Here is a 55,989-nt window from a genome sequence, read left to right on the forward strand (position 1 = left end):
CTGGCGTTGACTTTTGGCACGCTGTTGAGTTCTCAAGGAACGGACGCTTCCTTTGTACTCACCCTCTCGGGCTTTCCTCCGGGCGCTTCCCTTCGGTCTTGCGTTTCCGACTCTATCAGACTCTTTCGTGTCCGATTCCCGGTCGAAGCGGGTCAAGCGGTTTTCGCTTTCCAGTTCTTCGCTTTCGCGTTTCCCTTTCCGGCGAGTCCGACACTATCAAACCTTTCCGGCCCCCCTGACCGGCCCCCCGCAGACATGCGGGTGCCCGATTTCGGGTTAGGGTTTGGGCTCAATAGCCGCAGCCGACCCCCGACTCAAAGTCGCGTTGGGGCCAGGCAGGAGAACGACAGTACAGGCTGCCGGGAGTCGAGGCAAATCGTTTCCGGTGCGCCCCTAGGTCCTCGAACCACCAGGACTCGGGCGGAACCGGGACTTCTTATGACTTACTCTGCTGAGCAGTACGCCGTCCTCCTATCAAGCCGTGGCGGCACCTTCGAAGCTCCACTGGGAGGCCCCCCATGACCAACGTGACGTCCCCTCTTGCCGGACGTGCCATTGGGCTCGCTGCCGTACCCGACCCCGTCTTCTCCGGCGCGATGGTCGGTCCGGGCACCGCCATCGACCCGGTCCGCGAGCCGTCCGAGGCGGTCGCGCCCGTCGACGGCATCGTCGTTTCCCTTCACCCGCACGCGTTCGTGGTGGTCGACAGCGAGGGGCACGGTGTGCTCACGCACCTGGGCATCGACACGGTCCAGCTCAACGGCGAGGGCTTCGAGCTGCTCGTGAGCAAGGGCGACTCCGTCACTCGCGGCCAGGGCATCGTCCGGTGGAACCCCGCCGAGGTCGAGAAGGCCGGCAAGTCGCCGGTCTGCCCGATCGTGGCCCTGGAGGCGACCGCCGACTCCCTCTCCGACCTGGTCGAAACCGGCGATGTGGCGGTCGGCGACTCCCTGTTCGGCTGGCAGTAACGCGATCGGCGCAGTGACAGCCGACTGGATATCCACCACCGCGGAGGCAACGGCCACCGCACGACCGGAGACGGGTGTAATGGAGACAACGCTGCGAGGCGTAGGCGTGAGCCACGGTGTGGCGATCGGCGAGGTACGGCACATGGGCACCGCGGTGCTCGAACCGCCGGCCAAGCAGATCCCGGCCGAGGAGGCCGAGCGCGAGCAGGGGCGGGCCCGGCAGGCCGTGGAGGCCGTGGCCGCCGACCTCGTCGCGCGCGGCAACCTGGCCGGCGGCGAGGCCCAGCACGTGCTGGAGGCCCAGGCCATGATGGCCCAGGACCCCGAGCTCATGGCCGATGTCGAGCGCCGCATCGCCGTCGGGAGCACCGCCGAGCGCGGTGTGTACGACGCGTTCGCCTCGTACCGGGCGCTCCTCGCGGGCGCCGGCGAGTACCTGGCGGGCCGGGTCGCCGACCTCGACGACGTCCGCAACCGCATCGTGGCGCGGCTGCTCGGTGTGCCGATGCCCGGCGTGCCGGACAGCGATGAGCCCTACGTCCTGATCGCCCGGGACCTCGCCCCCGCCGACACCGCGCTGCTGGACCCCGCGCTGGTCCTCGGCTTCGTCACCGAGGAGGGCGGGCCGACCAGCCACAGCGCCATCCTGGCCCGGGCGCTCGGTGTCCCCGCCGTGGTGGCCCTGCCCGGGGCCGGTGAGCTGGCCGAAGGCACGCTCATCGCCGTGGACGGCAGCACCGGCGAGATCTTCGTCGACCCGAGCGCCGAGAAGCGGGCGGAGCTGGAGAGCGCCGCCGCCGCGCGCAAGGCCGCCCTGACCGCCACGACCGGTCCCGGCGCCACCTCGGACGGCCACAAGGTGCCGCTGCTCGCCAACGTCGGCGGTCCCGGTGATGTGCCGGCGGCCGTGGAGGCGGGTGCGGAGGGCGTCGGCCTGTTCCGTACCGAGTTCCTCTTCCTGGACGACAGCAAGCGGGCACCGTCCGAGGAGAAGCAGATCGCCGCGTACCGCGCGGTCCTGGAGGCGTTCCCCGAGGGCCGTGTCGTGGTGCGCGTGCTGGACGCGGGCGCGGACAAGCCGCTCGACTTCCTGACCCCGGCGGACGAGCCGAACCCGGCGCTGGGCGTGCGCGGACTGCGGAGCCTGCTGGACCACCCGGACGTGCTCCGCACCCAGCTGACCGCCCTGTCGAAGGCCGCGGAGGGGCTGCCCGTCTACCTTGAGGTCATGGCGCCCATGGTGGCCGACCGCGCGGACGCCAAGGCCTTCGCCGACGCCTGCCGCGAGGCCGGGCTGAACGCGAAGTTCGGCGCGATGGTCGAGATTCCGTCCGCCGCGCTGCGGGCGCGCTCGGTGCTGCAGGAGGTGGAGTTCCTGTCACTGGGCACCAACGACCTGGCGCAGTACACCTTCGCTGCCGACCGTCAGGTGGGTGCCGTCTCCCGGCTCCAGGACCCGTGGCAGCCGGCGCTGCTGGATCTGGTCGCGCTGTCCGCCGATGCGGCGAAGGCCGAGGGCAAGAGCTGTGGTGTGTGCGGTGAGGCGGCCTCCGATCCGCTGCTCGCCTGTGTGCTGACGGGTCTGGGTGTGACGTCCCTGTCGATGGGTGCGGCCTCCATTCCCTATGTCCGCGCCACGCTGGCCAAGTACACGCTGGCGCAGTGCGAGCGGGCCGCGGCGGCCGCGCGTGCGGCGGACTCCGCCGAGGAGGCGCGCCGGGCGGCGCAGGCGGTGCTGTCGGGCGAGTAGTCCGGGACCGGACGAAGCGAGGTGAAGGGGCTTTCCGCCGGTGACCGGCGGAAAGCCCCTTCCCCGTGTCAGCGGTGCTCCTCCGGTTCGTCGGCGCCGATGTCGAAGCCCGCGCAGTACTCCACACCGGACTCCGGGGCGACGGGCTCGCCCGTGTCGGCGTCGGTGCAGTAGGCGCTGAAGACCTCGCCGGCGGTGAGCGGGTCGAGGTTGCCCCGGCTCAGCCGCCAGCCGTGCACGCGGTCCGGGGCGCCGGGTGTGCTCGTACGCAGGACGACTCCGCCGTGGCTCTCCAGGGCGATGGCGACGGCGAGGACGCTCACGAACTCGGCGCCCTCCGAGGTGTCGAGCAGGACGGGCCCCGCGGTGGGCCGGTCGGTGTGCAGGGCGGCGAGCAGCTGGTCGTTCTCCGTGGGGGTGCTGCACACCAGGTGGTGGGTGCCGGGCCCGGCCGCCTCCAGGGTGCGTTCCAGGAGGTGCGAGGCGCGGTCGAAGGCGGCGCTCCCGACGTCCCGGCCACAGTCCGCGCACTCGCCGAGTCCGGCCAGGAGCATGGTGGCGTACTCCCAGGTGGCCCGGCGGACCGCGCGGCCGACGAGCACCTGGATCAGTGCGTCCAGGGGCTGTCCTTCGTAGGTGACGGTGGCTCCGCAGGCGGCGATCTCCGCGGTGAAGCGGCTGCGGCCCGCCGGGGTGTCGGGGACGATGCCGGCCTCCGCGCAGTAGCGCGCGTACTCCAGGGGGTCGAAGAGGGCGACCGTCGTGTGCACGCCCTGCGCGGTGAGGGCCTTGAGCAGGGCCTCCACCTGTTCCAGGTAGACGCCGTGGTCGTCGAAGGTGAAGGTGCGGTAGCGGCGCATCGCCGCGAAGTCCTCCTCATCGGCCAGCAGGCCGATGGTGGTGGGTGCTTCGCGGCGCAGCGTGCGTCGCATGGTGGTGGTCACGGTCCGTCCATGGACGGTGGTCCGCTTGTTACTGGTCTGCGCCATGATGTCCCCCAGTGCGCTGTCGATTATTGCTCACTCAGCGTAACCAGGGGTGCTGACAACGGTGCGGTCAGTGGCGTTCGCGGGCCAGCTTCTCGTAGAAGTGGAGGAGTTCCAGGTTGTCGATCGAACCGGGGTTGACGGCCTTTTCCAGGGCCGTTCCCTGGAGCAGGCGCTTGACCGGAACCTCGATGCGCTTGCCGGTAAGGGTGTGCGGGATGCCGGGAACCTCGATGACCTCGTCGGGGACGTGGCGGGGCGAGAGGTTCTCGCGGATGGTGCGCTTGATGCTGTCGCGGAGGGCGTCGTCCAGGGTGGCGCCTTCGGCGAGGTGGACGAAGAGCGGCATCCAGTAGCCGCCGTCCGGTTCCTCCAGGCCGATGACGAGGGATTCGCGGATCTCGGGGAGGCGTTCGACGGCCTCGTAGATGTCGGCGGAGCCCATGCGGACGCCCTGCCGGTTGAGGGTGGAGTCGGAGCGGCCGTGGATGACGACGGAACCGCGGTCGGTGATCGTGATCCAGTCGCCGTGGCGCCAGACGCCGGGGTACACGTCGAAGTAGCTGTCGTGGTAGCGGCTGCCGTCGGGGTCGTTCCAGAAGCGGACCGGCATGGAGGGCATCGGCTCGGTGACGACGAGTTCGCCGACCTCGCCGGTGAGGGGTTCGCCCGCGGGGTCCCAGGAGTGGAGGTCCGTGCCGAGGCTGGCGGCCTGGAGTTCGCCGATGTGGACGGGGAGAGTGGGCACCGCGCCCGCGAAGCAGCTGCAGACGTCGGTGCCGCCGCTGACGGAGGCGATCCACAGGTCGTCGGCGACCTCGTCGTGGAGCCAGCGGAAGCCGTCGGGCGGCAGCGGGGAGCCGGTGGTGGCGACGCACTGGACGCGGGAGAGGTCGAAGTCGCGTCCCGGGTGGATGCCGGCCTTGCGGCAGGCCATGACATAGGCGGCCGAGGTGCCGTAGAGGGTGGCGCCGGTCTGTTCGGCGACGCGCCACTGGGCGCTGACGTCCGGGTAGCCGGGGCTACCGTCGTACAGCACGACGGTGGCGCCGGTGAGGAGGCCGGAGACGAGGAAGTTCCACATCATCCAGCCGGTGGAGGTGTACCAGAAGAAGCGGTCCTCGGGCCCGAGGTCGCAGTGGAGGCCGAGCTGCTTGAGGTGTTCGACCAGGATGCCGCCCTGGGACTGGACGATGGCCTTGGGCAGGCCGGTGGTGCCCGAGGAGTAGAGGACCCAGAGCGGGTGGTCGAAGGGGACCTGTTCGAAGACCGGTTCGGTGTCGGCGGCGGTGAGGGCGGCCCAGTCGAGGGCGCCCTCGGGGGCTTCGGTGCCGAGCAGCGGGATGTGCACGACGGCGCGCAGGGTGGGTAGTTCGCGGCGGAGTTCGGCGACGGTGTCGGCGCGGTGGTGCTCCTTGCCGCCGTAGCGGTAGCCGTCGACGGTGAACAGGACGACGGGTTCGACCTGCTGGAAGCGGTCGAGGACGCTGCGGGCGCCGAAGTCGGGGGCGCAGGAGGTCCAGATCCCGCCGACGGCCGCGGTGGCGAGGAACGCGACGACGGCCTGCGGGATGTTGGGGAGGTAGCCGCTCACGCGGTCGCCGGGGGTGACGCCGAGTGCGCGGAGTTCGGCGGCGAGCGAGCCGACCTGGCGGCGGAGCTCGGACCAGGAGGTCGGCACCTGGGTGTGGCTCTCGTCCACGTGGAGCAGGGCGGGGGCGTCGGCGCGCAGGGGGTCCTCGGAGGCGCGCAGCGCGTGCTCGGCGTAGTTGAGGGTGGCGCCGGTGAACCAGGTGGCGCCGGGCATCGAGCGGTCGCCGATGACCTCTTCGTACGGGGTGGAGAAGCGCACGTCGAACCACTCGGCGACGGCCTTCCAGAAGGTGTCGAGCTCGTCGACGGACCAGCGGTGCAGACTGGCGTAGCCGCCCTCGGCGGGGGCGCCGTGGTGTTCGGCGGCCCAGCTCTGGAACCGGGTGACGGCGGCGGCCGCGACGCGGTCGGGGCCGGGCTGCCACAGGGGGGCTTCGTCGGCTGCTGAGGTCATGGGGCGACTCCCTGGCTGTAGCGGGTACGCGGTGTGTGCGCAGGTCGCGCGCACGTGCGGGGTGTGCGCGTGAGGCGACGTCAGGGACGATGCCATGTGATCGTCCCCAGCACCAGGGTTGCCCGTACATGCTGTCGTGTCCCGGTATGTGGTCCGGGCACGTCCGGTGCGGGGTGAACGGAAGTTGAACGGCGCTTGTTCGCGGCCGGGCGGGTGGCAGGGTGAGCGGCATGAACGGTCGTGACCTGGTGCGCTCGGTGAAGCTGGTGGGGGCGAAGCGGGGGCTGCGCACCGTGCGCTCGGCGTGGCGCCGGGCGCGTGCGGACGCGCGGGCGCTGCCGGGGCGCGGGGCCGAGCGGGCGCGGGTGCCGGGTGCGGTGACGGGGGCGGAGCCGGGGCCGGGGGGCGGTGTGGTGCGGTTCGCCCGTTCGGAGCTGCGGATCCGGGTGGCGGTGGGCGGGGCGGTGTTCTGGGGATGGGACGGGGCGGAGCCGGGGCCGTCGTACGCGGTGGACGGGGAGGCGCCCGCCGCGGATCCGCGGGCGGTGCTGGAGCCGGGCACGGACGGGGGCTGGCAGGTGGTGGCGGAGCGGCTGACGGTCGCGGTGTCGCGGCACGGGGCGGTGGAGCTGCGGACCCCGGGCGGGGTGGTGCTGCGCCGGGAGTCGCCGCCGCGCTGGTGGGAGCCGGTGGCGGGCGGGGACGCGCGGTGGGTGCAGCGTTCGGAGGTTCCGGCGGACGCGCGGTTCTTCGGGCTGGGCGGCCGGGCGGCGGGGCCGCGGCTGCGGACCGGGTCGTACGCGCTGTGGAACACGGATCCGGGCGGGCGGTTCGGGCCGGGGGACGATCCGCCGTATCTGACGATGCCGGTGCAGCTGGTGGTGGCGGACGCGGGGACGCACCTGGTCTTCTACGACAACTCCTGGTCGGGCCGGGTGTCGTTGCAGGAGGGGAAGGAGGGCGCGGGGTCCGGGCACGACCGGCCGGGCGCTTCGGAGGTGCGGGTGGACGGCGGGCCGCTGCGCTGCTGGGCGGTGGCGGGTACGCCGGCCCGGGTGCTGGCGGGGTGGTCGGCGCTGACGGGGGCGGCCGCGGTGCCGCCGTCCTGGGCTCTGGGTCCGCAGCACGCCCGGTGGGGTTTCGGGTCCGAGCGGGAGGTCCGGCGGGTCGTGGCGGGGTACCGGGAGCGGGGGCTGCCGCTGTCGGTGCTGCACCTGGACATCGACCACTACGACGCGCACCGGGTGTTCACGGTGGACCGGGGGCGGCTCCCGGATCTGCCGGGGCTCGCCGCGGAGTTGCGGGAGGCCGGGGTGCGGCTGGTGTCGATCGTGGACCCGGCGGTCGCGGCGGCCCGGGGGAACGCGGTGTACGACTCCGGGCGGGCGGTGGGCCCTTCGGGCGCGTTCGTCCGGGACGCCCGGGGGCGGGAGGTGCGCGGGGAGGTGTGGCCGGGTGAGTGCGTGTATCCGGACTTCACGGATCCGGGGGTACGGGAGTGGTGGGGCGGGCTGTACGCGGAGCGGCTGGCGCAGGGGTTCTCCGGGGTGTGGCACGACATGAACGAGCCGGTGTCGTTCGTGGCGTTCGGTGATCCGTCGCTGCCGCGTTCGGCGCGGCACGCGCTGGAGGGGCGCGGCGGTGACCACCGGGAGGCGCACAACGTGTACGGCCTGGCGATGGCGCGGGCCGGGTACGAGGGGCTGGCCCGGCTGCGGCCGGAGGAGCGGCCGTTCCTGTTCTCGCGTTCCGGCTGGGCGGGGATGCAGCGGTACGGGGGCACCTGGTCCGGTGATGTGGTGGTGGGCTGGCCGGGGCTGCGGGCGACGTTGGCGCTGGTCCTGGGGCTCGGGCTCGGGCTGTGCGGGGTGCCGTACTCGGGTCCCGATGTGGGCGGGTTCGACGGGTCGCCGTCGCCCGAGCTGTACCTGCGGTGGTTCCAGCTGGCCGCGTACCTGCCGCTGTTCCGCACGCACTCGGCGATCGACGCGGGGCGCCGTGAGCCGTGGGAGTTCGGGGCCGAGGTGTTGGCGGGTGCGCGGGATGTGCTGGTGGAGCGGGAGCGGTTGCGGCCGTACTGGGTGACCCTGGCGCGGCTGGCGGCGCTGACGGGTGCGCCGTACGTACGCCCGCTGTGGTGGGCCTCGCCCGGGGACCGTGGGCTGCGCGACTGCGAGGACGCGTTCCTGCTCGGTGACGCCTTGCTGGTGGCGCCCGTGCTGGAGCCGGGAGTGGTGCGGCGGGCGGTACGGCTGCCGCCGGGGCGCTGGTACGACACGGCGAGCGGGGCGGTGTACGAGGGGCCGGGGCGGGTGGTGGTGGAGGCGCCGCTGTCCCGGGTGCCGGTGCTGGCCCGGGCGGGCGCGGTGATTCCGGTGCGGGGTGCGGACGGCGGCCCGGAGCTGGAGGTGTGGGCTCCGGTGGCGGGGCGCCCGGGTGGCGGGACGGTGGTCCGGGACGCGGGTGACGGATGGGAGCCGGTGGAGGTCGAGCGGTACACGTCGCGGCTGGAGGGCGAGCGCGTCGTGGTGGAGCGGGACGGCGGGGTGGTGGACTGCCCGGTCCGGGTGCGCGGGGTGTGAGCGGGGCGCGGCGGCGGGTGTGCTCAGCGGTAGCGGCCCGCGAACCAGCGGTGGACGGCCTCGGTGTGGAGAGGGAAGGCGAGGGCGGCGGGGGCCGTCAGCAGGGTGTGGCCGGACGTCTCGTCGGTGGGGGCCGACGGCGGGAGCGCGGCGGCCGGCCGTGCGGGCAGCAGTCCGAAGAGGAGCAGGTGCCCGGCGGGTGAGCTGAGGGCGTCGGCGAGGCGGACGTCCTCGGGGCGTGCCTCGATGCGGGTCTCCTCGCGCAGTTCCCGTACGACGGCGTGCTGCCAGTCCTCGGCGTGGTCGATGAAGCCGCCGGGCAGGGCGAGGCCACCGCGTGCGGGTTCGATGGTGCGGGTGATCACGACGAGGCCGGTGGTGCCGCCGTCGGTGACGGGGAGGAGGGCGACGGCGACGGGGAGCGGATTGCGGTAGGCCGTCTCCCCGCAGGCGGCGCAGGTGCGGGGCCAGGCACCGGGGGTGGGGAGGCCGGTGTACGGGGCTCCGCAGGCGGGGCAGTGGGAGTGGGTCACGGGCTGCTCCGTTTCCTCGTGGGCCGGGACGCCGCTCGTGGTGGCCGGGCGTGGAACCGGTGGCGGACACGCGCGGACTGTACCGGATCACCTTCGCGGCACCCCCGGACCATGGAGGATGTGCTCATGACAGCCATTGCGACCGCTTTCCGTGCCCTGGCGGCCACCGCCGCCGCCCTGCTCGCCGTGACCGTCACCGCCCCGGTGGCGCAGGCGAAGCCCGAGCCGAAGGCACCCCAGGAGTTCGTCTCGCTGCGTTCGGTGGATGCCACGATCATCCAGGAGATGCGCTATCCCACCGCCCATGACTTCATGGGCGAGCCCGTGGACGGCTACCGGCAGCCCCTGTGCATCCTGACCCGGCCGGCCGCCGAGGCCCTGCACCGTGCGCAGCTCCGGCTGCTGCGGCAGGGCTACTCGCTGAAGGTGTACGACTGTTATCGCCCGCAGCGGGCCGTCGACCACTTCGTGCGCTGGGCGAAGGACCTCGACGACGAGACGATGAAGGGCGAGTTCTACCCCCGGGTCGACAAGTCCCGGCTGTTCGCGGACGGTTACATCGCGGAGAAGTCCGGGCACAGCCGGGGCAGCACCGTCGACCTGACGCTCGTACGGCTGCCGGCCCTGCCGACCAGGTCCTACCGCCCGGGCGAGAAGCTGGTGCCGTGCTACGCGCCGCAGGCCGACCGCTTCCCGGACAACTCGGTGGACATGGGCACCGGTTTCGATTGCTTCGACACGCTCTCGCACACCGATGACCCCCGGATCCAGGGTGTGCAGCGCGCCAACCGGCAGTTCCTGAAGCGGACCCTCACCGAGGCCGGATTCGTGAACCTGGCCGAGGAGTGGTGGCACTACACCTTCCGGCCCGAGGCGTTCCCCGACACCTACTTCGACTTCCCGGTGTCCCGCAGGTCGGTCGCCGGGCACTGAGCCGGCCGGCGCGGGAACGGGCGACCGGGACCACCCCCGTGGGTTCCGGCCGCCCGTTCTCCCTTTCCGACGCGGCCCAGCCGTTTCCGGTTGCCGGGTCAGCCATTACGGTGCCCGTATGTCACAGCAGACGTTCGATTCGTACGAAGAGTTCTGGCCGTACTACGTCGCGATGCACTCACGGGCGGCGACCCGCTGGGTGCATCTCACCGGCACCCTGACCGGTCTCGCCGTCAGCGCGTACGGGCTGGCGCGCGGCCGGAAGCGGTATCTGGCCGCGCTGCCGCTCATCGGCTACGGCGCGGCCTGGCCCGCGCACTTCCTGATCGAGAAGAACAACCCGGCCACCTTCGGTCACCCTGCCTGGTCGCTGCGCGGGGACGTGCAGATGATCCGCATGATGCTGGCCGGGCGCGACCACGAGCTGGCGCAGACCGCCGAGAAGTGGCTCGCGGAGAACGGCCGTTCCTAGGTCGACACCGGCTCGCGTGGGCGGTCCGCGCGGGCCAGGGCGTGTTCGACCACGGCCACCAGCACGTCCCGGGCCGACGCCCGGTCCCGCGCGTCGCACATGAGGAGCGGCACCTGGGGGTCCAGATCGAGCGCCGCCCGTACCGTCGCCTCCGGGAACAGTTCCGCGCCCTCGAAGCAGTTGACGGCGACGGCGAACGGGATCTCGCGGCGCTCGAAGTAGTCGACGGCCGCGAAGCAGTCGGCCAGGCGGCGGGTGTCCGCGAGCACGACCGCGCCCAGCGCGCCCTGCGCCAGCTCGTCCCAGAGGAACCAGAACCGGTCCTGCCCCGGCGTGCCGAAGAGATACAGCACCAGGTCCTCGCGGAGTGTGATCCGCCCGAAGTCCATGGCCACGGTCGTCGTGGTCTTCGCCTCGACGCCGTCCAGGTCGTCCACCGGGCGGCCCGCCTCGGTCAGCCGCTCCTCCGTGCGCAGCGGCCTGATCTCGCTGACCGCGCCCACCAGCGTCGTCTTGCCCACGCCGAAGCCGCCCGCCACCAGGATCTTGAGGGTGACGGGCTCCACGGGCCGCCTGCTGCGGCTAGAGCGCCCGAAGGCCATTGATCACCTCACGGAGAATGTTCACGTCCGGCAGCTCGGCCGGCGGAACGGGACGGGTCACGTGTACCAGCTCGTCGTCCACGAGATCGCCCACGAGCACCCGCACCACGCCCACGGGCAGGTCCAGGGACGAGGCGAGCTCGGCGATCGACTGGGGCAGCTCACCGCAGAGTTCGAGTATCTCGACGTGTTCCGGGGTGAGCAGCTGGTCCCTGTCCGGGTCGTCGGCCGCGGGTTCCGGCACGACCATCGCGATCAGGTCGAGGCGGTGGCGGGACGCACTGCTGGTGCGCCCGCGGGTCATCGCGTAGGGGCGGACGACGGGCCCCGCCTCGTCGTCGTACCAGCGCGGGGTCCACGGCCTTTGCGGGGTCTCCGGGGAGCCGGGCGATGCGGCGCTCATGGCGTCCGCTCACCCCCCGGAGGGCTGACCGGCCGTCCGGGGCGCGTTGGCCAGGTGGCTCCCCACGCGCTTGACCATGAGCGTCATCTCGTACGCCACCTGCCCCACGTCCGAGTCGGATTCGGCCAGCACGGCGAGGCAGCTGCCGTCGCCTGCCGCCGTGACGAAGAGGAACGCCTCGTCCAGTTCCACGACGGTCTGGCGGACCTTGCCCGCGTCGAAGTGGCGGCCGACGCCCTTGGCCAGGCTGTGGAAGCCGGAGGCGACGGCGGCCAGGTGCTCGCCGTCCTCCCGCGTCAGGTCCTTGGACGCGCCGGTGGGCAGCCCGTCGCTGGAGAGCACCAGCGCCTTCTGGATGCTGGCGACGCGCGCGACGAGCTCGTCGAGGAGCCAGTTGAGTTCGCCGGACCCCTGGCGTGCGGAGTCGGTTGCGGCGGCGTTCGGTGCGGTCATGGACCGTCCTCTCCCGGAGTGGTTCCTGGTGCGATGTCGCCGGGGTCCGTCGGGTCCTCGGCGTTCTCCTGGCGGCCGCGCTGCCAGCCGCGCTGGAGCGAAGCCATACGGCTGCGTACCTCTTCGGCGTCCCGCTCGATGTCCTCGGCGCTCTCCACCGGACCGGGCCCCGGCGTGCGGGCGTCCGGTCCCTCGCGCAGCTGCGGGGCGAGACTGGCCTGCCGGACGCGGCGGGGCAGTCCGCCCACGGTGTCGGGGGCGGGTTCGGGCGTACGGGGTGCGGGCACCGGGGGCCCGGCGGGGCGGCGGTCCACGGGGCGGGCCGGCTCGCGGTCCTCGGAGGCGGGGTGGGCACGGCCTCCCCCGTCGACCCGGCGGCCGCGGTCGGCGACCAGCGTCGGGGGCCGGCGCCGGCGCGGCAGCGGCCGGACCCCCTCGGGGTGCAGCGCCCGCACGCCGTCGTCGGGGGCCTGCTGGTGCTGCTCGCGGTCGGCGTCGCGGCGCAGGGCGCGGGCGCGGAAGATGCCGCCGCGTTCGCTCTCGGTGTCCTCCAGGTCGGAGACGCCGTCGAGCACGGAGTCGAGCCCGGGGCCCGCCACCGCTTCGAGGACCGGGTCGCGGGTGAAGTCCAGCGGTTCGTCGTCCTCCAGCTCGACGGGGCCGTTGAGCAGGGCCGGGTCGACCAGTCCGGTGGGGACCGGTGAGAGGCCGCTCGGCCGGCCCGGCACCGGGTCGTCGGCCTCGGGACGCCGGGGGTCGCCGCCCGCGGTGCTGCCGGCGATGGCCTTCTCGGCCCTGCGGTCGAGGCGGAATCCGGTGCCGTGGGACTCGGGGGCGTCGGTGAGGAGGGCGGCCGGGATGAATACGACGGCGGTGGTGCCGCCGTACGGGGAGGTCTGGAGGGACACCCGGACGTTCTGCCGCTGGGCGAGCCGGCTGACCACGAAGAGGCCGAGGCGGTCGGTGTCGGACAGCTCGAACTCGGGGGTCTCGGCGAGCCGGAGATTGGCGTCGAGCAGGACGTCGGGGGGCATGCCGAGGCCCCGGTCGTGGATCTCCAGGGTGAAGCCGTTGGCGACGCGCTCGCCGTGCACCTGCACCGCGGTGTGCGGGGGCGAGAACACCGTGGCGTTCTCCAGCAGTTCGGCGATCAGATGGGTGAGGTCGGCGACGGCCGGGCCGCCCACCCCGATCCGGGGCAGTCGGCGGACCTCGATGCGTTCGTAGTCCTCGACCTCGGCGACGGCGGCCCGGACCACATCCATCAGCTGGATGGGCTTGCGCCACTGCCGGGAGGGGGCGGCACCGGAGAGGATCACCAGACCCTCGGCGTGCCGGCGCATGCGAGTGGTGAGGTGGTCGAGGCGGAAGAGGTCGGCGAGTTCGTCGGTGTTCTCGGTGCGGCGCTCCATGCTGTCCAGGAGCGTGAGCTGGCGGTGGAGCAGGACCTGGTTGCGGCGGGCGAGGTTGACGAAGACCTCGGAGACTCCGCGGCGCATGTCGGCCTGCTTGACGGCGGCTTCGACGGCGGCGCGTTGCAGGGTGTTGAGGGCCTGGCCGACCTGGCCTATCTCGTCGCGCTCGTACTGGAGGTGCGGGGACTCGGTCTCCACGTCGACCTGTTCGCCCGCGGCGAGGCGGCGCATCACGCTCGGCAGCCGTACGCCGGCGACCTCGTGGGCGTCCTTGCGGAGCCGGGTGAGGTCGCGGACGAGTTCGCGGCCGATGCGCACGGAGACGAAGACGGAGACCACGAGGGCGAGGAAGCCGAGGACGCCGGCGATGCCCGCCTTGATCAGGATGCCGTAGCCGGCGGGCTTGCCCCGGTCCTTGAAGCGGTTGTTCATCTCCGTCGAGTCGTTGGCCAGCCGTTCCAGGGCGGCCGGGGCGACCTCCTGCCAGCGGGCGGCGTCGGCGGTGCGCGGGCTGGTGGTGGGGCCCCGGGAGATGATGCCGTTCTCGGCGGAGCGCAGGGGTTCGCTGTCCGGGCCCTGCCAGTACTGCTGGACGCGGCGGCGTTCGGAGGCGGGGAGGAGGTCGAGGTTGGTCTCGTAGAGCAGGCCGCGCTGGGCGACGAGGTCCGATATCTGGCGGAGTTCGGCGGCGGTGAGGCGGCCGGCCAGAAGCCCGGAGGCGACCAGTGCGTCTTCCCGGGAGAGCATTTCGCGGGCGCGGGACATGCCGGTGAGTGCCCGGACCTGCCGGTCCATGGAGACGTTCTCCATGGTGTGCAGGCCGGCCAGGAACCGGTGGCAGGGGTCGATCAGGCGGTTGTAGTAGGCCATCGCCTTGAGCCGGCCGATGGTGCGTTCGTCGACGGAGTCGCGCAGGGCGTCGAGTCCTTCGACGGCGCCGAGTATCGAGCCGAGCTGGTTTTCCGCGGTCGCGCCGAGCGCGTCGCGGATGTCCTTCTGCCCGGCGCTCTCGCGGACCTCGGCCACGACCCGGTCGGTGGCGGCGCGCTGCCTGCGCAGTAGGGGCAGGGCGTCGGACGCACGCGGGTCCGCGAGGAAGACGAGGGTCTGGCGGCGTTCGCTCTGGATGACCCGGACGGTGTCTTCGAGGGGGTGGCCGACCTTCTCCACGACGGTGCTCGCGCTGAGCAGTTTCCCGGCCTCGCGCCCGGTGAGATAGGTGGCGAATCCCCAGAGGGCGGTGAGCGATACGAGGGGCACCACGAGCAACGCCACGATCTTCCTGCGGATGGACTTTCCGCGAAAGCGCATGGCCTCCCCCAGGTCATCCCCGCGGGACCGGGGACGGGTTTCGTCAACAAACGGCGCGAGCCTACTACCGACAGACAGACAACTCGAAGGCATGTCCGGACGATTTTCGGCCGCCTTACCGGGAGTTGACCATGGCTTGTCCCGGTATTCCGGGAGATGAAATTCACGAAAGCGACAGAAGAGGCCCTGGGGCATGGCAGGTTCCTTCACGTCCCGGTTGGCTGGAATTCTTCGTTTCGTGACGGCCGGGAGGAATCTTCACCGCCGGCCACTCGTCTGTCTGTACGGGGGTAGGGGGACCAACGGTGCACGCTCGGGCGGACGGGACGGACCGTCCGCGTAGAAAGGGTGTAGGCCGGGCAGCAACCCTGAAGTCGGACAGCGGTGGGAGTGAAGGGCCTTGGACACACAGGAGCGTGAGAGCGCGGTGGAGCCGATGGGGGACGCGAGCGCGCCGGGGCGGCCGCCTCTGTGGGTGGAGGAACCGGCGACGCGCAGGCGCATGCCCGATCCGGTGCGCACGGCGGCGGTGCGGGCGGTGCTCGTCATGTCGTTGACGATCATTCTGGCGATGGTGGCGTTCCTCACCGCGCTGGCCGGGTCCTGGCTCTCGTTCCCCATGGTGCTGAGCGGGGTGGCGAGCACCGTAGTCGCGACCTGGGCGGTGCTCGACGTCTGGGTCACCCGCCAGGTGTGGAACCAGCGCAACGGCGTGGTCTCCGAGCCCAGCAGCTCGGCCCGGCAGTTGCGCCGCGAGCGGCGCAGGGCGCGGCGTGAGGCCCGCGCCGCGCAGCGGGACGCGGCGCGGATAGGCCGCCGGGGCGGCGCGGACCGCCGCCTGTCGCGGGCCTGACCGCGCCCCGCCGCCCGGGCGGCGCTACGGCGCCCGGGTCTCCTCGACGGTCTCGGACGCGTCCGGGGTCCGCGGGGCCGGGGCGCCGCGCTTGAACATGCGGGTCGCGGTGATCTCCCCGTGCACCGTCTCGCTGCCGGGGTCCTGCTGCGGCAGCCCGGGGCGCAGGTGCTCCTCGACGCTGATGTACTTCAGACCGGCGCGCAGGTCCGCGTCGTTGCGCAGCCGGATGACGAGCGGGAATTCCGCGAGGGCCGTCGTGTCGAACAGGCCGGTGGTGTACAGCAGTTGTACGCCGAGCGCGTCGGCCACCGCGCGCTGGAGCTCCAGCAGATAGGTGGCGTTGGCCCGGCCGATCGGATTGTCCAGGAACAGCGTGCCGGCGTGCCGGTGCTGCGCCCGGTCGCGCCCCCGGTCGTTGCTGCGCAGGGCGGCCATCGTGCAGTACAGGGCGATCGCGGCGGTGAGCAGCTGTCCGCCGGAGAAGACGTCGCCCATCTGCCCGACCGGCACGCGCTCGGCGCGCAGCACGGCGTCCGGCTTGAGGATCTCCACGGCGATGCCCTTGGGTTCCAGCGCCGCCCCCACCCCGCGCAGGAGCAGCGACATGCCGTCCCGGCGCAGGTCGGAGTTCTTCCGGAGGGCCGCCCTCGTCGCCTCGTCGATGACCTCGCCGAGCCGTTCGGTGAGGGTTGCCTGGTCGGGTTCCTCGAAGCGGATGCGGAGGAATTCCTGCCCGGACCACTCCCCCAGGCCCTCGGGGAGCCGGGAGAGCCGCTGGGCGGAGCGCAGCGTGGTGAGCGCGGACTCCACCAGGCCGCGCAGCCGGTCCACGATGGAGTCGCGGTTGCGTTCCAGCTGGGCCAGCTCGTCGGTGAGGACGCGCAGCCGGGGCGCGAAGGCGGTGGCCCACTTCTCGGCGTGCTCGGGGAGCGCGGCGGCGGGCAGTTCGCGGATCTGCTGCCGGGCCGGGGTGCGGACCTGTTCGTAGCGGGTGGAGTTGGCGTGCCGTACGAGGACGTCGCTCGCCTCCCGGACAGCCGCTTCCGCGGCGGACAGGTCGGCGGCGCAGCCGCGCAGGGAGCGCCGGGCCTCGGCGGCGGACTGGCGGGCCTCCTCCAGGCTGCCCGGGTACGGCTCCGGGTCCTCGGGGTCGTCCTCGGCGCCGTGGTCCCTGAGCAGGTCGCGCAGCAGGGCGGCCGTCTCGTCGAAGCCGCCCGCGGCGTCCTCGGCGGCGCGGTGGGCGTGCAGCAGCTCGGCGTGGGCGGCCCGGGCGGTGTCCAGCGCGGCGGTGGCGGCGGCCAGCTCGGCGGTGGCGGTACGCAGGAGGGCCTGGGCCTGTTCGGCGTCGGCGGGCACCTGGTCGTCGGGCAGCTCGGTGTGCAGGCTCTCGCCGTCGGCGGGCGCCAGGCGTTCGGCCTCGCCGCGCAGCCGGCCCAGCTGCTCGCTGGCGGCGGAGGCCCTGGTCTCCAGGAGCTGGACGAGGGATTCGGCGCGGGCGGCGGCGGCCTGCCGGGACGGGCCGTCGGCGCCGTCGGTGCCCTCCAGGAGCTGGGCGGCCCGGGTGCGCACCTTGTTGGTGAGGCGGTCCAGCTCGGCGAGGGCGGCGCTCTCGTCGCTCTCGGCACGGGCCTGCTCGGCGCGCAGGTCGGCGCCGACGCCCACCTTCTCGTACAGCTGGGACGCCGCCCGGTACGCCTCGCGCAGGGCGGGCAGCGCCTGGCGGGGGGCGTCCTGCTCCAGGTCGGGGAGGTGTTCGGGGGCGCCGGCGATCTCGGCGCGTTCGGCGCGCAGGGCGCGGGCGGTGCGGCGGGCGTCGTCGGCGGCGCGCTGGGCGGCGCGGCGGTCCTCGTCGGCGGCGCGGGCGCGCTCCAGGAAGACGGTGGCGCGGGCCTCGCTCTCCGCTGCCTCGTCGGTCAGTTCGCGCAGCTTGGCCTGCCAGCCGGCCCGTTCCCGCAGCCGGAAGGCGAGTCCGGCGAGCGCGTCGGCGGCCCGGCGGGCACGCTGGGCGGCCTCCTGGCGCTCCTCGCGGACCCGGGCGGTGTCGGCGGCGGCCTCGTCGGCCTCGGCGCGGACCGTGCGGGCCTCGGCGAGGGTGGCCTCGGCGGTCTCTGCGGCGGTGCGGGCGGTGCGTGCCGCTTCGGCGAGTTCGGCGAGCATGCCGGGCGGGCAGTCGGCGCGCCAGGAACCGATGCGGGCGGCGAGCGCGCGGTCGGCGCCGAGGCGGGCGGCGAGCACCCGGATGTCCTCGTCGCGGGCGGCGGCCCGGCTGCGCAGGGCCTGGCGCTCCTCGTCGGCGGCGTGCTCGTCGTGCATGGCCGGGTTCGGCGGTACGAGGAAGACGCCCTCACCGGCACCGGACGCGCCGGGGTCGGGCACGGGAGCGAGGAGGGCGGCGGCGGTGCCGACGGCGACGGCGGAGCGGGGCAGCAGGGCCGCGGCGCCGAGGACGTCGCGGGCGCGGGCGTGCGTGTCGGGGTCGGTGATGACGACGCCGTCCACGAGCTCCGGGCGGGCGGCGAGGACGGCCGCGTGGTCGGCGGGGTCGACGGCCTGGGCGAGGTAGCGCCAGCCGGGGAGCGCGGGGATGCCCTGCTCGCCCAGGTATTCCACGGTGGCCAGGACGTCCGGGCTCGGCGGGAGGAGGCCGCCGTCACCGAGCGCGCCGAGGATGCGGGCGTCGTCGGCCGCCGCGGTGCGCAGTTCGAACAGGCGCCGTTCGGCGGTGGCGACGCTCTGGTCGAGCAGGTCGCGCAGCTCGTCGGCGCTGCGGTCGAACTCGTCGGCGGTGAGGGGCTGGTGGTCCGCGGTGAAAACGCCGTCCGGGCCCGGGCCGGTCTCGTCGGTGCGGTGCGGGTCGTCGGCGGTGGCTTCGGCTCCGGGCGCGGCGGCCTGGCGGGGCCGGGGAACGCCTCCGGTCCGGGCGCCGGGCAGCCCGAGCAGTTCGGCGAGGCGGGGTTCAGCGGCGATCGAGTCGGCGGCCCTCAGCTCCGTCTCGTACGCCTGCTCGGCGGCGCGGGCGGCGTCGGCGGCGCGGGCGGCGGCCAGTTCGGCGCGGGACTCGTCGGCGGTGGCCCGGCGGGCCCGGTCGGCGGCGGCTCCGGCGGCCTCCCGCGCGGTGTCCCAGGCGGCCACCGCGGCCTGTTCGGCGTCGTTGGCGGCGAGGGCGGCCCTGGCGGGGTCGGCGTGCGGCGCCGTGTCGTCCAGCCAGCCGGCCCGGACGGCCTCGGCGGTCTCCTGCTCGACCTCGGCCAGGCGCTGGCGCAGGTGGCCGGCCTCGCTGCGGGCGCGCTGCGCCTCGGTGGCGGCGGTGGTGGCGTCCCGGTGCGCGGCCTCGCCGGCGCTTTGCAGGGCGTCGGAGCGCTCCTCCTCCTCGTTGGCCCGGCTCTCGCCCGCCTCGGCGGCGGTGTGCAGGGCCCGTACGAGGTCGGCGGCGGCGCTCGCGCGGGCGGCGAGGGCGGGGGCGGCGTCGCGCTCGGCCTCCCGGATGGCCGCGGCGACGCGGGCGGAGCGGTCGGCGGCGGCGCGGTGGCGCAGGACGGCCTCGGCGGCCTGCCAGGCGGCGTGCAGGGTGCGCGCGTCGCCCAGCTCGCGGCGTTGGGCGGCGGCGCTCTTCTCGGCGGCGGTGAGCGCCAGGGAGGCGTGCCGGTAGGCGAGTTCGGCGGCGATCAGGGCGCAGCGGCCGCGGGTCTCCTCGGCGCCGGTGACGGTGTGGGCGGCGGAGGTGACCTGCTGGGCGAGCTCACCGGCCCGGCCGCGCTCCTCGCCGGCGCGGGCGGAGAGGCGGCGGGCGAGGGTGCGGGTGCGGCGTTCGGATCCGGCGTGGATGTCGCGGGCGCGGGCGCGGGTCCCGGTGGCCTCGACGATGCGGCCGAGAAGGTCCACGGAGCCGGCGGTGAAGTCGCGTTCGGCGGTGAGCTCGGCGCGGCGGCCGAGCTTGTTGCCGAAGCCGCTGACGAGGTCGGCGAGGCCGTCCGTGTCGCGGGTGTCGGTGACGGCGCGCAGCAGCAGGTCGGTGAAGTCGGAGTCCTTCTTGACCGCGAAGAGGCCGGCCGCCTCGCCCTCGTCGGCGTTCATCTCGCGCTGGTAGCGGAAGAGTTCGGGGTCGAGGCCCAGGTCGCCCAGGTGCTCGTTCCAGCGGTCGTGGATCTCCTCCCAGTGCACGTCGAGGTGCTGGTAGAACTTGCCGGCCTCGGTGAGCGCGTCGCGGAAGCCCTTCATGGTGCGGCGGCGGCCGCGGGCGCCGGAGGCGCCTTCGGCGGGGCGGCCGACGGCGGTGGACTCGGCGACGGGGAGCGAGTCCAGCCCGAGCCCGGGGCCCGGCCGGAACGAGTACCACGCCTCGGCGAACTTCCGGGGGTCGTTGGAGACCTGGCGTCCGCGCCACTCGCTGACCTTGCCGACGACCACGCACTCACCGGTCAGTGTGTGCTGCCACTCCAGGGCGACATGGCCGCAGTCGTCGGCGAGCAGGAACTTGCGCAGCACGCCGGAGCTGGCGCCGCCGAGGGTGTTGCGGTGGCCCGGGAGCATCACCGAGAAGATCAATTTCAGCAGGACGGACTTGCCGCCGCCGTTCTCCAGGAAGAGGACACCGGCGGGGGCGGGCCTGCGCGGCGGGCCGGCCGGCTCCTCCTCGAAGAACTCCGCCTGCGCCGGGGCGGGGCGGGGCACGGGCTCGCCGACTCCGCGCAGGTCGAGCACGGTGTCGGCGTAGCGTGCGCCGGCCGGTCCGATGGAGTAGAGGCGGACCCGGGACAGCTCGTACATGGCGGCGGACTCTCGTCGTTCTGGGAGCGGGGGGAAGACGTCGGTGACGGGCGGCGGTCAGCCGTGGAACGGCAGGCCCGCGTCGGCCACCAGTTCCAGGTGGTCGGGGTCCGGGGGCGGCAGCAGCGTGGCGCTTCCGTCGGTGACGGGGACGACGCCCAGCTCCAGGAGCTCGGCCATGGCGGCGCTGCCGGCCATGTCGCGGACCTGGAGCTGGTAGCGGGCGGTGGTGCGGTACGTGCCTCCGGCGTCGTCACCGGTGCGCTGGAGGAAGCCGGAGTCGGTGAGGAAGGCGACGGCCTTGCCGATGATGCCGGTGGTGGATCCGGCGAGCCGGCGGGCGTCCTTGGTGGCGCCGGTGGCGCTGCGCCGGGCGTAGACCCGCCAGCCGGCCTCCAGGCCCGGGGCGTCGCTGGCCGGGTCGGTGTTGTCGCCCTGCTCCTCGGCGCGCTCCTCCAGGCGGTTGCACGCCTGGCGTACGAAGGCGTCGACGCCGTTGACCGTGATCCGGCCGATGTAGGCGTCGTCGGCGAGGTCCTCGGGGCGCGGGAAGGCCATGGCGGCGACGGCGAGGTGGGCGAGGCCGTGGAGGAAGCGGTCGGCGCTGTCCGAGGAGGCGCGGCGCGCGTAGTCACCCATGCGGACGGCGAAGACGGAGTCCTCGCCCGCCGTGACGGCCATGCCGGCGCGGGGGGACACCTCCAGGACGATGAGGCCGAGGCCGGTGGCGACGGCGTCGGCGAGCCGGGCGAAGGCGGGGTCGTCCCGGTAGCGGCGCAGCAGTTCGGCGTACTCGGCGTCGCGGGCGGGGAGCAGCTTGGGCTGGAGGCCGAAGGCGACGAGCCGGGCCGCGTCGGCGGCGTCGGCCGGGGTGACGGCGGCCGGTGCGGGGGCCGGGCGGTCGGGTTCGTAGCCGGGGGCGGGCCGGTCGGCGGGCTCGCTCCACGCGTCGGCGTGCTCTGCGCGGTGGTCGCTCACGACACTGGCTCCTCGGTGCGGAATGTGTTGCGGAAGGTGGTTCGGGGGCCAGGGGTTTTCACGGCGCCTCCGAGCGGTCGGCCGCCATGCCGGCGGCGTCGAGCAGGGCCGTGCCGACGATCAGGTCGGCGCCGCCGAACTCCTCGTCGTCCAGCGGGGTGCCGTCGTCCACGGAGAACAGCAGGCGGCGCTCGCCCTGGCGGTAGGCGGTGCCGACCGGGGGGCTCGCGGCGTGGACGGCGAGCAGGGCGACCAGGTAGGGCAGGTCGGGGTCGCGGCGGCGGGCGTCGGCGAGGAGGCCGGAGAGCCGGCGCGGCGCGTCGTGCTCCAGGTCGAGCAGCTCCATCGCGGCGGCCAGTTGCTCCTCGCTGAAGCGGCTGTCGTCCGGCGTGGCGATCAGGTCCGGCTCGGGCATCTCGGCGCCGAGGTGTTCGCGGGCCGGGGGCGGGCTGAGGAGCAGGTCGACCAGGTCGCCCACCCGTACGGAGACCGGGGTGCGCAGGCCCGTGCCATGGGCGAAGAAGGCGTCGGTGGCGCGGCTCGCCTGCTCGACCGGGAGCGGCAGCAGCGGGCCGAGGAGCTGCCCGTACAGGTCGAGGCCGGTGCGGGCGGCGGGTGCCGCGAACGCCTGGCGGTCCTGCTCGGCGCGGAAGAGCGGGCCGGCCTCCAGCAGCCGGGACTGGAGCTGGGTGTGGCGGCGGATGCAGTCCTTGACGATGTCGACCAGCTCGGCGGCGCGGCGCTTGTGCTCGGGTTCCTCGGCCTCGTCGCGGGCCTTGCGGATGTTGGTGAGGATCGCGTTCTCGTGGCGGTAGCGGTCGGCAACGTGGTCCAGGGCCTCGGCGATCATGTCGGGCACGGCGTTGAGCCAGTCGACCGCGCGGACGTTGCGCCGGGTGGCGTCGAGCGTCTTGCGCAGCGTCTCCGCGTACTGCACGGTCCGGTAGCGGGCCTGTTCGGCGGCGAGCTGGGCGTCGGCGAGGCGGCCCCGGCTGATCAGGACCTCCAGTTTCACCTCGGCGGCGATCTGGGCGCTGGTGACGTCCGTGTCGAGGGCGCCGACCAGGACGTTGACCGCTTCGTCGGTGGCCCTGAGGTAGACGCTGCCGCCGTGACCGGGGACCTCCTCGATCAGCTTGAAGTCGTAGTCGCGGCGGACGTAGACGCCGTCGGGCCCGAAGGTGCCGTAGACGGCGCGGAATCCGCGGTCCACGCTGCCGACGTTGATCAGGTTCTCCAGGACCCAGCGGGCGACGCGTTCGTGTTCGGCGGCGGGGCGGGACGGGGCCTGGGCGGCGACGCGAGGGAGGAGCCTGGTCACTATCTGGTCGTGGTCCGCGCCGGTGTCGAAGTCCATGTTGAGCGTCACGTGGTCGATCGCGGCGAGCGCGACCTCGGCCATCGCGTAGCCGCTGTACTCACCGGCGAGGTTCGCCTTGCGCACGTCCAGGTCGTGCAGCGGCGCGGTGCAGGCGAGCGCGCGCAGCCGCCGCGACAGCCCCTCGTCGGCGGCCGGGCCCGGTGCGGGCCGCGGCCCCGCGCTGAGCTGGGGCGCAGCGTTGTCCGTGTAGGCAGGCGAAGTCACGGTGCACAGATTAGGTCCTCGCACTGACAACGGTCGAAACGGCGCAGAAGGGCCGCTGCCCGGCGGACCGGTCAGGCCCCCGCGTTCTCCCCGCCCGGCTCCCCGTAGCCCCCGCCCCCGGGCGTACGCAGCACCAGCACGTCGCCCGCGCCGGCGTCGGCGCTGTCGCAGGCGGCCAGCTCGGTGCGTCCGCCGTCGGCGCGTTCGATGTGCTGGCTGCCGAGGGCGCCCGGTCCGCCTCCCGCCATGCCGTACGGGGGCACGCGGCGGTGTCCGGTGAGCAGGGCCAGGGTGACCGGTTCGAGGAAGCGGATGCGGCGCTCGACCCCGCGGCCGCCCCGGTGCCGGCCCGCTCCCCCGCTGCCCTCGCGCACCCGGAAGCTCTCCAGCAGGACCGGGTAGCGCCACTCCAGGATCTCGGGGTCGGTGAGACGGGAGTTGGTCATATGGGTCTGGACGGCGTCGGTGCCGTCGAAGTCCTCGCCCGCGCCGGAGCCGCTGGCGACGGTCTCGTAGTACTGCACCCGGTCGTTGCCGAAGGTCAGGTTGTTCATGGTGCCGGAGCCCTCGGCCTGGACGCCCAGGGCCGCGTACAGCGCGCCGGTCACCGCCTGAGAGGTCTCGACGTTGCCGGCGACGGTGGCGGCGGGCGGGACGGGGGCCAGCATGGAGCCCTCCGGGATCCGGATCTCCAGCGGGTTCAGGCAGCCGCTGTTGAGCGGGATGTCGTCGGCGACCAGGGTGCGGAAGACGTACAGCACGGCGGCCATGACCACGGACTTCGGGGCGTTGAAGTTGCCCGGCTGCTGCGGGGACGTACCGGCGAAGTCGATGACCGCCCCGCGGGCCTCGCGGTCGACGGTGACGGTCACCTCGATCACGGCGCCGTTGTCCGTCTCGTACCGGTAGTGGCCGTCGTCGAGCCCGGCGACGATGCGGCGCACCGACTCCTCGGCGTTGTCCTGCACATGGCCCATGTAGGCGTCCACGACCTCGGTGCCGAACTGCTCCGTCACGGCCCGCAGTTCGGCGATCCCCTTCTCGTTGGCGGCGATCTGGGCGCGCAGGTCGGCGAGGTTGGTGTCGGGGTCGCGGGAGGGGTACGGGGCGGTGGTGAGGTGGTCTCGGGTGGCGTCCTCGCGGAAGGTGCCGTTCCGGACCAGGAGCCAGTTGTCGAAGAGGACGCCCTCCTCGTCCACGGTGCGGCTGAAGGCGGGCATGGAGCCGGGGGTGATGCCGCCGATTTCGGCGTGGTGGCCGCGCGAGGCGACCAGGAAGCGGAGCACGGGCCCGTCGCCGGTCGTGTCGAACACGGGTGTCACGACGGTGACGTCGGGCAGGTGGGTGCCGCCGTGGTACGGGTCGTTGATGACGTAGACGTCGCCGGGGCGCATGGTGCCGGCGTTGCGCCGGAGCACTTCCTTGATCGACTCGCCCATGGAGCCCAGGTGGACGGGGATGTGGGGCGCGTTGGCGATCAGGTTGCCGTCGGCGTCGAACAGGGCGCAGGAGAAGTCGAGGCGCTCCTTGATGTTGACGGAGCGTGCGGTGTTCTCCAGGGTCACGCCCATCTGCTCGGCGATGGACATGAAGAGGTTGTTGAAGACCTCCAGCATCACCGGGTCGACCTGGGTGCCGACGGCCTGCCGGGCGGGGCGCGGGCGGGCGCGGGTGAGGACGAGGTGCCCGGTGGCGGCGAGTTCGGCCTGCCAGCCGGGGTCCACGACGGTGGTGGCGTCGGCCTCCGCGACGACGGCGGGGCCGGTGACGACATCGGTGGCCCTCAGGTCGTCCCGGCGGTGGAGCGGGGCCTCCTGCCAGTGCCCCTCCGCGAACATCCGGGCGGTGTCGTGGGGGCGTGGTGTGGTGGGGGTGCCCTCCTCGCGGCCGGCCGGGCGGATCTCGGCGTGGCCGCCGGCGGTCCCGGTGGCCTCGACGGAGACCGTCTCCACGACGAGCGGCCGGTCGGCCGTGAAGCCGTAGCGGGCGCGGTGCTCGCGGGTGAAGGCGTCGGTCATGGCGGCGGCCGTGTCCAGGGCGACGGGCAGGCTCGCGTCGGTGCCCTCGTACCGCAGCAGGACCCGGGCGCGGGTGGTGACGGCGTCGGCGGGCACGCCGTCGGCGCGCAGGTCGGCGCGCGTACGGGCGGCGAGCGCGTCGCACAGCTCCCGCACCCGGGTCTCGGATTCGGCGTCCAGGGCGGCTTCGAAGGACTGCTCGCGCATGGCGGTGGCGTCGGCGAGCCCGATGCCGTACGCGGACAGCACACCGGCCAGCGGCGGGACGAGGACGGTGTCGATGCCGAGGGCGTCGGCGACGGCGCAGACGGCCTGGCCGCCGGCGCCACCGAAGCCGGTGAGGGCGTAGCGGGTGATGTCGTGGCCGCGCTGTACGGAGATCTTCTTGACGGCGTTGGCCATGGAGAGGACCGCGATCTCCAGGAAGCCGGCCGCCGTCTCGGCGGCCGTCCGCTTGGTGCCGGTGGCCCGGGCGACCTCCTCGGCCAGCTCCTCGAAGCGCTCGCGCACGATGTCCGCGTCCAGGGGCCGGTCGCCGTCCGGCCCGAAGACGGCGGGGAAGTGGGCGGGGCGGATGCGGCCCAGCATGACCTGGGCGTCGGTGACGGTCAGCGGTCCGCCCCGGCGGTAGCAGGCGGGGCCCGGGACCGCGCCGGCGGAGTCGGGGCCGACCCGGTAGCGCCGGCCGTCGAAGTGGAGGACGGAGCCGCCGCCGGCGGCGACGGTGTGGATGTTCATCATGGGGACGCGCATCCGGGCGCCGGCGACCTCGGTGCCGAGTTCGCGTTCGAACTCGCCCGCGTAGTGCGAGACGTCGGTGGAGGTGCCGCCCATGTCGAAGCCGATGACCCGGTCGTGACCGGCCTGGGCGGAGGTGCGGACCATGCCGACGACCCCGCCGGCGGGCCCGGAGAGCACGGCGTCCTTGCCGCGGAAGTGGGCGGCCTCGCGCAGGCCGCCGTTGGACTGCATGAACATGAGCCGGATGCCGGGGAGTTCGGCGGCGACCGAGTCGACGTACCGGCGCAGGATCGGCGAGAGATAGGCGTCCACGACGGTGGTGTCGCCGCGCGGGACGAGCTTGATCAGGGGGCTGACCTCGTGGGAGCAGCTGATCTGGGTGAAGCCGGCGGCCCGGGCCTCGGCGGCGACCGCCTGCTCGTGGGCCGGGTGGCGGTAGCCGTGCATCAGGACGACGGCCGCGCTGCTCAGCCCGTCGGCGCGGGCCTCGCGGAGCAGGCGGGCGACGGCCTCGCGGTCGAGCGGGGTGACGGTGCGTCCGTGGGCGTCGATGCGCTCGGGGACCTCGATGACCCGGTCGTAGACCGCTTCCGGGAGCAGGATGCGGCGGTCGAAGAGGCGCGGGCGGTTCTGGTACGCGATGCGCAGGGCGTCCCGGAAGCCTTCGGTGATCACCAGGACGGTCGGTTCGCCGCGCCGCTCCAGCAGGGCGTTGGTGGCGACGGTGGTACCCATCTTGACGGCGGCGACCCGGTCGGCGGGGACCGGCTCGTCGGGTCCGAGCCCGAGCATCAGCCGGATACCGGCGACGGCGGCGTCGCGGTAGCGGTCCGGGTCGTGCGAGAGGAGTTTGCGGGTGACGAGCTGTCCGTCGGGGCGCCTGCCCACCACATCGGTGAAGGTGCCGCCACGGTCGATCCAGAACTCCCAGCGCCCGGTCATGCCCCCATACTGGCCCGCCGTCCGGTGATCGCGGAACAGGGCGGGGAGCGGCGCGCCCCCGACGCGCTGCACTCCTGGGGTACTGCGGGGTCCTGCCGGTCAGACCGCCGGGGCGTCCGGGCCGATCCTGCTGCGTACCGCCGACTGGACCTCGGCCTCCTCGGCGGGGTCGGCGGCCAGGCGGCGCAGCCGCTCGGCGACGCGCAGGTCGCCGGTCTCGGCGTGGAGCGCGGCGACCTCGCGGGTCGTCTCCTCGCAGTCCCACAGGCACTCGACGGCGAACCCGGTGGCGAACGACGGGTCGGTGGCGGCGAGGGCCCGGGCGGTCCGGCCGCGCAGTTGCGAGGACGACGTCTCCCGGTAGATGTGGCGCAGTACGGGTGCGGCACAGGCGATGCCGAGGCGCCCGGCGCCGTCCACGAGCGCCCACAGCCGTGGCGCGTCCGGCCCGTCGCCGCGTACGGCGTCCCGCAGCGCGCCGAGCACCGCGGAAGCGTCCTGCGGGCCGCCGCGTCCGGCCAGCACGCCGGCGGCCGATGCCCCGAGCGCGTCGGGCCTGCGGGCCCAGCGGCGGGCGCGCTCCACGGCGTCCTCGCCGCACATGCGCTCGAAGGCGGCGACGGCGGCGTCGGCGACGGTGCCCCCGGGTTCAGTGGCGGCCGTCTCGATCAGGTCGAGCACGACGGGGTCGCGGACCTCGGCGGCCAGATAGTGGAGGGCGGCGCCGCGGGCGGCGTCGGGTCCGCTGCGGGCGGCCTCGACGATCTCGGCCCGGTTCTCGGGGCCCGCGACGGCGGCGAGGCAGCGGGCGGCGGGCACGTGGAGGACGCTGCCGCGCTCCAGTCCTTGCCGGGCCCAGTCGAAGACCGCCTGGACGCTCCAGCCGGGCCGGGGGCCGCCGGGGCGCATCTGGCGCTGCCAGCGGTCGAAGGACCCCTGCTCGGAGGCGGCCCGGACGCGGGCGCCTACCGTCTCGCGCGGGTCGTCGGCCCACAGGCGCCAGGGGCGGGGCTCGTAGGCGTCCCGTACGGTCGCGGCCAGCTCGGCGCGGCCCTCGGGGTCGTCGGGGAAACGGGCGAGCACGGGCTCGGCCAGGGAGCGGAGTCCGGCGTCGTCGTCGCGCAGGGCCAGCTCGTCCAGCGCCCAGGCCCAGTTGGAGCCGGTCGCGGCGTAGCGCCGCAGCAGGGCGAGGGCGTCGCCGCGCCCGTAGGAGGCGAGGTGACCGAGGACGGACAGGGCGAGGCCGGTCCGCGAGTCCTCGGTGTCGAGGTGGTCCTCGGGGTCGGTCAGGTGCCGCTCGATCTCCTCGATGCCGCCGTCGAGGTCGAGGTAGAGGCGCGCGTAGTACAGCGAGCGGTTCTCCACCTGCCAGTCGTGGCGCGGGTCGCTCAGGACGCAGTGGTGGAGCGCGGCCAGGGCCTCGGAGCGGGGTGCGGCGAGCGCGTGGAGCGTGCCGTCGCCGCGGCCTCTCTGGAGCAGGCCGAGCAGGGTGCCGCTCGGCGCTATGAACGGATCGAACATGGGGAAAGCCTCACATCAAGCTGTCGACGCAACCGGGACTGTGCCGTTCCATGTGCTCGGGGAAGCACTAGGCCGCGCAGCAACATGATTCGCCGACCGCCGTCTTCTGCCTGGTGTAGAGCATCTTCCTCTGCCTCTCGTCGGTTGGCCCGGATCGGGCCCGCGACGTCATGATGACCCAGCCATTTCGCCACCGCGACCACATTTACGGCGAACCCGTTCAGCGGGCTCCGAAGAGTTCCAGCAGGTCGTCCTTGCCGAACATGCGTGCGGTGTCGACCGCGGAGGGCGTTCCGGCGGCCGGATCGGCGCCCGCGTCGAGGAGGGCGCGGATCACCGACTCCTCCCCCTTGAAGACCGCTCCGGCGAGCGGTGTCTGGCCCCGGTCGTTGGCCCGGCCCGGGTCGGCGCCGCGGGCGGCGAGTGCGGTGACCGTGGGGGCGTGCCCGTGATAGGCCGCGAGCATCAGCAGCGAGTCGCCCCGGTCGTTGGTGAGGTTGGCGGGGACCCCGGCGTCGACGTAGGCGGCGAGGGTGTCGGCGTCGCCGGCGCGTGCCAGGTCGAAGACCTTGGAGGCCAGCTCCACGACCTCGGGATCGGGGACTTCGCTCATCGGGGTACCGCCTTCCTTGACCGTTCGGACGCCGTCGGCGGCCGGGACGTGCACGGCGGGGACCGTGCGAGTGAACCGACAGGGTACTGCCCGTGCGGGTACATGATCAGGCCCGGGCTTCACCTCCGCCGATCGAGTGGATAATCACCCTTTTCACCCGGTTGCGCCTTTTATCCTACGGATACTTGGGGTGAGCTTGGAAGGACTCATGGTGACCGCCCCCTCCAACCAGGAGAACACTCATGATCCTTTCCATGTCCGGCGTCGTCATCCTCGGCATCATCGTCTTCCTGTTCTTCAGGAAGGACGGCCTCAAGGCGTCGCACGCCCTCGTCACCGCCCTGTTCGGCTTCTACCTGGCCGGGACCGCCATCGCACCGAGCATCACCGCGGGCGGCGCGAGCCTGGCCGGACTCCTGGGCGGGATCAAGTTCTGACCCTCCGCCTCCGCACCGACCCCTTCAGGAGACAGACGTGGCCAGGCGACCACTCCCCCGCATTCTGAGCAGCGGCAGCGCTTCGATCACTCGCGGTCGAGAGTTCGCGCGCACGGCCGCCGACAGCGCCACCGATGTGCTCCATCCGCTGATCACGCTCACGCGCGGTCTGCGGCTGCTGGCCGGCGCAGGACGGCAGAAGTGGGCCGCGACGCCCAAGGACCGGCGTGGACCCACGCTGTTCCTCGTCGCGGCCTGCGTACTCGTGGTCGCGCTCATCCCGTACGGGCCGCTGCTGGCCCTCGTCATGGTGATGGGCGCAGCCGCGTGGAAGGGACGGGACCGCACCCCCGCCAGGACCGGCCCCGACGAGGCGGAGACCGCCCGGCTCCGGGCCCTGTACGAGGCCCTCGTGCCGTACTTCTCGACGGCCGATGACCCCAGCCCGCTGTTCAGCCACGGCGGCGAGTGGGAGAAGGTCTTCAGCGGCTACGAGTTCGACGGCGACGGCCGCGTCTCGCGCCTCCAGGTCGCCTATCCGGCGTACTTCACCGACAGCGAGCCCGAGTCCCGGGCCCGGATCGAACAGCTGCTGCACGCCAAATCGGGCCGCGGCCGGGAGTACCGGTTCAGCTGGGACGAGGAGGGCAACCGGCTCGTGATGAGCGTCCTCGACGCCCTGCCGACCTCGCTCACCGCCCAGCGCTTCGTCACCGCCCCCGGCGAGACCGTCCTCGGCTTCACGGACGAGGACGCCGTACGGCGCACGCTCCCGGTGAGCGACGGCACCGGCACCCGGGACGCGCCCGGCGTCGTCTGGCGCACCGGCCCCCGCTCCACCGAACCGCACCTGCTCGTCGCCGGGCAGCCCGGCAGCGGCACCACCACCCTGCTGCGGTCCATCGCCCTCCAGGCGCTCCAACAGGGCGACATCCTCATCGTGGAGGGCAGCGGCACCGGCGAGTACGCCTGCTTCACCGGGCGGGAAGGCGTCCTGGCCGTCGAGTGCGGGCCCGCCGGAGCGCTCTCCACCCTGGAGTGGGCGGCCAACGAGACGGAACGCCGGCTGATCGAGGCGAACCGCGCCCGGCAGGCCGGCGACCCCGTCCCCGAGGACCTGACGCGGCCGCTCTGGATCCTGCTGGACCGGCCGAGCGCGCTCGCCCGGCCGGCCGGCGACGGGACGCCCGACGCGCAGGAACTGCTCCAGACCCCGCTGCGGCACGGCCGGGCCGCCCATGTCGTCGTGGTGCTGGCCGAGGCGTTCGACCACCTCGACGGCCTCGGCGAGACCGTCCGGACGCACACCAGGGCCCGGGTGGTGCTCGGCGACTGCACGGCGGAGCAGGTCGAGTCGGTGCTCGGCACCGGACCGCACACCACCCCGCCGCCGGACGCCCCGGCCGGCCGCGGCTACGTCAGGCTCGGCGCCGGCCCGGTCCTGCGCATCCAGGTCCCGGCCACGCCCGACCCGTACGACGACGCCACCAGCGAGGCGCAGCGCGCGGCGGTGCTGAGCCTGCTGCCGGAGCGGCGCACGGCAGTGGAGGCGGGGGCGCCGGAACCGGCGCCGGTGGAGGCCGTGGCGGCGCCTGCCGGGCTGGAGGCCGTGGCCGTCGGCGACTGAACGCGTGAACGACGGAGGAGGGCCTGGCACGCCGCCGGGCCCTCCTCCGTCGTTCACGCCACGAACGTGCGCGGTGCCTCCATGCCCGCTCCCGCGCCCGCGCCGACCAGCCGGGCGGCCTGGGCCAGGCGCTGGGCCGCCTCGTCCGCCACCGGGCCGCCGACGGTGAACGGCAGCCGTACGTAGCCCTCGAAGGCGCCGTCCACCCCGAACCGGGGCCCGGACGGCACGCGCACCCCGACCCCCTCCCCGGCGACCGCCAGCCGGGAGCCGGAGAGGCCGCCGGTCCGCACCCAGAGCGTGAGCCCGCCGCCGGGTACGGAGAACTCCCACTCCGGCAGCTCCCGGCGCACGGCCGCGACCAGCGCGTCGCGGTTCTCCCGGGCCTGTTCCCGGCGCAGCCGCACGGCCTCCTCCCAGCCGCCGGTGCGCATCAGCCAGTTCACCGCGAGCTGTTCGAGGACGGGGGTGCCCATGTCGGCGTACGCGCGGGCGGCCACCAGGCTGCGGATCACGTCGGGCGCGGCCCGCACCCAGCCGATCCGCATGCCGGCCCAGAACGCCTTGCTGGCCGAGCCCACGGTCAGGACCGTGCTGCCGGCCGGGTCGAACGCGCAGACGGGGCGCGGCATCGCCACGTCCTCGTCGAGGTGCAGCTCCCGCATCGTCTCGTCGACCACCAGGACCGTGCCGGCCGAGCGGGCGGCGTCCACCAGCGCCCGGCGGCGCTCCTCGTCGGCCAGCGCCCCGGTCGGGTTGTGGAAGTCCGCGACGACGTATCCGAGCCGGGGCGCGGCGTCCCGCAGAACCTGGCGCCACCGGTTCAGGTCCCAGCCGGCGAGCCCCTCCTCCATGGCGACCGGGACCAGCCGGGCGCCCGCCTCGCGCATCAGCTGGAGGATGTTGGCGTAGCTCGGGGACTCCACCGCGATGCGTTCGCCGCGTCCCCCGAAGAGGTGGCAGATGGCGTCGATGGCGCCCATCGCACCGGTGGTGACCATGATCTGCTCGGGCATGGTCGGAATGCCGGCGCCCGTGTACCGGTCGGCGATCATCCGGCGCAGCGCGGGCAGCCCGGCGGGGTAGTCGCCGTGCGTGTGGGCGTACGGGGGCAGCTCCTCCAGGGCGCCCTGGACGGCCCGGGTCAGCCAGGGCTCGGGCGCGGGCAGCGAGGCGCAGCCCAGGTCGATCATGGAGCCCAGGGCCTCGGGCGGCAGGGGCTCCAGGCCGCGGGCGGGCAGCGGGTTGCCCGCCGGGACCGCCGTCCAGCTGCCCGCGCCGCGCCGGGACTCCAGGAAGCCCTCGGCCCGCAGCGCCTCGTAGGCGGCGGCGACCGTGGTCCGGCTGACGGCGAGGGCGAGCGCGAGTTCGCGTTCGGCGGGGAGGCGGGCGGCGACCGCCACCCGCCCCTCCAGGACGAGCAGCCGGATACCGTCGGCGAGGGCGCGGTAGGCGGGCGGGCGGCGGCTGCCGGGGCCAGCCGGCCGCTGCTGGGCCTGGAGCTGCCGGGCCAGCTGGGCCGCGCCGACCGCCGAAGTCCACTGCGCCATGAGAATCAGTCCACCTTCCTCGGATTGGCCATGGTTGGCGGCCAATCCCCTGCCACAGAGTGACACGGAGCAGTCCAACACCACCACACCAGGGGGCACGTCTTGTCCAAGAACCTCACCCGTCGGCTGGTCCAGCTGTACGCGGGGCTCGCGCTGTACGGGGCGAGCTCGGCCCTGCTGGTCGTCGCCGGTCTCGGCCTGGAGCCGTGGGGCGTGCTGCACCAGGGGCTCGCCGAGCGCACCGGAATCAGCATCGGCGTGGTCTCGATCATCATCGGCGCGATCGTGCTGGTGCTGTGGATCCCGCTGCGGCAGCGTCCGGGGCTCGGCACGGTGTCCAACGTCTTCGCCGTGGGCCTGGCGATGGACGGCACGCTCGCCCTGGTCCCGGAGGCGCACGGCCTCGTGGCGCGGGCCGGGGTGATGGTGGCGGGGATCGTGCTGAACGGGGTGGCGACGGGGCTGTACATCAGCGCCCGGTTCGGTCCCGGCCCCCGGGACGGCCTGATGACCGGGCTCCACCGGCGGACCGGCAGGTCGGTCCGGCTGGTGCGCACCGCGATCGAGATCGCCGTCGTGGTCACCGGCTTCCTGCTCGGCGGCTCCCTGGGCGTGGGCACGGTCCTGTACGCCCTGGCCATCGGCCCGCTCGCCCAGGTCTTCCTGCGGGTCTTCGCGATCCCCGGGGAAGGCGCCCCCTCGGCCGGGACGTCCGCGCCCCGGCGGTCCATACTGCGGCGATGACTTCCGAACGCCACCCCTATCTGGACCACCCCGCACCGCTCGCGTTCGCCCACCGGGGCGGCGCGGCGGACGGTGCCGAGAACACGACGGCGGCCTTCCGCCGCGCCGCCGACGCCGGGTACCGCTACTTCGAGACCGATGTGCACGCCTCGGCGGACGGCCGGCTCGTCGCCTTCCACGACGCCACGCTGGACCGGGTGACGGATGCCCGGGGCCGCCTGGCGGAGCTGCCGTGGAGCGAGATAGGCCGGGCCCGGGTCGCCGGGCGCGAGCCGCTGCCGCTGTTCGAGGAGCTGCTGGAGACGTTCCCCGAAGCCCGGTGGAACGTGGACGTCAAGGCGGAGGCCGCCCTCCGTCCGCTCCTGGAGCTGATCCGGGCGACGAACGCCTGGGACCGGGTCTGCGTCGGCTCTTTCTCCGAGGCCCGGGTCGCCAGGGCGCACCGGCTGGGCGGCCCGCGCCTGGCCACCTCCTACGGCGTGCGCGGGGTGCTCGGCCTGCGGCTGCGCTCGTACGGCATCCCGGCCGCCCTGCGCGCCGGGGCGGTGTGCGCGCAGGTGCCGGAGAGCCGGAACGGCATCCGGGTCGTCGACCGCCGCTTCGTGCGCGAGGCCCACGCGCGAGGGCTCCAGGTGCATGTGTGGACGGTGAACGAACCGGAGCGGATGGCCGCTCTCCTGGACCTCGGAGTGGATGGCATCATGACCGATCACATCGAGACGCTGCACACGGTGCTGAGCGAGCGGGGGGCCTGGGCCTGACCCGCCGCCGCCGTGCGGCCGGCGTCGGTACGGGGAGATTCCAGGGGGCGCCATGACGGCCGAGACCGCAGACACCGCCGAGCCGGCCGACGACACGGCCGGCCCGGACTGCCCGGCCGCGCGGCGCAGGGAGCAGCGCGGCTGGTACTTCTACGACTTCGCCTGCTCCGTCTACTCCACGAGCGTCATCACGGTCTTCCTCGGCCCGTATCTGACCTCGGTCGCCAAGGCCGCGGCGGACTCCGACGGATTCGTCCACCCGTTCGGCATCCCGGTCCGTGCCGGGTCGCTGTTCGCGTACGCGGTGTCCGCCTCGCTCGTCCTGGCGATCGTCCTGATGCCCGTGGTGGGCGCGGCGGCCGACCGTACGGGCCGCAAGAAGCCGCTCCTGGCGGCGTCGGCGTACACCGGGGCCGCCGCGACAACCGCCATGTTCTTCCTGGACGGGCACCGCTATCTGCTCGGCGCTTTCCTGCTGATCGTGGCGAACGCCGCGACGGCGGTGGCGATGATGGTCTACAACTCCTACCTGCCGCAGATCGCTGAGCCCGAGGAGCGCGACGACGTCTCTTCGCGGGGGTGGGCGTTCGGCTACACCTCCGGGGCGCTGGTCCTCGTACTGAATCTGATCCTGTACTCGGGCCACGACTCCTTCGGCCTCTCCGAGTCCGAGGCGGTACGGATCTGCCTGGCGTCGGCGGGCGTGTGGTGGGGTGTCTTCACCGTCGTCCCGCTGCGCCGGCTGCGCGACCGCCGGATGACACCGGGCGGCCGGGAGGCGGCGACCGGCTCGGGGTGGCGGCAGCTGCGGGCCACGCTGGCGGACATGCGGCGCCATCCGCTGACCCTGTCCTTCCTGCTCGCCTATCTCGTCTACAACGACGGCGTGCAGACGGTGATCTCGCAGGCGTCGGTGTACGGCTCCGAGGAGCTGGGCCTCGGCCAGTCGACGCTGATCACGGCGGTGCTGCTGGTGCAGCTGCTCGCGGTGGCCGGGGCGCTGGCGATGGGCCGGATGGCGCGGGCGTACGGCGCGAAGCGCACGATCCTGGGGTCCCTGGCGGTGTGGACCCTGATCCTGGTCGCCGGGTACTTCCTGCCGGCCGGGTCGCCCGTCTTCTTCTACGTGCTGGCGGCGGCGATCGGCCTGGTGCTGGGCGGCAGCCAGGCGCTGTCGCGTTCCCTGTTCTCGCACCTGGTGCCGCGCGGCAAGGAGGCCGAGTACTTCTCGGCGTACGAGATGAGCGACCGCGGACTGAGCTGGCTGGGGCCCCTGGTGTTCGGTCTCGCCTACCAGCTGACCGGCAGCTACCGGGACGCGATCATCTCGCTGGTGGTCTTCTTCGTCGTGGGTTCGGTGCTGCTCGCACGGGTTCCGCTCAGGCGGGCGGTGGCGGCGGCGGGAAACCCCGTACCCGAGCGGATTTAGACGTTGAAGTAAAAGGCCGGTAGTGTACGCCTTTGGCCTGCCCCGGGTGACCGTTACGGCGAGTGGAACTTCGCGAACCGTTGGGTGACAACTTCCGTCAAAGGTGACAAACCGGGTATGGGCGGGTACTTGAACCCTGGGAAACCTGAAATTCAGCGGTTCGACGGGCGACGCATGACCGGCAACGGGAATCTTTGCCGCCGACCGGACGTTGACCGATTGACGACGACAGCGACACCTGTCCTGTGGGCGACAAGCCCGGGAGGCACGATTCATGAGTGAGCGAGCTCTCCGCGGCACGCGACTCGTGGTTACCAGCTACGAGACGGACCGCGGCATCGATCTGGCCCCGCGCCAGGCGGTGGAGTACGCATGCCAGAACGGACATCGATTCGAGATGCCGTTCTCGGTAGAGGCGGAAATTCCGCCGGAGTGGGAGTGCAAGGCGTGTGGCGCCCAGGCACTCCTGGTGGACGGGGACGGCCCCGAGGAGAAGAAGGGCAAGCCCGCGCGCACGCACTGGGACATGCTCATGGAGCGGCGCACGCGCGAGGAGCTGGAGGAGGTGCTGGCCGAGCGGCTGGCCGTCCTGCGCTCCGGGGCGATGAACATCGCCGTGCATCCTCGGGACAGCAGGAAGTCTGCGTGACCCGCTAGCACGGTTCCGCGGCAGGCCGCGGGTTCGGTACGAATGTGTACCGGGCCCGCGGCTTTGTCGTTTACCGCGACCCGTCCCGGCCTGCGTCAAGGATGGTCCTCAGTCGCCGGACGGGTTTGAGACAGCGGGGTCACGGCTCCAGAGGAGGACGGGGCTCGTCGTGCGGGCCGGAGGGCTCGTCGCGGATCACCTCGCCCTGGACCACCTTGCCGTCGGGGCGGTGGATCCGGGCCTGCTGGAAGGCGTCCGAGAAGCCGCCGGGGGCGGCCGTCCGCATGCGCCGGTCCAGCGAGCGCTCCGCGTAACGGCTGAGTGCCGTGCGCACCGGCGGGACCAGGAGCAGCAGCCCGGCCACGTCCGAGATGAGGCCGGGGATCATGATCAGCAGCCCGCCGAGCATCAGGAAGCCGTTGCCCCGGCCGCTCTCCGGGGCAGCGGGCGAGGAGCCGTCCGCGCCCGGCTGCCCCGGCATCCGCTGAAGCGTCTCGGTGAGATTGCGGAAGGCCCGGCGGCCCGCGCTCTTGATCACCGCGCCACCGAGCAGGATCCCGGCGGCCAGCAGGATCACGACGGTCAGTCCGCCCGCGACGTCCGCCACCAGGATCAGCAGCCAGATCTCCAGCACCGCCCAGGCGGCGACGGCGAGCGGTACGAAGGTCCGGGCGCGCGAGCGCCTGCGGGCGGTCGGGGGCGGTGTGCCGGTCGTCATGCCCCCAGTGTGCCTGGCCACGCGTCCGTACGCCGTAAGGGGGTGCGAAGGGGAGGCCCCGCCCGGCTCAGGGGGTGCGGCGGCCGAGTGCCCGGTTGGTACGGCTGGTGACGCCCCAGGCGGTCACCCGCCACAGCGCCTCGACCAGGATGTCCTTGCTCATCTTGGAGTCGCCGACCTCGCGGTCCACGAAGGTGATCGGTACCTCGACCACGTGGAAGCCCGCCTCGACCGCGCGGCGGGCCAGATCGACCTGGAAGCAGTAGCCCTGCGAGGCGACCGCGTCGAGGCCGATGCCCTTCAGGGTGTCGGCGCGGAAGGCCCGGTAGCCGCCGGTCACGTCCCGGGTCCGCAGGCCCAGCATCAGCCGGGAGTACGTGCTGCCGCCGCGCGAGATGAACTCGCGGGACTTGGGCCAGTTCACCACCCGGCCACCGGGCACCCAGCGGGAGCCGAGGACCAGGTCCGCGCCCTTGAGCGCGGTGAGCAGCCGGGGCAGTTCCTCGGGCTGGTGGGAGCCGTCGGCGTCCATCTCGACCAGCACGCCGTAGTCGTGGTCCATTCCCCAGCGGAAGCCGGCGAGATAGGCGGCGCCGAGCCCTTCCTTGCCCTTGCGGTGCAGGACGTGGACGTGGTCGTCGTCGGCGGCGAGCTCGTCGGCCAGCTTGCCCGTCCCGTCGGGGCTGTTGTCGTCGGCGACGAGGATGTGGGCCTCCGGCACGGCGGCGCGCACCCGGCTCACGATCGGCTTGATGTTCTCGGCCTCGTTGTAGGTCGGGATGATCACCAAGACATTGCCAAGCGGGCCGAATTGCCGCTGACCGCCGTCGTTCACTTACTGCCCCTCACGTCCGTACGCAGGTGCACACCATATCGAGCGCGGCGGCGCGGAACGCCGACCCGGTCGGGGTGGCGCGGGAGCCGCGGCGGACAGAAGAGCGGAATCGGGGACAGAAGTGCGGATCGGGGCCCGGTGTCCTTCGGGCCGACCTGGGACCCGCTGGCTGCGGGTCGACCTAGAGCCGTTGTCTACTGAACGTCCGGGCCCCACCCGGGTCGCACCCTCCGTCCGGCTGAAACCTTCCCTCGCCCCCGAGGCGCGGGCGCTGAACCTGGCTGTCAGTGGTGGTGCGCCGGTGCGGCACACCACCCCGTGACCCAGCGGCGTTCGACGACTGCGTGGAGGTTTCACCGGTCGGACGTCCTGTGGTGGACTCGGCCGAACCTACCGGCCGATGGCCGCATTCTGTCAATACTTGCCTGACCTGCATCGATTACCGAAATCGCCTGGTCAGTCCCGAAGATCCCCAGGTAGCGGAAGAGCCGGCCCGCCTTCGATCGGCGGACCGGAATGTCCGCACGTCACTCGTTCGGCCTTACGTAGACAGTCTGTCCGAGGACCACGGTGCGCAGGCAGACCGGGAGGTCGGCACCGGGGCTGAGGTCGGGCAGTCCCGGCGTCCCGGACCGGGGGTCGGTCGACCAGCGCGCCACCCGGTCGTCCGGTGCCTGGACCACCAGCTCGTCGGTGCGCCAGACCGCGTAGTCGGCCGGGGCGCCGGGCACCAGGGTCCCCGCGTCGTCCCGCCCGAGGGCCCGCCAGCCGCCCCGGGTGTGCGCGGTGAAGGCGGCCCGGACCGAGACGCGGTGCTCCAGCGTGTGGTGGAAGGCGGCCGCCCGCACGGTCCCCCACGGGTCCAGCGGGGTCACCGGACTGTCCGAGCCGAAGGCGAGCGGCACACCGGCCCGCAGGAGCGCCGCGTACGGGTTGAGGGTGGCGGCCCGTCCGGCGCCGAGGCGCTGGGCGTACATGCCCTCCTCGCCGCCCCACGCGGCGTCGAAGGCGGGCTGGACGGAAGCGGTGAGGCCCAGCTCCGCGAAGGCCGCGACGGTCTCGGGGGTGAGCATCTCCGCGTGCTCGACACGGTGCCGGGCGGCCCGCACCCGGGCGAGGCCCACCTTCTCGGCCGCGGCCGCGATGCCCTGGACGACCGCCGAGAGCGCCGCGTCCCCGATGGCGTGGAAGCCCGCCTGGAGCCCCGCCTCGGTGCAGGCGGCGACGTGGGCCGCGATCCGGGCGGCGTCCAGGTGGGCGGTGCCGGTGTGCGGGGCGTCGGCGTACGGCTCGTGCAGGCAGGCGGTGTGCGAGCCGAGCGAGCCGTCCACGAAGAGGTCGCCGGCCGCGCCGACGGCGCCGAGTTCGCGGATGCGCCGGGCGTCCTTCTCGTCGGCCACCTCCTGGGCCCAGTAGCCGAAGACCCGGGGCCCGGGCTCCTGGGCGGCCACCTTCAGCAGCCCGGTGAAATCGTCCTCGTCGGAGATGTCGGGACCGCCGCACTCGTGGAGGCTGCCGATGCCGAGAGAGGCGGCGTGGCGCAGCGCGGCACGCTGGGCGGCGGTGCGCTGGGCGGGCGTGACGGCGTCGTGGGCGGCCGCGCGCACGGCGTGGTGGGCGGCGGCGGTCAGGGGGCCGTCCGGGTGGTATCCGGCCATCGTGGTGACGCCCGGGACGAGGTCGAGCAGGGCGGTGCTGACGGCCGCCGAGTGCACGTCGACCCGAGGAAGGTAGACGGGCCGGCCAGCCGCCGCCTCGTCCAGCTCTGCGCGGGAGGGCGGGCGCTGCTCGGGCCAGCGGGTCGCGTCCCAGCCGTGTCCGAGGACGACCCGGTCGGCCGGGTGGGCGGCGACGTGGGCGCGGACGCGGGCGAGGGCGTCGCCGAGGGTGCGGGCCCCGGACAGGTCGAGCCCCGTGAGGGCCAGGCCGGTCGAGGTGGTGTGGACGTGCGCGTCGGTGAACGCGGGGGTGACCAGCGCCCCGTCGAGGTCGATCACCTCGTCGACGCCGCTCGCGAAGGCGTCGGCGGCGCCTTCGGAGCCCACCCAGGCGACATGGCCCCGTTCGACCACCATGGCGGTGGCGAAGGGGTCGGCGGGGCTGTGGACGTCTCCACCGCGCAGCAGCACGGTGCGGTGTTCGCTCTGGGGGGCGGTGCTCTCGGTCATGAGCACCAGTCTCCCGCGCACCGGGACGTCCCGGTGCGCGGCCCCCTCAGATCTGCGGCGGGCGTGCCTCGTACGGGGTCGACAGGACGACCGTGGTGCGGGTGGAGACTCCGGCGAGCGAGCGGATGCGGGTGAGCAGGTTCTCCAGCTCCAGCGGGGTCGCCACGCGGACCTTGAGGATGTAGTTCTCGTCGCCGGCGACGCTGTGGCACGCCTCCAGCTCCGGGACGCCGGCGAGCCGTTCGGCGATGTCGTCCGGGGCGCTGGGGTCGAACGGTTTGACCGAGATGAACGCGGTCAGCGGCAGGCCGACCGCCTCCGGGTCCACGACCGCGGCGTAGCCGCGGATCACCCCGCGCTGTTCCAGCCTGCGGACGCGCTGATGAACCGCCGAGGTGGACAGGCCGGTGGCCTTGCCCAGGTCGGTGTAGCTCATCCGCCCGTCCTTGACGAGCAACTCCACGATGTGACGGTCCAGCTCCTCCATATGGATCAATCTATGGCCATGAGTCGTTCCCGGCACAGCTGCCCAGCCCTTGGGACGGCACCTTCGCCGGGCATGTGACCAACGCCACATGTTTACGCGGCAGTAGTGGGACACGGAACGGTTACGGCCGATCGGTGGCGGGAAGTGCTTGCTGTGGCCGAGGCCACAGCGTCATGCCGGCCCATCCGAGGGGGGATTTCCCATGTCACACCTGAAGCTCACCGGACGTACCGAACCGGAGCCCGTTGATCCGTTCGAGGACACCGCTCCCGACGCGTACGACACCTTCGAGATGTACCGGGTCATCTGCCCGGACTGCGCGCAGCCCATCGCGCTCCTGGCGGACGAGGACGTGCTCCCGGAGCACGCGCTGTGCCCGTCCCCGTGGAACCCGTTCGTGCTCACCGTGTGCCCCGGTACGGGGCGTGCCGCCGGAGCCCGGCCCGCCGAGGCGGACGGGGTGCAGGAGCAGGAGACGGCGCTGCTGCTGACGCTCCCGCAGGGGCTCGACTGGCGGACGCAGCCCTTCTCGCACGCCGGCGGCGCCGGTTCCCGCCCGATCCGGGTGGCCCACACGCTCCGGCGCGAGGCCGCCTGAGCCTCCCCTCCCGAACGCGCGGCCGGGGTGCGGGAGCAACCCGGCAGCCGGGGAGAACCGGGTGAACATTCGCCCGAATCGAACAGCCAGTGACCCGGCCGCGCCCCACGGCGTTGCCCCGGTATGACCCCGCTGCATTCCACGGCCGGCCCCGGGCGCCGCCGGCTCGCCGCTCCGCCCTCCGAAGAATCGGTTCCGCAGCCCGGTTCCGTGCCGGCGTCCCAGTCCGAACCGCCCCGGTCGGCGCCGCGCGCGGTGCCCCACTCGAGCGATCCGCCGATCTACCGGGCGCTGCTGCGGCACTGGGAGAGCACGGGCCGGACCCTGCCGGGCCGTCATGACCAGGACTGGAACCGGATCATGACGACGCCCGTGTGGTCGGAGCGACCGCTGCGGGTCAGCGGGACTCAGGGCCCGCGAGGTGGCGCGCGATGACCATCCGCTGAATCTGGTTGGTGCCCTCCACGATCTGGAGCACCTTGGCCTCGCGCATGAGGCGTTCGACGGGGAAGTCCTGCGTGTAGCCGTAGCCGCCGAGCACCTGGACTGCGTCGGTGGTCACCTGCATCGCGGCGTCCGTGCAGAAGAGCTTGGCCATGGCGGCCTGGCGCGAGAAGGGGCGGCCGGCGTCCCTCAGCCGGGCGGCCTCCAGGTAGAGCGCGCGGCCGGCCTCGATGCGGGTCGCCATGTCGGCGAGCATGAACCGCAGCCCCTGGAAGTCCGCGATGGGGCGGCCGAACTGCTTGCGGCCGGTGGCGTAGTCGAGGGCCCCGTCCAGCGCTGCCTGGGCGACGCCGATGGCGCAGGCCGCGATGCCGAGCCGGCCGGAGTCGAGGGCGGAGAGGGCGATCGCGAAGCCCTGGCCCTCCTCGCCGATCCGGCGGGCGTCGGGGATGCGGACGCCGTCGAAGTGGAGCTGGGCGGTGGGCGAGCCCTTCATGCCCATCTTCTTCTCCGGGACGGCGGCGCTCAGCCCGGCGGCGTCACCGGGGACGAGGAAGGCGGTGATGCCCCGGGCGCCCTCGGCGCCGGTGCGGGCGAGCACGGTGTAGAAGTCGGCGATGCCGCCGTGCGTGATCCATGCCTTGGTGCCGGTGATCACCCAGTCGTCGCCATCCCGTACGGCCTTGGTGCGCAGCGAGGCGGCGTCGGAGCCGGAGGCGGGTTCGGAGAGGCAGTAGGCGCCGAGCAGGCCGCCGGAGAGCATCGACGGGAGGTGTTCGGCGCGCTGTTCCTTGGTGCCGTAGCCGGCGAGGCCGTGGCAGGCGAGGGAGTGGACGCTGACGCCGAGGCCGACGGTGAGCCGGGCGGCGCTGAGCTCTTCGAGGACCTGGAGGTAGACCTCGTACGGCTGGTCGCCTCCGCCGTGTTCGGAGTCGTAGGGCAGGCCGAGCAGGCCGGACTCGGAGAGCAGGGTGAAGACCTCGCGGGGGAAGCGGCCCGCTTCCTCCTCCTCGGCCGCCGCCGGGGCGATCTCCCGCTGGGCGATGTCCCGTACGAGGTCGATCAGTTGGCCGGCTTCCTCGGTGGGCAGACGGCGTTCGACCCACTGCGGGGATCGGTCGGACATGACGGCGCTCTCCTCCCTGTCGGGCGTTGCGGCGGTCGCGCGCGCGGGGTGTGAGCGGCGCCGCCGGGGGGATCTCCGGGCGATGCCCGAAATCACTGCTGCCCAGCCGATGTTGCCCTCCCGGATTACGAGAGGCGCAGGCAGGCGGCTGTGGCGGGACGAGTATGCCCGATCGGATGGCATCCGTCACCGGTTGACCGAACATACGAATGAACGGGCTTCGGACACGCGGCTCCGGCCTCCCCGGAGATCATCGATATTGGTCCGAACCATTGACCCAACTGGTCTAGTCCACCTACCGTTCCCAGCGAACCGGCTTTACGCGTTCATGCCAAGCACGAGCGCCGGAAGCCGGTGGTCCATCGGCACGCCCCCTCCCCCACGAGGAGCAACCATGACCGGACTGCATCGCCCGGGAGCCCGTCTGCGGGCCCTCGCCGCTGCCGCGTGTACCGCCGCACTGGGCGCGGCCCTGCTCGGCGTCGCCGGCACCGGCTCCGCCGGCGCGGCCCCCGCCGCGCCCCGGGCCGCCTCACCGGCAGCAGCGCCCGCCGCCCCCACAGCGGCCGGTGACAAGGTGGTCGGATACTTCACCAACTGGGGTGTCTACCAGCGTAATTACCACGTCCAGAACATCGAGACCTCGGGCTCGGCCGACAAGCTCACGCACATCAACTACGCCTTCGGGAACGTCCAGGGCGGCACGTGCACGGTCGGTGACTCGTACGCGGACTACGAGAAGGCCTACACCGCCGACCAGTCCGTCGACGGGGTCGCCGACACCTGGGACCAGGAGCTGCGGGGCAACTTCAACCAGCTGCGCAAGCTGAAGAAGCTGCACCCGGACCTGAAGGTGATCTGGTCCTTCGGCGGCTGGACCTGGTCCGGCGGCTTCGGTGAGGCCGCGAAGAACCCGGCCGCGTTCGCCGAGTCCTGCTACAACCTGGTCGAGGACCCCCGGTGGGCCGATGTCTTCGACGGCATCGACATCGACTGGGAGTACCCCAACGCCTGCGGTCTCACGTGTGACACCAGTGGCCGGGACGCCTACGGCAACCTGCTGTCGGCGCTCCGCTCGAAGTTCGGCAGCGGCAACCTGGTCACTTCGGCGATCAGCGCGGACGGCTCGGACGGCGGCAAGCTGGACGCCGTCGACTACGGCGGAGCGGCCCAGTACGTCGACTGGTACAACCCGATGACGTACGACTTCTTCGGCGCCTGGGACGCGAAGGGACCGACCGCCCCGCACTCCCCGCTGACCTCCTACGAGGGCATCCCGAAGGAGGGCTTCACCAGCGAGGCGGCCATCGAGAAGCTGAAGGCGCAGGGCGTCCCGGCCTCTAAGCTGCTGCTCGGCATCGGCTTCTACGGGCGCGGCTGGACCGGCGTCACGCAGGACGAGCCGGGCGGTACGGCGACCGGCGCGGCCCCGGGCACGTACGAGGCGGGCATCGAGGACTACAAGGTCCTCAAGAACACCTGCCCCACCACGGGCACCGTCGCGGGCACGGCGTACGCGCGCTGCGGGAACAACTGGTGGAGCTACGACACCCCCGCCACCATCGGCACCAAGATGGCGTACAAGAACCAGCAGGGCCTGGGCGGCACCTTCTTCTGGGAGCTGAGCGGTGACACCACCGACGGCGAGCTGATCAAGGCGATCGACTGACCCGGTAGCGCGGTGCGCAGGAGGGGCGGGAGCCGGTCGGGCTCCCGCCCCTCCCACGTACGTACTAGAGCAGGCCGAGCTGCGTGACGAGCATGGCGACCACGACCACGAGGGTCCAGCCCAGGACGTGCTCCAGCAGCTTGGGGCCGTCGTCGGGGCCGCCGGTGCGGGCGCGGCGGCGGGCGGCGGTGAAGGAGGCGGCAGTCGCGGTCATGGCATCTCGTTCGGTCGGCCGGCAAGGGGTGGCGCCCAGCACCCGGCCGGGACCCGACCACAGTGCCACCCCGGCGGGCCCGGGGGTAGAGACGTCCGTCACTGCGCCGGGCGGCCGGGCCCTGCCACCGCCCCCACGACGTGCGGAAACCGTGCGAGGGGCGGAGGCGTGTGTGCCGCAGAGCACACCGGTGGCGGGGCGGGCGGCTACCCGGAGACCGGCGCGTCCCGGCCCGGTACGCGGTCCGGCTCACCCGCCCCCTCCCAGCGCAGCAGGTCCCCCGGCTGGCAGTCGAGCGCTTCGCAGAGCGCGGCGAGCGTCGCGAAGCGCACGGCCTTGGCCCGGCCGTTCTTGAGTACCGCCAGGTTGGCGGGGGTGATACCGACCCGTTCGGCGAGCTCGCCCACGGACATCTTCCGCCGGGCCAGCATCACGTCGATGTCGACGACGATCGGCATCAGATCACCTCGTCCAGCTCGGCCTGCATCCGCGACGCCTGCACGTCGCGGGCGACCGCCTGGGCGAGCAGCGTGCGCAGCACGAGCACGACGAGCGCGACCCCGGACACCGCCAGGCCGACCACGCCGATCAGGAGGACGACACCCGGCGCGACGGCCTCGCCCGGCGCCAGCACGGCCCCGAGCGCCCAGAGCAGGAGTGCGGCGCCGGCGAAGGCGCCGGTCACCAGGTCCGCGTAGCGGAAGGCGGAGCTGGAGAACACCGTTCCCCGGCGGGCCATCGCGGCCAGTCGCCATACGCACAGCAGGACGGTCTCGGCGCAGCCGATCCCCAGGACGATGATCAGCGCGACCGGGACACGGGGAAGATCCGCGGCGTCGCCGCCGGCGCTCCCCGAGTCGCGGAAGAACAGGACCAGCATCAGCACCTGCAGGAACAGGGCACCGGCGAGCAGTGCCACGATGACGCCACGCAGCGCGAAGTCCGTCAGCTTTCCCATGACCCCTCCCTTGATCTATCGAAACACGATTTTAATCTATCGTTTTTCGATAGCCAACCGGGAGGGTGCACCCAAGAAGCGGAAAGACGTCCGCACGGGTAGACAGGCCGTATGCAGACCTTCCTCCCCTTCCCCGGCTTCGCGGAGTCGGCCGCCGTCCTGGACGCCAGACGGCTGGGCAAGCAGCGGGTGGAGGCCCTGCAGGTGTTCCGCGGCCTGAGCGTGCCGGGTTACGGGTGGCGCAGGCATCCGGCGGTCCGCATGTGGGCGGGGTACGAGGAAGCGCTCGTCCGGTACGGCCTCGACATCTGCGCGCTCTGGACGGCCGGGGGACGCGCCGACACCTGCGCCGGCACCCTCGTGCACGACTTCCGGGCCCACACGGGCGACGCGCCGGTCCGCGCACAGCCCGAACTGGCGGCGGAGGGGGAGCTGCCGCCGTGGCTGGGCGACCCGGAGTTCCACCGGAGCCATCAGTCGGCGCTGCTCCGCAAGGATCCGGAGCACTACCGGGGCCGGTTCCCGGGCGTGCCGGACGACCTGCCGTACGTGTGGCCGGCGTCGGACCGCTCCTAGAACCTCAGCCTGTGGTGCCGAAGCGGCGCAGGTAGGCGTGGAGCCCGTCCGGCGTGGTCCCGGCCCACCCGATGTACCCGTCCGGCCGTACGAGGAAGAGCCCGGTGCCGTACGCGCTGTGGGCACTCCCGCGCACCACCCGCGCCACGGGGCCGCCCGCGCCGCCGGGTGCGTCTGCCCCCAGCGCGAGCAGCGTCCAGTGCGGGCCCCGGAAGGCGTCGAAGAGCCGTACGCCGTCCACGGTCGCGTCGGGGGCGCGGTCGCCGGCCCGGAGCGCGCCCTCCGGGACCGCCTCGCGCGCCTCCTCGGTGAGCGACGACTCCCGGTACCCGAGGCCCAGTTGACGGGTCGCGCCGCCTCGGCGGACCTCGCCCCGGTGGACGCCGGTGGACAGGTCGAGCATCTGGGCGGCGACCGGGCGCCGTTCCTCCTCATAGCTGTCCAGGAGCGCGGCCGGGGCGCCGCCCGCCAGGACCGCGCCCAGCTTCCAGCCCAGGTTGTAGGCGTCCTGGACGCTGGTGTTCAGGCCCTGTCCGCCCGCCGGGGAGTGCACGTGCGCGGCGTCCCCGGCCAGGAAGACCCGGCCCGCCCGGAAGCGGTCGGCCAGGGCGGCGCGGGGACGGAAGTCGGAGGCCCAGCGCACCTCGGTCACGGCATCGGCGGGGATGTGCGAGCGCTGGGCGAGGACCTTGCGGACGCCGTCCGGGGTGAGGTCGACGTCGGTCCCCTCCGGGAAGCGGGCGGTCACCTGGAAGTCCTCCGTGCCGGCCAGCGGGCAGACGGCGAGGAAGTCGGCGCCGTCGTGGGGCGGGAAGATGTGCCAGTTGTCGCGGTCCAGGCCGGTGATCCGGACGTCCGCGACCAGCGTCGGACCCGGGTCGACGGTCTCGCCGGTCATCCCGATCCCCAGTGCGCGGCGCACCGCCGACCGGCCGCCGTCGGCGGCGACGAGGTAGCGGCCGCGTACCGTCCCGCCGTCGGAGAGGTGGACGGTGACGCCCTCCGCGTCCTGCGTGAGACCGACGGCCTCCCGGCCGAAGATGATCCGGCCGCCCAGCTCCGCCAGCCGCTCCGCCAGGATCTCCTGGGTGCGCCACTGCGGCACCATCCACGGCTTGTTGTACGGCGAGTCCTCGCTCGGCTCGGCCGGGTCGAACATGCGGTGCTCGCCGACCCGCTCGCCGTTCCGCCAGACCATGCCGACCGGGTAGGTGCCGCCCGCCGCGTGGACCGCGTCGATGACGCCGAGGTCGTCGAAGACCTCCATGGTGCGGGGCTGGAGTCCCTTGCCCCGGGAGCCGGGGAACAGCGCCTCCGCGCGTTCCAGGACGAGCGCGTGCACGCCGCGCCGGGCCAGGTCCACTGCGAGGGCGAGACCGGTGGGGCCCGCGCCGACGATCAGGACATCGGTGTCCATGACGATTCTCCTTAACGTTGTTAAATGCTCGATGGCTCCGAGGATGGCCTTAACGGCGTTAAGCTGTCAAGCGTGAGTACCGAACGACGCGCCCCCCTCGACCGCCGACGGGTCGCGGACACGGCGTTGAGGCTGCTGAACGAGGTGGGCCTGGATGGTCTGACCCTGCGCGCCATCGCGAGGGATCTGGACGTGAAGGCGCCCGCCCTCTACTGGCACTTCAAGGACAAGCAGGCCCTGCTGGACGAGATGGCGACCGAGATGTACCGGCGCATGGTCGCCGGCACCCCCCTCGACCCGGCCGACACCTGGCGGGAGCGGCTGCGGAAGACCAACCACGCCCTGCGGACGTCCCTGCTCGGCTACCGGGACGGCGCCAAGGTGTTCAGCGGTTCGCGCTTCACGGGCGCGGTGCACGCCGAGCAGATGGAGGAGAGCCTGCGGCTGCTCACCGCCGCCGGCTTCACCCTGGCCCAGGCGGTGCGGGCGGCCACGACGACGTACATGTTCACGCTCGGCTCCGTCATCGAGCAGCAGGGCGCCGAGCCCTTGCCGGGCCTGCGCCGGGAGGGCTTCGACGTGGCCGAGCGCGCGCGGCTGCTGGCCGCCTACCCGCTGACCGCGGCGGCGGGCGCGGAGATCTTCGCGGACTACGAGCGGCACTACGCGGAAGCGCTCGACCTGGTGATCGCGGGCATCGCGGCGGCCTACGGCATCGACTGACGGAGCGTGCGGCGCCCCGGGGCGTCAGTCGAGATCGATGACGACCTTGATGTCGCCGTCCTGCGCGGTGAACGCGTCGGCGGCGTCCCGCAGCGGCACCCGCCGGGTGATCATCCGCTCCAGCCAGTCCGGATCGGCGCGGCGCAGGGCTTCCGCGCCCGCGCGGTAGTGGCGCAGATTGGCGTTGACCGACCCCACCACGGCGTCGTTCTCCAGCACCAGTTCGCGGTTGAGCGTGCCGGCGTCCACCGACAGCCGGCGCCCCTTGGGCGACACCCCGGTCAGGCAGACGATCCCGTAGCTCGCCGTCTCCCGCATCGCGCCGAAGACCACGTCTCCGACGCCCGTCGCCTCGATCACCACGTCGGGGCGGAGGGCCGAGGCCACGTCGTCGATGGGGCCGGTGTGGTACGTCGCCCCCAAGCCGGTCACCAGACCGGGCTTCGGCCCCGAGGTCACCCGGTCGAGAACGTGGACGTCCAGTCCGCGCTGCCGGCCCAGCAGCGCGGCGAGCAGGCCGATCGGCCCGGCACCGGTGACCAGGACCCGGCGCGGCTCGAACCAGGACCGCGCGCCGATCCGTTCGACCTGCTCCCATGCCTTGGCCACCACGGTGGTCGGTTCGAGCAGGACGCCGACGCGCTCCAGGGACGGGTCGAGCCGGACCGCGTAATCGCTCTCGACGGTCCAGAATTGGCTGGCGTAGCCGTGCCGTTCCTTGATCCCGCGCTCCGTGTAGCGCCCGTTGCGGCACATGTCGAACTCCCCCCGGGCACAGGCGCCGCACGGTTCCGGATCGGGCCGGCGCACCACGCCCACGACCAGGTCCCCGGCCGAGAAGCCGCTCGCCGGGGGCGCCTGCCGCACCCGCCCCAGCGACTCATGACCGATGATCAGCCGGTCCTCGCCGCCCGGCGCCCAGCCGTACTCGCCGGCCGCGATCTCCTTGTCCGTGCCGCACACCCCCACACCGATCCCGTCCACCAGGAGCTCACCCGGGCCCGGCGCCGGGTCGGGCACCTCGCACACCTCAAGGCTCTTGCCGGCCGAAGGCCGCACGGTAACGGCACGCATCGGTACCCCTTTCGAGCACGCGGGCAGCGGCGTCGGCCTCTCCCGGCCGCTCACCCGCTGCCCGTTTACCCGATCGCCCGCCGATCTTGCGCCCCGGCGGCCCGGACACCCCCGGATTGCGCCGACCGGCGGACCCGGCGGCTCACACCAGCCCGAACGACCGCAGTGCCCGCCGCTGGGCCGGCGTCGGACGGGCCGGCCAGTAGACGTAGCAGACCCCGCCGGTCCCGCTCTTCACCTTGCCGTTCGCGTCGTACCGCTTCGTCCGCAGCCAGATGGTCTCCCACTCGTGGCGCTTGTAGACGTGGCGGACCGCGTCGTCGTTCGGGGAGGCGGGGTCGTTGGCGATGACGTCGCCGTCGGCGGTGAAGCCGATGACCGTCATCAGGTGGCCGGACGTGCCGTAGCCCGCGCCGGTCAGCTCCTCCTTGAGGAAGGACTGCGAGGTGATGACGGGGATGCCCGCGCGGACCAGGGTCTCCACGTCGTTCAGGGAGCCGAGGCGGGTCACGGCGGCGCTCATGTCGTCGTACGTGGCCGCGTAGGCGGCGTTGAACGGCCAGTTGCCGCAGCCCTCGTACTGGTTGTCGTACGTGAAGCGGGCGGCGTGGCAGACCGAGGGGTCCTCGATGCCGGGCTTCACCCAGGCCAGGTCCCCGGCGGACGGCCGGCGGCCCCAGTATTCGATGATCATCTGCGAGGAGGTCGGGCTGCACCACGCCTCGCCGCCGTTGTCGTACTCCGGGTACTGGCCCACGTGGACGTTCTGCGAGTAGCGCGGCACCGGCAGTTCGCGGACCAGGCCAGGGGTGCTCGCGGGCACCGTGAAGCGGTCCGGGATGTCCGAGGCCATCGCGCCCACCCGCCACACCACCGGGGTGAGGCGGCTGCCCGGGGCGCGGTACAGGGTCAGCCGGAGGCGGTACGAGAGCAGCCGCAGGCCGCTCGCCGCGTCGTCCACCGAGAAGGTGTCCGTCCAGATGGAGCTCTTGCCGTCGCTCTGGTCGTCCACCGAGGTGCGGCGGATGTCCGCGTCACCGGCGGCCCAGCGCCCCATCACGTACCACGGGGTCTCGGTGCCGTCCGAGTAGTGGCCGCACAGCTCGATCTGGATCCAGGTGCCGGCCGGGGTGTCCGCGTTCCAGGAGGCGATCACCTCGGTCGCGGGGACGCCGGAGCGGTGGACGGGCGAGGTCCAGGTCGCGTACTCCCAGGCGGCGGTGGTGCCGGTGTGCGGGTCGGTGTAGTCCGTACGGCCCAGCGAGTGGGCGATGACCAGCCCGGCACGGCGGCCGGCGACCGCGCGGGTTCCGGCCCGGTCGCCGCAGCGCCAGTCGGTGTACGTGGTCCAGGCGTGGTTGTCCACCGAGGGCGGCGCGGGCCGGGCGGGGCGCGGGGCGGCTGCCGCGGAGGCGGCGGACGACAGCGTTCCGGCACCGGCGGCCGCCACGACGGCGGCGGCGAGCACGGTGCGGCGTGAGGTGGGACTGGGCATGGGCGAGACCCCCGGTCGTCGTCTGCGGAATGGGGCTGCGGTGCACGACAGTGCGCCAACTATCGCGGGTCGCGTCCCGGTTCGGCCAGCGATTCGACCCGCGCCGGACGACCAATATTGGTCTCTACCACTGGCGTGACCTGCGGCTGGGCCGAACGGCCTACCGCCCGCCCCGGCTCGTAGGCTGGACGCATGGACGACCTCGCTCCCCACGCCGCCCGGTTGCGCGCCCTCCCGCCGTCCTGCGGACCGGTGCGGCTGGTCGCCGTCGACGGGCACGCGGGATCGGGCAAGAGCACCCTCGCCGGCCGGCTCGCGGCGGCGCTCGGTGGGGCGCCCGTGCTGCACCTGGACGATCTGGCCACGCACGAGGAGCTGTTCGCCTGGACGGACCGGCTCCGCGAGCAGGTGACGGGGCCGCTGTCGCGCGGCGAACCCGCGCGTTACACCCCGTACGACTGGACGGCACGGGCCTTCGGGCCGCCCAGGACCCTGGAGCCCGCCCCCGTCGTCCTGATCGAGGGCGTCGGCGCAGGCCGGCGCGCCGTGCGGCCGCTGCTGGCGCGGCTGTTGTGGATGGACCTGCCCGCCGAGGAGTCCTGGGCGCGCGGCCGGCGGCGCGACGGACCGGCGCTGCGCTCCTTCTGGGACGGCTGGACGGCGGCCGAGACCGCTCACTTCTCGGCCGACCCGTCGCGTCCCTGGGCGGACGTTCTGGTACGGCAGTTGCCCGTGGGGTACGAGTGGCTGGAGGGACCCGTGCGAGAGCGGCGCTGAACCGTTTCGTCACCCGGTGTGACCGGCTCGCGCCGCCCTATCGCGCCGCCGGAAAACCGCTCGGAAGGCCCTCAACTCCGCTTGACCCGGGGGCGGTACAGGTCTTACGTTCTCAATGTGCGGCTTTTCGGAGCCCCCACAGACGCGAAGCCCCCGGTTGTTCCCCCGTGACCGGGGGCTTCGTCCTGTACCGCCCCCGCCTCTCCGGCGCCCGCACGGCCCCCTCTTCCTCACCCTGGGTCACGGCGCTTCTCCGGCCTGCGGCACCCTTCGTCGGATACGCACCGCACAGGTACGATGCCTCTCGGTGCGGTCAATTCCCGTCCACGGCACAGCGATTCGGCGCGCCTCGGCGGGCTTTCGGGCGGCGGGACATCCTGGGGGCACGTTCGTGGGGGACCTGATGGACTTCGGTACGCAGGGCGCGCAGGCCCCGGCCGACCTCGCCTGGCTGCGGGGCGTGGACGCCTACACCATGGGCGCGTATCCGCAGGCCGAGGAGGAGTTCCGGGCGGCGGTGGGCCGGGACCCCGGCATGGCGGACGCCTGGCTCGGACTGCACGCGCTGCGCGTCGACACCGCGTCGGCGCTGCTGCACATGCACCGCCACCGCGACCGCTTCGGCGAGCAGCGGACCCGCTACCGGCGCACGCTCAACTCCTGGTACTGGCTGGGCTGGTGGGTGCAGCCGGTCCTGGAGAGCCCGCGCGACCTGCTGCTGGCGCACGCCTCGCACTGGCTCGACGGCCGCCATGTCGCGGAGCTCGACCGGGCGCTGGCCGCCCTGCCGCCGGTGGAGACCGACCCCCAGGTCCGCTTCCTGCACGCCTGCCGCTCCTACCTGGTCAAGGACTGGGAACAGCTCGTGCGCCACACCGAGCAGCTGATCGACGACCCCCTGCTGGGCATCGAGGCGGGGCTGTTCGGCGGGATGGCCCGGGTGCGCCTGGAGATGTACGGGCAGGCGGAGCCCATGCTCGCGACGGCCCTGATGCGGTGCCGCAGCGAGCAGCCGCAGCGCAAGGAGCTCCGCTACTGGCTGGCCCGCGCCCACGAGGGCACCGGCCGCAGCGCCGCCGCCCTCCCCCTCTACCGCGCCGTGCACCGCATCGACCCCGCCTTCATGGACACCTCGGCCCGCCTCGCGGCCATCGCGGACTACGACGGTCTCGACGGCTCCGACGACCTGCCGGGGCTCGCGGCCGTGTCCCTCACCGGCCTGGAGGCGGACGCGTTCTACGCGGAGGGCGCCCCGCCGCCGGGCGCCGAGCAGGCGGACGGGCGGGAGCTGTCGTCCGGCGGTGAACCGCAGGACGTGCCCGGTGCCGGGGGCGCCCCGCCGCCCGGCGCGGTGCGGGCGAAGGTGCCGGCGCCGCAGCCGTTCCCGGCCGGGCCCAGCGACCCGGCGCTGCTGGCCGAGGCGCTGGCCGAGCTGGAGCGGATGGTCGGCCTGGAACCGGTGAAGCGCCAGGTCAAGGCCCTCTCGGCGCAGCTCAACATGGCGCGCCTCCGGGCGGGCCAGGGGCTCCCCGTACAGCCGCCGAAGCGGCACTTCGTGTTCTCCGGGCCGTCCGGCACCGGCAAGACGACCGTGGCCCGCATCCTGGGCCGGGTCTTCTACGCGCTGGGCCTGCTCGGCGGCGACCACCTCGTGGAGGCGCAACGGGCCGACCTGGTGGGCGAGTTCCTGGGCCAGACCGCCGTGAAGGCGAACGAGCTGATCGATTCGGCGCTGGGCGGGGTGCTGTTCGTGGACGAGGCGTACAGCCTGTCCAACACCGGGTACAGCAAGGGCGACGCGTACGGCGACGAGGCACTTCAGGTGCTGCTCAAGCGGGCGGAGGACAACCGGGACCACCTCGTCGTCATCCTGGCCGGCTATCCGGAGGGGATGGACCGGCTGCTGTCCACCAACCCCGGACTCTCCTCGCGCTTCACCACCCGGGTGGACTTCCCCAGCTACCGCCCGCTGGAACTCACCGCGATCGGCGAGGTGCTGGCCGCCGAGAACGGCGACGTGTGGGACGAGGAGTCACTGGAGGAGCTGCGCTCCATCAGCGGCCATGTGGTGGACCAGGGCTGGCTGGACGAGCTGGGCAACGGCCGCTTCCTGCGGACGCTGTACGAGAAGAGCTGCGCCTACCGCGATCTCCGGCTCTCCGGCTGCACGACGACGCCCACCCGGGACGACCTGGCCACGCTGCGGCTGCCGGACCTGATGCAGGCGTACGGCGAGGTCCTGTCCGGGCGCGGACCGGTGGGCCGGGGGCAGCAGGAGCCGCCTGCGCTGTGAGACCCGTGCCCCGTCCCGGCCGCCGGAGGGCATTGGCGGCCGGGACGGAACTCAGCCCACCAGGGCCCCCGCCCCGTCCGGGTCCGTCGTCCGCTCCTCCGCGCGGCGCGGCTCCGCCACCCGGTGCGCCGGGTCGCGGACCTCGCCGACCAGCGTCTCCAGGACGTCCTCCATCGCGACCAGGCCGAGCACCCGGCCGGAGGCATCCGCGACCTGGGCGAGGTGCGTGGCGGCGCGGCGCATCACGGTGAGGGCGTCGTCCAGCGGGAGTTCGGCCCGTACGGTGGCCATCGGGCGCCAGAGCTGCTGCGGCACCGCGCGCTCGCCGTCCTCCAGGTCCAGGACGTCCTTGACGTGCAGGTAGCCCATGAACGGGCCGCCGCCCTCGGCGCAGACCGGGAAGCGCGAGAAGCCCGTGCGGACCGTCAGCTCCTCGATCCGGCGCGGGGTGACGGAGGGGTCCACGGTCACCAGGGACGCCCGGCGCAGCAGCACGTCGGTGACGGGGCGGCTGCCCAGCTCCAGTGCGTCCTCCAGGCGTTCCTGCGCCTCGGGCTCGATGAGACCGGCCTGCCCGGAGTCCTCCACGAGGCGGTTGAGCTGCTCGCTCGTGAAGACGGCCTCCACCTCGTCCTTCGGTTCGACGCCGAAGAGGCGGAGCACCAGCCGGGCGCAGGCGCCGAGCGCCGCGGTGACCGGGCGGCAGAGCCGGGCGAAGCCGACGAGGCCGGGGCTCAGCCAGAGCGCCGTCTTCTCGGGCGCCGCCATCGCCAGGTTCTTCGGGACCATCTCGCCGATGACGAGGTGGAGGAAGACGACGAGGACGAGGGCGAGCACGTAACCGAGCGGATGGATCAGCCCCTCGGGCAGCTGCACGGCGGCGAACACCGGCTCCAGGAGGTGAGCGACGGTGGGTTCGGCGACGGCGCCCAGGGTCAGGGAGCAGACGGTGATGCCGAACTGGGCCGCCGCCATCATCTGCGGCAGGTTCTCCAGGCCGTACAGCACCTGACGGGCACGGCCGGAACCGGCCGCGGCGAGGGGTTCGACCTGGCTGCGGCGTACGGAGACGAGGGAGAACTCGGCGCCGACGAAGAAGCCGTTCGCGAGGACGAGGAGTCCGGCGAAGACCAGCTGGACGAGGCTCATCGCGCCGCCTCCAGGACCGCAGGCTCCGAGGCGTCCGCGCCCGGGGTTCCGGCGGTGCGGACGAAGCGGACCTTCTCGGCCCGGTAGTGGCCGACCTGGCGGACCGCGATCCGCCAGCCGGGGAGTTCGGCCCGGTCGCCGGGCGCGGGGATGCGGCCCAGCAGGTCGGCGACGAGCCCGGCGACCGTCTCGTACGGCCCGTCGGGCACGTCGAGTCCTATGCGGCGCAGGCTGAGGACCCGGCAGCTGCCCTCGGCGTCCCAGGCGGGGCTGCCGTCCTCGGGCGGGGCGGGGGCCAGTTCGGGGCGGTCGGCGCCCTCGGCGTCGTGCTCGTCGCGGACCTCGCCGACCAGCTCCTCGATGATGTCCTCCAGGGTGACGACCCCGGCGGTGCCGCCGTACTCGTCCACCACGACGGCGATCGGCTGCTCCTTGCGCAGCCGCTGGAGGAGCTGTTCGACGGGCAGCGTCTCGGGCACCAGGAGCGGCGGCACGGCGATCCGGCCGGCCGTGGTCCGCAGCCGTTCGGGGGCCGGGACGGCCAGGGCGTCCTTGAGGTGGATCATGCCGACGACCTCGTCGATGCGTTCCCGGTAGACGGGGAAGCGGGACAGGCCGGTGGCGCGGGTGAGGTTGAGGACGTCCTCGGCGGTGGCGGAGGTCTGCAGGGCGCTGACCTTCACGCGCGGGGTCATGACGTGCTGGGCGGTGAGCCCGGCGAGCGACAGGGTCCGTACGAAGAGGTCGGCGGTGTCCTGTTCGAGGGTGCCCGCCTCGGCGGAGTGCCGGGCGAGGGAGACCAGCTCGCCGGGGGTGCGGGCGGAGGCCAGCTCGTCGGTGGGCTCGACGCCGAGGAGGCGTACGAGCCGGTTGGCCGCGGTGTTCAGGGCGCCGATGACCGGCCGGAAGAGCCGGGTGAAGCGGGCCTGCGGTCCGGCGACGAACCGGGCGACCGTGAGCGGGCGGGAGACCGCCCAGTTCTTCGGGACGAGCTCGCCGATGACCATCTGGACGGCCGCCGCGAGCAGCATGCCGGTCACCACGCTGACGGTGGGGATCGCGCCGTCGGGCAGGCCGGTCAGCGCGAGGGGTCCGTCGAGGAGCTGGGCGAGCGCCGGTTCGGCGAGCATGCCGACCACCAGGGAGGTGATGGTGATGCCGAGCTGGGTGCCGGAGAGCTGGAAGGAGAGCTCGCGCAGGGCGTCGGTGACCGAGCGGGCCCGCCGGTCGCCCTCGGCGGCGGCGCGCTCGGCGTCCGCGCGCTCCACGGTGACGAGACCGAATTCGGCCGCCACGAAGAACCCGTTGGCGAGGATGAGAACGAATGCCGCGCAGAGCAGCAACAGGGGGGTTGTCATGCCGCCGCCTCCACGGAGGGGGCGGCGCAGGTACTACCGGACGATCCGTCCATTGCTGGAGGGAGTCACTCCTCGGGTCGCAGGAAAATCCCCGCCGGCCGTGTGGGCCTTGGGGCGGGGCGGGGGCGCACACGGGGCGCCGCCGCCCTCCAGAGTAATCAACGGGAGGCGGTGCGGGGCAAGGGGCTCAGCCCTTGTCCGTGCCCGTGCCGTGGTTCTCGGCGAGGGCGCGCAGGG

46 protein-coding genes (1 of these 46 only partly in view) are annotated in these 55,989 nt (G+C 73.4%); 18 read left to right on the forward strand and 28 right to left on the reverse strand.

Annotated features, from left to right (window positions below):
- Positions 1-518: 518 nt before the first annotated feature.
- Both ABZ565_RS14450 and ptsP read left to right on the forward strand, forming a co-directional pair.
- Positions 519-968, forward strand: coding sequence for a PTS glucose transporter subunit IIA (locus ABZ565_RS14450; protein WP_361025318.1), 450 nt, complete (start codon positions 519-521; stop codon positions 966-968).
- A gap of 79 nt (positions 969-1,047) precedes the next feature.
- On the forward strand, positions 1,048-2,718 hold the full coding sequence (gene ptsP, locus ABZ565_RS14455; RefSeq protein ID WP_361025321.1) for a phosphoenolpyruvate--protein phosphotransferase: 1,671 nt from the start codon (positions 1,048-1,050) through the stop codon (positions 2,716-2,718).
- A 68-nt stretch (positions 2,719-2,786) separates the two neighbouring features.
- Here the strand turns inward: ptsP and ABZ565_RS14460 are convergent, their stop codons facing one another.
- Complete coding sequence (locus tag ABZ565_RS14460) at positions 2,787-3,707, reverse strand: hypothetical protein (protein ID WP_361025324.1); 921 nt, start codon at positions 3,705-3,707, stop codon at positions 2,787-2,789.
- 67 nt (positions 3,708-3,774) lie between these two features.
- Positions 3,775-5,751 carry an acetoacetate--CoA ligase gene (locus ABZ565_RS14465; RefSeq protein WP_361025327.1) on the reverse strand — a complete coding sequence of 659 codons (1,977 nt, stop codon included), beginning with the start codon at positions 5,749-5,751 and terminating at the stop codon, positions 3,775-3,777.
- Positions 5,752-5,981: 230 nt separating this feature from the next.
- On the opposite strand from ABZ565_RS14465, the gene ABZ565_RS14470 reads away from it, so the two are divergent.
- Positions 5,982-8,333, forward strand: a complete 2,352-nt coding sequence (locus tag ABZ565_RS14470) for a glycoside hydrolase family 31 protein (RefSeq protein ID WP_361025330.1) — start codon at positions 5,982-5,984, stop codon at positions 8,331-8,333.
- Positions 8,334-8,356: 23 nt separating this feature from the next.
- Here the strand turns inward: ABZ565_RS14470 and ABZ565_RS14475 are convergent, their stop codons facing one another.
- Positions 8,357-8,866: an NUDIX domain-containing protein gene (locus ABZ565_RS14475; RefSeq protein WP_361025333.1), complete on the reverse strand. Its 510-nt coding sequence runs from the start codon at positions 8,864-8,866 to the stop codon at positions 8,357-8,359.
- 126 nt (positions 8,867-8,992) lie between these two features.
- Here ABZ565_RS14475 and ABZ565_RS14480 point away from each other — a divergent pair, with 126 nt between their 5' ends.
- Together ABZ565_RS14480 and ABZ565_RS14485 are read left to right on the forward strand one after the other, a co-directional pair.
- On the forward strand, positions 8,993-9,799 hold the full coding sequence (locus ABZ565_RS14480; protein ID WP_361025336.1) for a M15 family metallopeptidase: 807 nt from the start codon (positions 8,993-8,995) through the stop codon (positions 9,797-9,799).
- A gap of 118 nt (positions 9,800-9,917) precedes the next feature.
- Positions 9,918-10,271 carry a DUF962 domain-containing protein gene (locus tag ABZ565_RS14485; protein ID WP_361025339.1) on the forward strand — a complete coding sequence of 118 codons (354 nt, stop codon included), beginning with the start codon at positions 9,918-9,920 and terminating at the stop codon, positions 10,269-10,271.
- Here ABZ565_RS14485 and ABZ565_RS14490 read toward each other — a convergent pair.
- From ABZ565_RS14490 to ABZ565_RS14505, 4 genes are read right to left on the reverse strand one after another with little or no spacing between them, the layout of a single operon-like run.
- On the reverse strand, positions 10,268-10,873 hold the full coding sequence (locus ABZ565_RS14490; RefSeq protein WP_361025342.1) for an ATP/GTP-binding protein: 606 nt from the start codon (positions 10,871-10,873) through the stop codon (positions 10,268-10,270). The two genes, ABZ565_RS14485 and ABZ565_RS14490, sit on opposite strands and share 4 nt — an antisense overlap.
- Positions 10,854-11,276, reverse strand: a complete 423-nt coding sequence (locus tag ABZ565_RS14495) for a DUF742 domain-containing protein (RefSeq protein WP_361025345.1) — start codon at positions 11,274-11,276, stop codon at positions 10,854-10,856. Before ABZ565_RS14495 ends, ABZ565_RS14490 begins: the two co-directional genes overlap by 20 nt.
- Positions 11,277-11,285: 9 nt before the next feature.
- The gene (locus ABZ565_RS14500) at positions 11,286-11,729 is read right to left on the reverse strand and encodes a roadblock/LC7 domain-containing protein (protein WP_361025348.1); all 444 of its coding nucleotides are present in this window, start codon (positions 11,727-11,729) and stop codon (positions 11,286-11,288) included.
- Positions 11,726-14,455: a nitrate- and nitrite sensing domain-containing protein gene (locus ABZ565_RS14505; protein WP_361025351.1), complete on the reverse strand. Its 2,730-nt coding sequence runs from the start codon at positions 14,453-14,455 to the stop codon at positions 11,726-11,728. The genes ABZ565_RS14500 and ABZ565_RS14505 overlap by 4 nt, the downstream gene beginning before the upstream one ends.
- A 436-nt stretch (positions 14,456-14,891) precedes the next feature.
- On the opposite strand from ABZ565_RS14505, the gene ABZ565_RS14510 reads away from it, so the two are divergent.
- Entirely contained in the window at positions 14,892-15,308 is a 417-nt protein-coding gene (locus ABZ565_RS14510) for a hypothetical protein (protein WP_361025890.1), read from the forward strand.
- A 24-nt stretch (positions 15,309-15,332) separates the two neighbouring features.
- On the opposite strand, the gene ABZ565_RS14515 is transcribed toward ABZ565_RS14510, so the two are convergent.
- The 6 genes from ABZ565_RS14515 to ABZ565_RS14540 all read right to left on the reverse strand — a co-directional run bounded on the left by ABZ565_RS14515 (position 15,333) and on the right by ABZ565_RS14540 (position 28,476).
- Positions 15,333-20,078, reverse strand: coding sequence for a hypothetical protein (locus tag ABZ565_RS14515; RefSeq protein ID WP_361025354.1), 4,746 nt, complete (start codon positions 20,076-20,078; stop codon positions 15,333-15,335).
- 57 nt (positions 20,079-20,135) lie between these two features.
- Positions 20,136-21,056: a hypothetical protein gene (locus ABZ565_RS14520; protein WP_361025357.1), complete on the reverse strand. Its 921-nt coding sequence runs from the start codon at positions 21,054-21,056 to the stop codon at positions 20,136-20,138.
- Between the two features lie 58 nt (positions 21,057-21,114).
- Complete coding sequence (locus tag ABZ565_RS14525; RefSeq protein ID WP_361025360.1) at positions 21,115-22,641, reverse strand: hypothetical protein; 1,527 nt, start codon at positions 22,639-22,641, stop codon at positions 21,115-21,117.
- Between the two features lie 71 nt (positions 22,642-22,712).
- Positions 22,713-26,342, reverse strand: a complete 3,630-nt coding sequence (locus ABZ565_RS14530) for a hydantoinase B/oxoprolinase family protein (RefSeq protein ID WP_361025363.1) — start codon at positions 26,340-26,342, stop codon at positions 22,713-22,715.
- Between the two features lie 99 nt (positions 26,343-26,441).
- Positions 26,442-27,863: a HEAT repeat domain-containing protein gene (locus ABZ565_RS14535; RefSeq protein ID WP_361025366.1), complete on the reverse strand. Its 1,422-nt coding sequence runs from the start codon at positions 27,861-27,863 to the stop codon at positions 26,442-26,444.
- Positions 27,864-28,083: 220 nt separating this feature from the next.
- Positions 28,084-28,476 (reverse strand): ankyrin repeat domain-containing protein, encoded by a 393-nt coding sequence (locus ABZ565_RS14540; RefSeq protein WP_361025369.1) that lies wholly within the window; start codon positions 28,474-28,476, stop codon positions 28,084-28,086.
- A 242-nt stretch (positions 28,477-28,718) separates the two neighbouring features.
- Here ABZ565_RS14540 and ABZ565_RS14545 point away from each other — a divergent pair, with 242 nt between their 5' ends.
- Both ABZ565_RS14545 and ABZ565_RS14550 read left to right on the forward strand, forming a co-directional pair.
- On the forward strand, positions 28,719-28,913 hold the full coding sequence (locus ABZ565_RS14545; protein ID WP_018103962.1) for a hypothetical protein: 195 nt from the start codon (positions 28,719-28,721) through the stop codon (positions 28,911-28,913).
- Positions 28,914-28,950: 37 nt separating this feature from the next.
- Positions 28,951-30,540 carry a hypothetical protein gene (locus ABZ565_RS14550; protein WP_361025372.1) on the forward strand — a complete coding sequence of 530 codons (1,590 nt, stop codon included), beginning with the start codon at positions 28,951-28,953 and terminating at the stop codon, positions 30,538-30,540.
- Positions 30,541-30,593: 53 nt separating this feature from the next.
- Here the strand turns inward: ABZ565_RS14550 and ABZ565_RS14555 are convergent, their stop codons facing one another.
- Complete coding sequence (locus ABZ565_RS14555) at positions 30,594-32,090, reverse strand: PLP-dependent aminotransferase family protein (RefSeq protein WP_361025375.1); 1,497 nt, start codon at positions 32,088-32,090, stop codon at positions 30,594-30,596.
- A 102-nt stretch (positions 32,091-32,192) separates the two neighbouring features.
- Here ABZ565_RS14555 and ABZ565_RS14560 point away from each other — a divergent pair, with 102 nt between their 5' ends.
- The 4 genes from ABZ565_RS14560 to ABZ565_RS14575 all read left to right on the forward strand — a co-directional run bounded on the left by ABZ565_RS14560 (position 32,193) and on the right by ABZ565_RS14575 (position 35,673).
- Positions 32,193-32,834 (forward strand): hypothetical protein, encoded by a 642-nt coding sequence (locus tag ABZ565_RS14560; protein WP_361025378.1) that lies wholly within the window; start codon positions 32,193-32,195, stop codon positions 32,832-32,834.
- Positions 32,831-33,595 carry a glycerophosphodiester phosphodiesterase gene (locus tag ABZ565_RS14565; RefSeq protein ID WP_361025381.1) on the forward strand — a complete coding sequence of 255 codons (765 nt, stop codon included), beginning with the start codon at positions 32,831-32,833 and terminating at the stop codon, positions 33,593-33,595. The genes ABZ565_RS14560 and ABZ565_RS14565 overlap by 4 nt, the downstream gene beginning before the upstream one ends.
- Positions 33,596-33,647: 52 nt before the next feature.
- Positions 33,648-35,024, forward strand: coding sequence for an MFS transporter (locus ABZ565_RS14570; protein ID WP_361025384.1), 1,377 nt, complete (start codon positions 33,648-33,650; stop codon positions 35,022-35,024).
- A gap of 274 nt (positions 35,025-35,298) precedes the next feature.
- Positions 35,299-35,673 carry an RNA polymerase-binding protein RbpA gene (locus tag ABZ565_RS14575; RefSeq protein WP_003959706.1) on the forward strand — a complete coding sequence of 125 codons (375 nt, stop codon included), beginning with the start codon at positions 35,299-35,301 and terminating at the stop codon, positions 35,671-35,673.
- Positions 35,674-35,812: 139 nt separating this feature from the next.
- Here ABZ565_RS14575 and fxsA read toward each other — a convergent pair whose 3' ends face one another.
- The 4 genes from fxsA to ABZ565_RS14595 all read right to left on the reverse strand — a co-directional run bounded on the left by fxsA (position 35,813) and on the right by ABZ565_RS14595 (position 39,881).
- On the reverse strand, positions 35,813-36,391 hold the full coding sequence (gene fxsA, locus ABZ565_RS14580) for an FxsA family membrane protein (protein WP_361025387.1): 579 nt from the start codon (positions 36,389-36,391) through the stop codon (positions 35,813-35,815).
- A gap of 67 nt (positions 36,392-36,458) precedes the next feature.
- Positions 36,459-37,226 carry a polyprenol monophosphomannose synthase gene (locus ABZ565_RS14585; protein ID WP_361025390.1) on the reverse strand — a complete coding sequence of 256 codons (768 nt, stop codon included), beginning with the start codon at positions 37,224-37,226 and terminating at the stop codon, positions 36,459-36,461.
- A gap of 527 nt (positions 37,227-37,753) precedes the next feature.
- Positions 37,754-39,394 carry an amidohydrolase gene (locus ABZ565_RS14590; protein ID WP_361025393.1) on the reverse strand — a complete coding sequence of 547 codons (1,641 nt, stop codon included), beginning with the start codon at positions 39,392-39,394 and terminating at the stop codon, positions 37,754-37,756.
- A 46-nt stretch (positions 39,395-39,440) separates the two neighbouring features.
- The gene (locus tag ABZ565_RS14595; protein WP_018103953.1) at positions 39,441-39,881 is read right to left on the reverse strand and encodes an Lrp/AsnC family transcriptional regulator; all 441 of its coding nucleotides are present in this window, start codon (positions 39,879-39,881) and stop codon (positions 39,441-39,443) included.
- Positions 39,882-40,083: 202 nt separating this feature from the next.
- Between ABZ565_RS14595 and ABZ565_RS14600 the strand changes: the two genes are divergently transcribed.
- A complete protein-coding gene (locus ABZ565_RS14600) occupies positions 40,084-40,479 on the forward strand; it encodes a hypothetical protein (RefSeq protein WP_361025397.1) in 396 nt (131 codons plus the stop codon).
- 397 nt (positions 40,480-40,876) lie between these two features.
- On the opposite strand, the gene ABZ565_RS14605 is transcribed toward ABZ565_RS14600, so the two are convergent.
- Positions 40,877-42,049: an acyl-CoA dehydrogenase family protein gene (locus ABZ565_RS14605; RefSeq protein WP_361025400.1), complete on the reverse strand. Its 1,173-nt coding sequence runs from the start codon at positions 42,047-42,049 to the stop codon at positions 40,877-40,879.
- A 394-nt stretch (positions 42,050-42,443) separates the two neighbouring features.
- On the opposite strand from ABZ565_RS14605, the gene ABZ565_RS14610 reads away from it, so the two are divergent.
- The gene (locus ABZ565_RS14610; RefSeq protein ID WP_361025403.1) at positions 42,444-43,718 is read left to right on the forward strand and encodes a glycoside hydrolase family 18 protein; all 1,275 of its coding nucleotides are present in this window, start codon (positions 42,444-42,446) and stop codon (positions 43,716-43,718) included.
- A gap of 64 nt (positions 43,719-43,782) precedes the next feature.
- Here ABZ565_RS14610 and ABZ565_RS14615 read toward each other — a convergent pair whose 3' ends face one another.
- From ABZ565_RS14615 to ABZ565_RS14625, 3 genes are all read right to left on the reverse strand, one after another.
- Entirely contained in the window at positions 43,783-43,932 is a 150-nt protein-coding gene (locus ABZ565_RS14615) for an SCO1431 family membrane protein (protein ID WP_361025406.1), read from the reverse strand.
- Between the two features lie 206 nt (positions 43,933-44,138).
- Positions 44,139-44,390, reverse strand: coding sequence for a helix-turn-helix transcriptional regulator (locus ABZ565_RS14620; RefSeq protein WP_361025408.1), 252 nt, complete (start codon positions 44,388-44,390; stop codon positions 44,139-44,141).
- Positions 44,390-44,890, reverse strand: a complete 501-nt coding sequence (locus ABZ565_RS14625) for a DUF2975 domain-containing protein (RefSeq protein WP_361025411.1) — start codon at positions 44,888-44,890, stop codon at positions 44,390-44,392. Before ABZ565_RS14625 ends, ABZ565_RS14620 begins: the two co-directional genes overlap by 1 nt.
- Positions 44,891-45,001: 111 nt before the next feature.
- On the opposite strand from ABZ565_RS14625, the gene ABZ565_RS14630 reads away from it, so the two are divergent.
- Entirely contained in the window at positions 45,002-45,466 is a 465-nt protein-coding gene (locus ABZ565_RS14630; RefSeq protein ID WP_361025414.1) for an MSMEG_6728 family protein, read from the forward strand.
- Positions 45,467-45,470: 4 nt separating this feature from the next.
- Here the strand turns inward: ABZ565_RS14630 and ABZ565_RS14635 are convergent, their stop codons facing one another.
- Positions 45,471-46,883: an FAD-dependent oxidoreductase gene (locus ABZ565_RS14635; protein WP_361025417.1), complete on the reverse strand. Its 1,413-nt coding sequence runs from the start codon at positions 46,881-46,883 to the stop codon at positions 45,471-45,473.
- A gap of 72 nt (positions 46,884-46,955) precedes the next feature.
- Between ABZ565_RS14635 and ABZ565_RS14640 the strand changes: the two genes are divergently transcribed.
- Positions 46,956-47,606: a TetR/AcrR family transcriptional regulator C-terminal domain-containing protein gene (locus ABZ565_RS14640; RefSeq protein WP_361025420.1), complete on the forward strand. Its 651-nt coding sequence runs from the start codon at positions 46,956-46,958 to the stop codon at positions 47,604-47,606.
- 24 nt (positions 47,607-47,630) lie between these two features.
- On the opposite strand, the gene ABZ565_RS14645 is transcribed toward ABZ565_RS14640, so the two are convergent.
- A complete protein-coding gene (locus ABZ565_RS14645) occupies positions 47,631-48,680 on the reverse strand; it encodes a glucose 1-dehydrogenase (protein WP_361025423.1) in 1,050 nt (349 codons plus the stop codon).
- A 142-nt stretch (positions 48,681-48,822) separates the two neighbouring features.
- Complete coding sequence (locus ABZ565_RS14650; protein WP_361025426.1) at positions 48,823-50,175, reverse strand: peptidase C39 family protein; 1,353 nt, start codon at positions 50,173-50,175, stop codon at positions 48,823-48,825.
- Between the two features lie 192 nt (positions 50,176-50,367).
- Here ABZ565_RS14650 and ABZ565_RS14655 point away from each other — a divergent pair, with 192 nt between their 5' ends.
- Positions 50,368-50,952 (forward strand): hypothetical protein, encoded by a 585-nt coding sequence (locus ABZ565_RS14655; RefSeq protein ID WP_361025429.1) that lies wholly within the window; start codon positions 50,368-50,370, stop codon positions 50,950-50,952.
- A 403-nt stretch (positions 50,953-51,355) separates the two neighbouring features.
- Complete coding sequence (locus ABZ565_RS14660; protein WP_361025431.1) at positions 51,356-53,245, forward strand: AAA family ATPase; 1,890 nt, start codon at positions 51,356-51,358, stop codon at positions 53,243-53,245.
- 51 nt (positions 53,246-53,296) lie between these two features.
- Here ABZ565_RS14660 and ABZ565_RS14665 read toward each other — a convergent pair whose 3' ends face one another.
- From ABZ565_RS14665 to ABZ565_RS14675, 3 genes are all read right to left on the reverse strand, one after another.
- Positions 53,297-54,394 (reverse strand): hemolysin family protein, encoded by a 1,098-nt coding sequence (locus ABZ565_RS14665; protein ID WP_361025434.1) that lies wholly within the window; start codon positions 54,392-54,394, stop codon positions 53,297-53,299.
- Positions 54,391-55,752 (reverse strand): hemolysin family protein, encoded by a 1,362-nt coding sequence (locus ABZ565_RS14670; RefSeq protein WP_361025437.1) that lies wholly within the window; start codon positions 55,750-55,752, stop codon positions 54,391-54,393. Before ABZ565_RS14670 ends, ABZ565_RS14665 begins: the two co-directional genes overlap by 4 nt.
- A gap of 187 nt (positions 55,753-55,939) precedes the next feature.
- Positions 55,940-55,989, reverse strand: partial view of a PH domain-containing protein gene (locus tag ABZ565_RS14675; protein WP_361025440.1) — the end only. The gene runs 415 nt beyond the window's last position; only the last 50 of its 465 coding nucleotides appear in the window; its start codon lies beyond the right edge, outside the window; it ends in the stop codon at positions 55,940-55,942.

The organism is Streptomyces sp. NPDC016469 (assembly GCF_040632905.1).
Classification (GTDB): domain Bacteria; phylum Actinomycetota; class Actinomycetes; order Streptomycetales; family Streptomycetaceae; genus Streptomyces.

Bases quoted from the DNA above. Each gene is read 5' to 3' on its own strand.
- ABZ565_RS14450 (WP_361025318.1), top strand. From the start codon at position 519: ATGACCAACGTGACGTCCCCTCTTGCCGGACGTGCCATTGGGCTCGCT.
- ptsP (WP_361025321.1), top strand. From the start codon at position 1,048: ATGGAGACAACGCTGCGAGGCGTAGGCGTGAGCCACGGTGTGGCGATC.
- ABZ565_RS14460 (WP_361025324.1), bottom strand. From the start codon at position 3,707: ATGGCGCAGACCAGTAACAAGCGGACCACCGTCCATGGACGGACCGTG.
- ABZ565_RS14465 (WP_361025327.1), bottom strand. From the start codon at position 5,751: ATGACCTCAGCAGCCGACGAAGCCCCCCTGTGGCAGCCCGGCCCCGAC.
- ABZ565_RS14470 (WP_361025330.1), top strand. From the start codon at position 5,982: ATGAACGGTCGTGACCTGGTGCGCTCGGTGAAGCTGGTGGGGGCGAAG.
- ABZ565_RS14480 (WP_361025336.1), top strand. From the start codon at position 8,993: ATGACAGCCATTGCGACCGCTTTCCGTGCCCTGGCGGCCACCGCCGCC.
- ABZ565_RS14485 (WP_361025339.1), top strand. From the start codon at position 9,918: ATGTCACAGCAGACGTTCGATTCGTACGAAGAGTTCTGGCCGTACTAC.
- ABZ565_RS14490 (WP_361025342.1), bottom strand. From the start codon at position 10,873: ATGGCCTTCGGGCGCTCTAGCCGCAGCAGGCGGCCCGTGGAGCCCGTC.
- ABZ565_RS14495 (WP_361025345.1), bottom strand. From the start codon at position 11,276: ATGAGCGCCGCATCGCCCGGCTCCCCGGAGACCCCGCAAAGGCCGTGG.
- ABZ565_RS14500 (WP_361025348.1), bottom strand. From the start codon at position 11,729: ATGACCGCACCGAACGCCGCCGCAACCGACTCCGCACGCCAGGGGTCC.
- ABZ565_RS14505 (WP_361025351.1), bottom strand. From the start codon at position 14,455: ATGCGCTTTCGCGGAAAGTCCATCCGCAGGAAGATCGTGGCGTTGCTC.
- ABZ565_RS14510 (WP_361025890.1), top strand. From the start codon at position 14,892: ATGGGGGACGCGAGCGCGCCGGGGCGGCCGCCTCTGTGGGTGGAGGAA.
- ABZ565_RS14515 (WP_361025354.1), bottom strand. From the start codon at position 20,078: ATGTACGAGCTGTCCCGGGTCCGCCTCTACTCCATCGGACCGGCCGGC.
- ABZ565_RS14530 (WP_361025363.1), bottom strand. From the start codon at position 26,342: ATGACCGGGCGCTGGGAGTTCTGGATCGACCGTGGCGGCACCTTCACC.
- ABZ565_RS14535 (WP_361025366.1), bottom strand. From the start codon at position 27,863: ATGTTCGATCCGTTCATAGCGCCGAGCGGCACCCTGCTCGGCCTGCTC.
- ABZ565_RS14540 (WP_361025369.1), bottom strand. From the start codon at position 28,476: ATGAGCGAAGTCCCCGATCCCGAGGTCGTGGAGCTGGCCTCCAAGGTC.
- ABZ565_RS14545 (WP_018103962.1), top strand. From the start codon at position 28,719: ATGATCCTTTCCATGTCCGGCGTCGTCATCCTCGGCATCATCGTCTTC.
- ABZ565_RS14555 (WP_361025375.1), bottom strand. From the start codon at position 32,090: ATGGCGCAGTGGACTTCGGCGGTCGGCGCGGCCCAGCTGGCCCGGCAG.
- ABZ565_RS14565 (WP_361025381.1), top strand. From the start codon at position 32,831: ATGACTTCCGAACGCCACCCCTATCTGGACCACCCCGCACCGCTCGCG.
- ABZ565_RS14570 (WP_361025384.1), top strand. From the start codon at position 33,648: ATGACGGCCGAGACCGCAGACACCGCCGAGCCGGCCGACGACACGGCC.
- ABZ565_RS14575 (WP_003959706.1), top strand. From the start codon at position 35,299: ATGAGTGAGCGAGCTCTCCGCGGCACGCGACTCGTGGTTACCAGCTAC.
- fxsA (WP_361025387.1), bottom strand. From the start codon at position 36,391: ATGACGACCGGCACACCGCCCCCGACCGCCCGCAGGCGCTCGCGCGCC.
- ABZ565_RS14590 (WP_361025393.1), bottom strand. From the start codon at position 39,394: ATGACCGAGAGCACCGCCCCCCAGAGCGAACACCGCACCGTGCTGCTG.
- ABZ565_RS14595 (WP_018103953.1), bottom strand. From the start codon at position 39,881: ATGGAGGAGCTGGACCGTCACATCGTGGAGTTGCTCGTCAAGGACGGG.
- ABZ565_RS14600 (WP_361025397.1), top strand. From the start codon at position 40,084: ATGTCACACCTGAAGCTCACCGGACGTACCGAACCGGAGCCCGTTGAT.
- ABZ565_RS14605 (WP_361025400.1), bottom strand. From the start codon at position 42,049: ATGTCCGACCGATCCCCGCAGTGGGTCGAACGCCGTCTGCCCACCGAG.
- ABZ565_RS14610 (WP_361025403.1), top strand. From the start codon at position 42,444: ATGACCGGACTGCATCGCCCGGGAGCCCGTCTGCGGGCCCTCGCCGCT.
- ABZ565_RS14615 (WP_361025406.1), bottom strand. From the start codon at position 43,932: ATGACCGCGACTGCCGCCTCCTTCACCGCCGCCCGCCGCCGCGCCCGC.
- ABZ565_RS14620 (WP_361025408.1), bottom strand. From the start codon at position 44,390: ATGCCGATCGTCGTCGACATCGACGTGATGCTGGCCCGGCGGAAGATG.
- ABZ565_RS14625 (WP_361025411.1), bottom strand. From the start codon at position 44,890: ATGGGAAAGCTGACGGACTTCGCGCTGCGTGGCGTCATCGTGGCACTG.
- ABZ565_RS14630 (WP_361025414.1), top strand. From the start codon at position 45,002: ATGCAGACCTTCCTCCCCTTCCCCGGCTTCGCGGAGTCGGCCGCCGTC.
- ABZ565_RS14635 (WP_361025417.1), bottom strand. From the start codon at position 46,883: ATGGACACCGATGTCCTGATCGTCGGCGCGGGCCCCACCGGTCTCGCC.
- ABZ565_RS14645 (WP_361025423.1), bottom strand. From the start codon at position 48,680: ATGCGTGCCGTTACCGTGCGGCCTTCGGCCGGCAAGAGCCTTGAGGTG.
- ABZ565_RS14650 (WP_361025426.1), bottom strand. From the start codon at position 50,175: ATGCCCAGTCCCACCTCACGCCGCACCGTGCTCGCCGCCGCCGTCGTG.
- ABZ565_RS14655 (WP_361025429.1), top strand. From the start codon at position 50,368: ATGGACGACCTCGCTCCCCACGCCGCCCGGTTGCGCGCCCTCCCGCCG.
- ABZ565_RS14660 (WP_361025431.1), top strand. From the start codon at position 51,356: ATGGACTTCGGTACGCAGGGCGCGCAGGCCCCGGCCGACCTCGCCTGG.
- ABZ565_RS14665 (WP_361025434.1), bottom strand. From the start codon at position 54,394: ATGAGCCTCGTCCAGCTGGTCTTCGCCGGACTCCTCGTCCTCGCGAAC.
- ABZ565_RS14670 (WP_361025437.1), bottom strand. From the start codon at position 55,752: ATGACAACCCCCCTGTTGCTGCTCTGCGCGGCATTCGTTCTCATCCTC.